The sequence below is a fragment of the Thermogemmatispora sp. genome (genome assembly GCF_019683635.1).
In the GTDB taxonomy this organism is placed as follows: domain Bacteria; phylum Chloroflexota; class Ktedonobacteria; order Ktedonobacterales; family Ktedonobacteraceae; genus Thermogemmatispora.
The window spans coordinates 1-46,019 of record NZ_JADGIA010000013.1; the positions used below are offsets into that span (position 1 = coordinate 1).

The 46,019-nt window shown below is 62.5% G+C and carries 37 protein-coding genes and 1 tRNA gene; 13 read left to right on the forward strand and 25 right to left on the reverse strand.

Annotated features, from left to right (window positions below; genetic code table 11):
• From IRZ31_RS02905 to IRZ31_RS02915, 3 genes are all read right to left on the reverse strand, one after another.
• The coding region (locus IRZ31_RS02905) for a CHAT domain-containing protein (protein ID WP_297149352.1) at positions 1–2,734 on the reverse strand (2,734 nt) is incomplete at its 3' end.
• Between the two features lie 263 nt (positions 2,735–2,997).
• Positions 2,998–3,936, reverse strand: coding sequence for a hypothetical protein (locus tag IRZ31_RS02910; RefSeq protein ID WP_297149353.1), 939 nt, complete (start codon positions 3,934–3,936; stop codon positions 2,998–3,000).
• Positions 3,937–4,372: 436 nt separating this feature from the next.
• The gene (locus IRZ31_RS02915) at positions 4,373–5,158 is read right to left on the reverse strand and encodes a hypothetical protein (protein WP_297149355.1); all 786 of its coding nucleotides are present in this window, start codon (positions 5,156–5,158) and stop codon (positions 4,373–4,375) included.
• Between the two features lie 382 nt (positions 5,159–5,540).
• Here IRZ31_RS02915 and IRZ31_RS02920 point away from each other — a divergent pair, with 382 nt between their 5' ends.
• The 3 genes from IRZ31_RS02920 to IRZ31_RS02930 all read left to right on the forward strand — a co-directional run bounded on the left by IRZ31_RS02920 (position 5,541) and on the right by IRZ31_RS02930 (position 8,983).
• On the forward strand, positions 5,541–6,362 hold the full coding sequence (locus IRZ31_RS02920) for a DUF4388 domain-containing protein (protein WP_297149357.1): 822 nt from the start codon (positions 5,541–5,543) through the stop codon (positions 6,360–6,362).
• 314 nt (positions 6,363–6,676) lie between these two features.
• Positions 6,677–8,194: a sensor histidine kinase gene (locus IRZ31_RS02925; RefSeq protein ID WP_297149359.1), complete on the forward strand. Its 1,518-nt coding sequence runs from the start codon at positions 6,677–6,679 to the stop codon at positions 8,192–8,194.
• A gap of 132 nt (positions 8,195–8,326) precedes the next feature.
• On the forward strand, positions 8,327–8,983 hold the full coding sequence (locus tag IRZ31_RS02930) for a hypothetical protein (protein ID WP_297149360.1): 657 nt from the start codon (positions 8,327–8,329) through the stop codon (positions 8,981–8,983).
• Positions 8,984–9,034: 51 nt separating this feature from the next.
• Here IRZ31_RS02930 and IRZ31_RS02935 read toward each other — a convergent pair whose 3' ends face one another.
• The 4 genes from IRZ31_RS02935 to IRZ31_RS02950 form a co-directional block, all read right to left on the reverse strand.
• On the reverse strand, positions 9,035–9,460 hold the full coding sequence (locus IRZ31_RS02935) for an ABC transporter permease (RefSeq protein WP_297149363.1): 426 nt from the start codon (positions 9,458–9,460) through the stop codon (positions 9,035–9,037).
• Positions 9,461–9,530: 70 nt separating this feature from the next.
• The gene (locus IRZ31_RS02940; RefSeq protein ID WP_297149365.1) at positions 9,531–10,142 is read right to left on the reverse strand and encodes a TetR family transcriptional regulator; all 612 of its coding nucleotides are present in this window, start codon (positions 10,140–10,142) and stop codon (positions 9,531–9,533) included.
• 131 nt (positions 10,143–10,273) lie between these two features.
• Positions 10,274–12,745, reverse strand: coding sequence for an aldehyde dehydrogenase family protein (locus IRZ31_RS02945; protein WP_297149367.1), 2,472 nt, complete (start codon positions 12,743–12,745; stop codon positions 10,274–10,276).
• Positions 12,746–13,055: 310 nt separating this feature from the next.
• Positions 13,056–14,582, reverse strand: coding sequence for a serine/threonine-protein kinase (locus IRZ31_RS02950; protein WP_297149369.1), 1,527 nt, complete (start codon positions 14,580–14,582; stop codon positions 13,056–13,058).
• Positions 14,583–14,852: 270 nt separating this feature from the next.
• On the opposite strand from IRZ31_RS02950, the gene IRZ31_RS02955 reads away from it, so the two are divergent.
• The 3 genes from IRZ31_RS02955 (at position 14,853) to IRZ31_RS02965 (ending at position 17,471) form a co-directional block, all read left to right on the forward strand.
• Complete coding sequence (locus IRZ31_RS02955; RefSeq protein ID WP_297149371.1) at positions 14,853–15,575, forward strand: pentapeptide repeat-containing protein; 723 nt, start codon at positions 14,853–14,855, stop codon at positions 15,573–15,575.
• 365 nt (positions 15,576–15,940) lie between these two features.
• Positions 15,941–16,795 (forward strand): DUF4397 domain-containing protein, encoded by an 855-nt coding sequence (locus tag IRZ31_RS02960; protein ID WP_297149373.1) that lies wholly within the window; start codon positions 15,941–15,943, stop codon positions 16,793–16,795.
• Positions 16,796–16,847: 52 nt separating this feature from the next.
• A complete protein-coding gene (locus IRZ31_RS02965) occupies positions 16,848–17,471 on the forward strand; it encodes a class F sortase (RefSeq protein ID WP_297149375.1) in 624 nt (207 codons plus the stop codon).
• Between the two features lie 59 nt (positions 17,472–17,530).
• Here the strand turns inward: IRZ31_RS02965 and deoC are convergent, their stop codons facing one another.
• From deoC to ptsP, 9 genes are all read right to left on the reverse strand, one after another.
• Positions 17,531–18,508, reverse strand: coding sequence for a deoxyribose-phosphate aldolase (deoC, locus tag IRZ31_RS02970; protein WP_363325631.1), 978 nt, complete (start codon positions 18,506–18,508; stop codon positions 17,531–17,533).
• Between the two features lie 288 nt (positions 18,509–18,796).
• On the reverse strand, positions 18,797–20,482 hold the full coding sequence (locus tag IRZ31_RS02975; RefSeq protein WP_297149379.1) for a CocE/NonD family hydrolase: 1,686 nt from the start codon (positions 20,480–20,482) through the stop codon (positions 18,797–18,799).
• A gap of 143 nt (positions 20,483–20,625) precedes the next feature.
• On the reverse strand, positions 20,626–21,333 hold the full coding sequence (locus tag IRZ31_RS02980; RefSeq protein ID WP_297149381.1) for a DUF169 domain-containing protein: 708 nt from the start codon (positions 21,331–21,333) through the stop codon (positions 20,626–20,628).
• Between the two features lie 112 nt (positions 21,334–21,445).
• Complete coding sequence (locus IRZ31_RS02985) at positions 21,446–22,303, reverse strand: RNase H family protein (RefSeq protein ID WP_297149383.1); 858 nt, start codon at positions 22,301–22,303, stop codon at positions 21,446–21,448.
• A 272-nt stretch (positions 22,304–22,575) separates the two neighbouring features.
• Positions 22,576–23,166 carry a hypothetical protein gene (locus IRZ31_RS02990; RefSeq protein ID WP_297149384.1) on the reverse strand — a complete coding sequence of 197 codons (591 nt, stop codon included), beginning with the start codon at positions 23,164–23,166 and terminating at the stop codon, positions 22,576–22,578.
• Between the two features lie 149 nt (positions 23,167–23,315).
• Positions 23,316–25,178, reverse strand: a complete 1,863-nt coding sequence (locus tag IRZ31_RS02995; protein WP_297149387.1) for a transketolase — start codon at positions 25,176–25,178, stop codon at positions 23,316–23,318.
• Between the two features lie 269 nt (positions 25,179–25,447).
• The gene (locus IRZ31_RS03000; protein ID WP_297149389.1) at positions 25,448–26,548 is read right to left on the reverse strand and encodes a zinc-dependent dehydrogenase; all 1,101 of its coding nucleotides are present in this window, start codon (positions 26,546–26,548) and stop codon (positions 25,448–25,450) included.
• A gap of 23 nt (positions 26,549–26,571) precedes the next feature.
• On the reverse strand, positions 26,572–26,952 hold the full coding sequence (locus IRZ31_RS03005) for a cupin domain-containing protein (protein WP_112433469.1): 381 nt from the start codon (positions 26,950–26,952) through the stop codon (positions 26,572–26,574).
• 254 nt (positions 26,953–27,206) lie between these two features.
• Positions 27,207–29,066 (reverse strand): phosphoenolpyruvate--protein phosphotransferase, encoded by a 1,860-nt coding sequence (gene ptsP / locus IRZ31_RS03010; protein WP_297149394.1) that lies wholly within the window; start codon positions 29,064–29,066, stop codon positions 27,207–27,209.
• Positions 29,067–29,397: 331 nt separating this feature from the next.
• Here ptsP and IRZ31_RS03015 point away from each other — a divergent pair, with 331 nt between their 5' ends.
• Positions 29,398–30,477, forward strand: coding sequence for a diacylglycerol kinase family protein (locus IRZ31_RS03015; RefSeq protein ID WP_297149395.1), 1,080 nt, complete (start codon positions 29,398–29,400; stop codon positions 30,475–30,477).
• Positions 30,478–30,731: 254 nt separating this feature from the next.
• The gene (locus IRZ31_RS03020; RefSeq protein ID WP_297149397.1) at positions 30,732–31,688 is read left to right on the forward strand and encodes a cobalamin-binding protein; all 957 of its coding nucleotides are present in this window, start codon (positions 30,732–30,734) and stop codon (positions 31,686–31,688) included.
• Between the two features lie 262 nt (positions 31,689–31,950).
• On the opposite strand, the gene IRZ31_RS03025 is transcribed toward IRZ31_RS03020, so the two are convergent.
• The 8 genes from IRZ31_RS03025 to IRZ31_RS03060 all read right to left on the reverse strand — a co-directional run bounded on the left by IRZ31_RS03025 (position 31,951) and on the right by IRZ31_RS03060 (position 38,972).
• Positions 31,951–32,211 (reverse strand): hypothetical protein, encoded by a 261-nt coding sequence (locus IRZ31_RS03025; protein ID WP_297149399.1) that lies wholly within the window; start codon positions 32,209–32,211, stop codon positions 31,951–31,953.
• A 294-nt stretch (positions 32,212–32,505) separates the two neighbouring features.
• The gene (locus IRZ31_RS03030) at positions 32,506–32,709 is read right to left on the reverse strand and encodes a hypothetical protein (protein ID WP_297149402.1); all 204 of its coding nucleotides are present in this window, start codon (positions 32,707–32,709) and stop codon (positions 32,506–32,508) included.
• Between the two features lie 271 nt (positions 32,710–32,980).
• On the reverse strand, positions 32,981–34,660 hold the full coding sequence (locus tag IRZ31_RS03035; protein WP_297149403.1) for a HAMP domain-containing sensor histidine kinase: 1,680 nt from the start codon (positions 34,658–34,660) through the stop codon (positions 32,981–32,983).
• Positions 34,657–35,379 (reverse strand): response regulator transcription factor, encoded by a 723-nt coding sequence (locus IRZ31_RS03040; protein ID WP_297149405.1) that lies wholly within the window; start codon positions 35,377–35,379, stop codon positions 34,657–34,659. Before IRZ31_RS03040 ends, IRZ31_RS03035 begins: the two co-directional genes overlap by 4 nt.
• Positions 35,380–35,393: 14 nt before the next feature.
• Positions 35,394–35,978, reverse strand: coding sequence for a hypothetical protein (locus IRZ31_RS03045; protein ID WP_297149407.1), 585 nt, complete (start codon positions 35,976–35,978; stop codon positions 35,394–35,396).
• Positions 35,979–36,285: 307 nt separating this feature from the next.
• Entirely contained in the window at positions 36,286–37,155 is an 870-nt protein-coding gene (locus IRZ31_RS03050) for an LLM class flavin-dependent oxidoreductase (RefSeq protein ID WP_297149409.1), read from the reverse strand.
• An 87-nt stretch (positions 37,156–37,242) separates the two neighbouring features.
• Positions 37,243–37,315, reverse strand: a tRNA-His gene (locus IRZ31_RS03055).
• 196 nt (positions 37,316–37,511) lie between these two features.
• Positions 37,512–38,972, reverse strand: coding sequence for an MFS transporter (locus IRZ31_RS03060; protein ID WP_297149411.1), 1,461 nt, complete (start codon positions 38,970–38,972; stop codon positions 37,512–37,514).
• A gap of 462 nt (positions 38,973–39,434) precedes the next feature.
• Here IRZ31_RS03060 and epsC point away from each other — a divergent pair, with 462 nt between their 5' ends.
• Positions 39,435–40,061 carry a serine O-acetyltransferase EpsC gene (epsC, locus tag IRZ31_RS03065; RefSeq protein WP_084658381.1) on the forward strand — a complete coding sequence of 209 codons (627 nt, stop codon included), beginning with the start codon at positions 39,435–39,437 and terminating at the stop codon, positions 40,059–40,061.
• A gap of 275 nt (positions 40,062–40,336) precedes the next feature.
• Here epsC and IRZ31_RS03070 read toward each other — a convergent pair whose 3' ends face one another.
• On the reverse strand, positions 40,337–41,293 hold the full coding sequence (locus IRZ31_RS03070) for a nucleoside hydrolase (protein ID WP_297149415.1): 957 nt from the start codon (positions 41,291–41,293) through the stop codon (positions 40,337–40,339).
• 342 nt (positions 41,294–41,635) lie between these two features.
• On the opposite strand from IRZ31_RS03070, the gene IRZ31_RS03075 reads away from it, so the two are divergent.
• Genes IRZ31_RS03075 through manB form a run of 4 tightly spaced genes read left to right on the forward strand, consistent with a single transcriptional unit; the run spans position 41,636 to position 45,951 of the window.
• Positions 41,636–42,832: a 6-phosphofructokinase gene (locus tag IRZ31_RS03075; RefSeq protein ID WP_297149422.1), complete on the forward strand. Its 1,197-nt coding sequence runs from the start codon at positions 41,636–41,638 to the stop codon at positions 42,830–42,832.
• Positions 42,833–42,842: 10 nt separating this feature from the next.
• Entirely contained in the window at positions 42,843–44,024 is a 1,182-nt protein-coding gene (locus tag IRZ31_RS03080) for a phosphopentomutase (protein ID WP_297149417.1), read from the forward strand.
• The gene (locus IRZ31_RS03085; RefSeq protein ID WP_297149419.1) at positions 44,021–44,584 is read left to right on the forward strand and encodes a GNAT family N-acetyltransferase; all 564 of its coding nucleotides are present in this window, start codon (positions 44,021–44,023) and stop codon (positions 44,582–44,584) included. Before IRZ31_RS03080 ends, IRZ31_RS03085 begins: the two co-directional genes overlap by 4 nt.
• Positions 44,581–45,951, forward strand: a complete 1,371-nt coding sequence (gene manB / locus IRZ31_RS03090; protein WP_297149420.1) for a phosphomannomutase CpsG — start codon at positions 44,581–44,583, stop codon at positions 45,949–45,951. The genes IRZ31_RS03085 and manB overlap by 4 nt, the downstream gene beginning before the upstream one ends.
• The last annotated feature ends 68 nt before the right edge of the window (positions 45,952–46,019 follow it).

Below are 46,019 nucleotides of genomic sequence, written 5' to 3' on the forward strand. Positions count from 1 at the left end.
CCCCCAGAGCCACCCGCCCCGTCTCACAGGCACTCAAGGTCACCAGCGAGCAAGAGGCCAGATCAAGATTAAAGACCTCGATGGTACTCAGCTGGCGATCAGCGAGCTGGATAAAGGAGAAATTGGGAGCATCGAGACGGAAGAGGCCGTGAGCTGCAATATGCAACAGAGGCGCCAGCGGACCTTTCTCCAGCAGGCGCGTACTGGTGGCTTCCGTATCAAGATAGCAGGGAGCACCCAACAAGCGGGCCACGGCCTGCGCCTCGCTCACCGCCCACGGCAGGCGCCCGCGATCGGAGAGACCCAGCACCAGCGCCTGGCGCAGTGCCTGGCGGGTTGTCCGCCGGCGCCGACCGCGACGTCGGCAGACCTCCAGCAGTCCCAGAGAGGGGAGATACGAAACTGCCACCCGCTCCACCAGAAACTGCACCCCGTCGAAGAGGCAGTGGAACGGCAGATAGTGCAGCAGGCCATAGGGAACCACCAGCAGATGCTCGCAGGAGTAGAGGACAGGAAGCACCGGATCTAGCAGGAGATGATAGAGCTTCTGCAACAGACCCAGACAGTTCTCCTCTAGCTCCGCCAGCTGACGGGTTGCCTGCCCTGGCGGGGCCGCCGCCGCCTGCCCTGCCAGATCGAGGTTCAGGCGCCAGAGGGTATAGAGGCGCGCCAGCTCAGGCAAGGCCCCCCGCAGACGGCGCCAGCGCAAGTGGCCTGCTGCCAGAGAAAAGACATAGAGATCCTCCCCAGCCAGATAGTACTCCAGCACCACCGTCCGCGGCTCCAGGGAGCTTTGCAGGTCCGCCAGGCGCTCCAGCCAGCCTTCTGCAACCTTTTTCACGGTCCGTGAGGGACAGGTGCCATCTATTGCCGGCAAGCCCAGCTGCTCCAGCAAACGCTCGATCTGTCGCTCACGCCGCCGCATCTCCTGACGGGCGCAGGCCGGGTCAAGCGCAGGCAGGCGCCTGATGGCCGTATCGCTCAGATCAACCGTCTGTTCAGTGCCATAGACGAGCGAGCTGAACCAGGCTTGTTCCTCACGCAGGCGCGCCAGCTCTTCCAGCTGCGCCTCAACCTCTGGCTGCCCCGCCCGCTCGACGTGGACACGGATCTCAACGGTATTGCGCAGATAGTCACCGAGCACCCGTGACTTGGCCTGCTCGACATAGCCCAAAGCCTGGGCCCCATCTCCACGGAGCAAGGCCAGGCGTACCGCCCTTTCATAGAGCGTTCGCTTATCTTCGAGAAAGCTGGCGCGCGCATCAAAGACAAGGCGGGCCTGAATCTCCTCGATCCCCTGGATCGCCCGTGTATAGGCCCGAGCCGCCTCCTCTAACTCCCCACGGCTCTCTGCGAGCTGTCCGCGCAAATCCTCACAGCGATAGACCAGCTCCAGCAGGCCCTGCTCCTGGGCCATCTTCAGCGCCTGAGCACAGAGCGAATCAGCCAGCGCCTCGTCGCCGCGGCTCATAGCAATCTGAGCCTGCAACAAGAGGGCGCGCGCCAACTGGGGCAGGGCTGCCTGCCTGGAGAAGGCCGTAGCCGCGAGACGCACCGCCGCCAGGCTCTCCTCAAGCCGTCCGCTGGCAAACAAGAGTTCTGCCTGCAACAGCGCCAGCGAGGCCGCCGGCACCTCCATGCCGCTGGCCTCCAGAAGCGTGCGCGCCTCCGCTAACAGAGTTTCGGCGCGTCGCAGCTCGTTCATCGCCAGGGCTGCCTGTGCCTGCCACATCAGCGCCAGCGCCAGGTGATGGCGCCCGCGACCGCCAGGAACCGTGCGGAAAAAAGCCGCCGCCTCCTCCGCCAGCTCAGCCGCCTCACGAGCGCGATTCAAACGCAGCAGGCAATAACAGGTCTCGCAAGCCACTTCAGCGGCGGCCAGCGCCAGAGCATGCCGCTGAAAAGTCGTCCGACTGCGTTCAAAGAGGGCGAGGGCGCGGCTAAAATGACCCTGAGCTGCATAGATCTGGGCCATATTCAGCTCCTGACGTGCGACCGCCAGCTCCTGACCGCGATAGGAGGCGAAGATGGCCCGCGCCTGCTCGTGCAGCGCCAGCGCCTCACGGAGGCGTCCCAGGGCGGCCAGGGTGACAGCCTTATTGGCCCAGGCGCGGGCCAGAGGCAGCTCAATCCCCTCGCCGTGGCGGCGATAAGCCTCGATAGCCCGTTCAAAAAGACTGAGGGCCTGGTCGTAGTGACCAAGCTCATAGTGGACGATGGCCGCATTGGCATCCATCTGACCAACGCGCAGCCAATTGCCCTGCCGTAGGAAGATCGCGCGTGCCGCCGCGGCGTCCTGCAGCGCCTCCTGGAAGCGGCCCAGCTGGAGACAAACCGCAATCCGCCCGCTGCGCGTGCGAGCCCAGCCGAGGTGGTCATCGCAGGCCAGAAATGCGGCTCCAGCCGCATCGAAGTCCCGCAATGCCTCCTCATCGCGCTCCAGGCGCCGCAGGGCCTCGGCCCGGGTCAGCAAGCCAAGCCCACAATAGTCGCGCCTCCCCGTCCATTCGCCGATCAACAGCAAGTGGGCGGCCAGGCGTAAAGAAAGCTGCGGCTCATCGTGCCAGCGCCGGTCGGCCTCCCGCTTCAGCCACATGACCAGGCGAGCCAGGGCCGACGGGTCCAGCAAAGGAAGCCGCTTCCTCAGCAAGCGCTGGCCCTCGTCCTCGTCTGTACTCACAAGCAGCTCAGCAAGCAGTTCCCACTGTGCCCCGGTGTTGCCCCTGTGTGCCATACAGAACGTTCCATTCCTGGACCAGGCCGATCCCAATCACCAAGAACCATAATGATACAGAAAATTCAAAAGAAGAAATTCAACAATGGATGGAGAGAAAAAACGCAACAGCGAGCCATTGCCTCACTCCTTTCTCTTCCCCAGCCAGATTCCAAACGTTTGAATGGTCAAAAAATCACGCAATGCCAGCCAGGGGAGGCAGAGAGAGAGGTCGCTGAGCAAAGGCTGGCAGAAGCGGGCGGCGCAGAGAGAGTGCGAACACGCTACTCTGGTAGAGCGAGCTGCAGCGACTCAATGACCACAGTTCCTTCAGGGAACTGCAATTCGAGGGTATAGGTTTCCGGGGCCAGAGCGGAGAAGAGGAAATTGCCCAGCTCATCGATGCGACCAGAGCGCACCGTCCCCGAGGCAGCAGTCAGGCGCACCGGCGTGCCCTGGAGGGCCTCCAGAGCTGTTCCCTTGCGCGTCACAAAGCCGATCAACTCCAGACCATCCTGGCGCGAGGAACCATGTTCTATATGGAGAGAAATGCTAAAATCCTCAGCGCTATAGCGACGCGGCCAGGGCGCCTCAGTCTGTTCCGGTTGGGTCAGGTCACGCTGGTAGGCCAGGCGAGGCTGGGGAGCGAGCAACGTGGCCACAATCCGGCGTGCGCTGGCAGCCATCTGCTCGCCCAGCGACGGACGGCCCGTCCGGGCGGACGCCAGAGGATGGGTCTGGGGAGGAGGGCCATCATCCAGAGGCCACGAAGAGGGCCAGGGCAGCATCTCGCCCATTTCGGCCTCCGTCGGAGTCTCTTCCTCCTGCTCAAGGGCTAGCGAGGCTGCCAGCTCCAACTCAGCGAGGTCTAACTCAGAGAGTGGAGAGGCCTCCGCCAGCCGCGTCTCCGAGGCGAGAAAGTGGGAGAGGACCGCCAACTCCGCCGCACAATGCTGGCAAGTGGCCAGATGGAAACGCACCGCCACAGCGACCTCCTTGTTGAGCAGGCCGAGATAATACTCACCAAGCACCTGAGCCGGGGGGCAGTCCCAACGATAGAGGGATTGAAGCAAAGTTAACTCAAGGCGGCGATAGCTCTCCACCCGGGTTGCACAGGCGGGGCAAGTAGCCAGGTGCTCCAGCACAGCAGGTCGCACCTCCTCGCCGGCCAGATAGGCAAGCATCTCTTCGTCGCTGATAGCGCCCCGTTGACGACATTCCATGAGCGTTTCCTCTGACTGAACTGGATAAGAATGGCTGGCAGCGGCGTCATCTACAGCCCTACTCACCCACGGCTCCAGGCCTCCACTCAGGCCCTCAGCTCACCGGACCAGCGAGGCCGCAGCAGCTATCTGCCTTCTTTCTTCCTTCCTGCGTCTGGTTTGAGCAACCAGCACAGACAGACCCGACCGGCTTCAGGAGTCGAGTCGAGAGGTAAGCCGTCTGCCTACCTGTCTGCTTTCCTGACTTCACCACCAATAAACGGCTACTCCTGCGATTTTAACGCCTTTGGCAGCCGCCTGCAAGAGCAAGGCGGCGAAGCTCCTTACCACGTGAATATCTCTGCGCCTACCTTGGGCCTTCACAGGCTGTGAAACCCGCCTCTGACCGGCCAGGGCGGAGCGAGAGGGATCTGGAGCTGAGCGATCAGCGATTACTCTAGCTGCCCTTCATCAGCGCCTGCAAGCGGCGATTGCGTCGCAGGCGATCGAGCATATTGCGCTTCAGGCGATAGACATCGTTCACCGACGGGAAGAGATGCTGAAAGCGCAGGCAGATCTCTGAGGGCTTCAATCCCTGAACATAGGCCAGATAGATCAGCATGCGCTCCTCCTCGCTATGCAGCTCCTCCAGGATCGCCTGCCAGAGATCCTGAGCCGAGAGCTGAGCCACCACCTCCTCAGCGGGATCGGCGACCGCCGGTTCATGCTCCAGAGCCTCTAACGTCTGCTCAAGCTGCTGAAGCTGCTGCACACGCCCCTCATCGGTTACCACGCTGTGCACGCACATCTTCAGATACTTCAAGAGCGCAGCCAGGGAATCGAACTGCTGGACCCGGCCCGGAGTGAGCGCCTGGGCAAACTTCGCGAAGACCAGGTTCACTACCGACTGGCCGCCATCATGTTCCAACAGCGGGGTGGCCGCCGGATGCTGATGTATCCAACTCAAGACCAGGGGGGCATACTGCTGATAGAGGCAAGCCCAGGCTTCCTCATCGCGCAGCATTAAAGCCCGCCGGAACAGCTCCAGACAGTAGCGCTCGTCCGCCCGATTCTGCTTCAGAAAGCGGCTCGTCTCCTCGGCACAGGCTCGCGCCAGAGCGGGAACCGACCACTGCGCCAAAGGTAACAGGCGTTCATCCGTCTCTGGCCGGGCCGCGGCGCCGCTCGCGACGTCCGGCTGCGGCCCGGTCTCGCCATGAGAAGAAGAGCCGCGAGACTCCATAAGCAGACGCTCCTCCCTGGGTACAGGCCATAGTGAGCGCTCACCAGCCCCAGCCAGCTACTGGGCCTGACTGGCTGCGTGCAAACGCTCTTGCAGTATAGCATCAGCCGCGACGGCTGGCAAGCCCGAGGTGCCCACTCCTGCCCGCCTGTCTCTGCGCCTGCAGGCAGCTCTCCACGCTCCCTACAGGCCCGCTCCACCTGGGGTCGGGCAGTATTCCACCCCCCCGCGTTCTTTCTGCTCCCCTACACCGGTCCAGCATACTCAAGAGCAACCAGGCTTTTCCCGAAATACCAACCATGCAGATTTTATCACAGCAGGCACCTGGAACAGAAACAGCCCCTGACGTGCTAAGAAAGATATCCCAGAAGATACGCTAGGGATGGTACATTTACCCCGTCTATGCTATCATAGATTGACGGTTGCTGCCGACATTCGTCTCAATGGGGAGCGGCGAGCGGACATCATCGGGCAGAGCGAGGCACCCATGCCACAGCAACGACAGACAGTCACTAATCGGCTTGCCGACGTGATCGAGGTCGTTCAGTTAGGACGCAAGACGGGCCTGCTGACGGTCGAGCGTGGGGAAGGCACAGCATTGGAAGAGGGTGCCATCACTTTTGTGAATGGACAGCCTGTGCAGGCACGGCTCGGGCCACATAGCGGCGCAGAAGCCCTCAGACGCCTGAAGCTCTGGGGTCTTTGCCGCTTTGCTTTCGTGCCTTTCAGCCCTCCCTCATCCCCACCACCGCCTTTGCTCGATGGGCACGCTACTCCCGGCTCACTGCCGGCTCTCCCGCAGCGCCAGGGAACCGATCCGCGCATGCGCCGGATGCCCGCACCCCTTCCCTCGGGCCCTCTTGGCTCGCTGTCCTTTTCAGGGTCGGGCACAGGCCCAGATACAGGCCCACGGATCACCCCATCGCTGCCTCCGCGCCAGACTGAGCCTGGACTGGACAGGAGGGTGCCCCTGCCCGGCAGCGGGACTTTCTCCCGCACCCCAAGCCGTGTGCCGCTCTACGACGACGCTTTGCAGCGCCTGGAACAGCTCGGCTTCTCTCGCGCCCATCGCCGGCTCTATCTGCTGATCGATGGTACCCGCACACCAGCCGAGCTGGCCCGCCTGATGGGCCGCAGTGAGGAAGAAGTCCTACGCCTGCTCTCCGATCTGGAGTATGCCGGCCTCGTGGCCCCTTCTTCCTAGTCATTCATTCATTCATTCAAGGATGAATACCTTTTAATAATAAATAGGGTTTTATTAGGCAATAGAGAGGATATGGTGCTCGTCGAGCGCCAACCCTGGCCTCCCGCTGGCCCAGCCTGGCAGCCACCCACTACTCCGCCAGTAGCCAGGCCGGGCATCTTGTGTAATACTCGCCTCCGCCAGGACCGGCGGTCGAATCCGCGGCAGGCCAGGCCACCTCATCCAGTAGGACGGTGCCAGCATCAGTATGTCAGTGCCAGTAGACCGGGGCGCCGCTGGCCGCCCCCTGGATACCAAAGGACGGGTTTTCTCCCATGCGTGATCAAGCGATATCGTCATATCGCCGGCGGGGCCTCTCCCTGACCGCGCGCGTCTCTTTACTCCTGGTTTTTGTCGCTATCGTTCCGCTGCTCATCACCATCGTCGTCAGCCAGTTCATCTCTCTCCCAGCGCTGACTACCCAGGCCCGCACCTCTCTGGATACCGACTCCAGCGAGCGCGTGCAATTGATCAGTAACTACCTGAATGAACGCCTGCTTGACGCCGAGACCCTCGTCCAGGTCCCCTCGGTGATCCAGTTCCTACTCGCTCCCCCCGCTGAGCGCGAAGATCCAAACTTTAGCGTTCACTCACTCTACGCTCTACAGGCAGGAATCAACCGCGATAATCGCTATTCACTCTGGTGCCTCTTTGACGCTCAGGGACACCTGGTACAGTACTGGCCAACCAACGTCCACCCCCAGAACCGAGGCCAGTCTCTCGTGCCTCTCCCCTACCTGCGGCGCGTCGACGCCAACCAGCTCTTTATCTCCGGCGTCTACTACGACAGCGCCCACAATAAGGCTTCGGTCGATATTTATGCTCCCATCACCTATCAGAAGCATGTGATCGGCTTCTTGCGTGCCTCGCTGAATATCGATTTTATCTGGGACACGGTCAACAGCGAGAGCGGCGCCAATGGGCCGGGCAGCTATGCCTTCCTGCTTGACGAGCGCGGGGTGCGCATCGCCGACCCCAATCCCGCGCGCCGCTTCAAGGCGGTGGCCCCTCTCTCGACCCAGGAAATGCAGGATGTCAAAACCGAGGGCCTCTATGGCCTGCAGGGCGATCAGAATAGCCTGCCGCTGCTGGCCGACAACACGCTAGCTGACTCGTTGCGCAGCAGCCAGACGTCTTCGTCCTTCCAGGCTACCCCTGCCAGCGAGAATGAGCCGTACGAGATTCTGCGGCACAAGATGACAGTCGTTCCCTGGACTTACTACGTGCTCAGCCCGGTCAGCACGGTGACGGCAGTGGTGAATAACCAGATGGTGAGCACCATTGTGATCGCAGCGGCCATGCTCCTACTGGCCTCCTTTGTCGGCCTCTGGCTCGGTCAGCGCATCACGCAGCCGATACTGCGCTCGGTTGACCATCTGCGCCGCAGCAGTGAGTCGCTGCAGACGCTGGCGGCCAAGCAGCAGAGTTCGTCTAGCGAACAGCAGTGGGTGATCGATTCCGCCCAGGTGGGCCTGCAGTCGGTACAGTATTATACCGATGCCAGCAATGTGGCCGCTCGCCAGTTGACCTCAATGGTGACGGAGCTGCTACAGCGCTGGCCCCAGCTTGACGCACGCACGGCCCAGCGAGCTTTGCAGGAGATGGCCAATACGGCGCGCTACATTGAACAGGCCATCCAGTACCAGGAGACGAGTAATCAGAAACTGGCGACGGCCATTAAGGTGACCACTCAGGTGAGCGAACAGCTCGCGGCAGGCGCGACTTCGGCGACGAACGCCGCCGAACAGCTGGAGCAGGTGGTGCGCCAGCTCCGCCGCGTGGTTGGCCGCTAGCCTCAGCGTTGCTTGCACCTTTTTCTCGCAGTGGAATAGCTCGACGAGAGAGCAGCGACAGGACGATGCCCACGAGGACGCGGGATCGTCCTGTCGCTTTGTTAGCGCCAGACAATTAAGGAGGTGGGACCGATGTCCATCCAGTTCAGAGGAGAGAAGGCCGGCGCGCTGGTGCCGCTTGGTCCAATTGTGCGCCTCCAGGTACAAACGGCCCCACTGAAGGTGGCCGGGGGTGAGGAAGGGCTGCGCTACGATCCGGCTCCGCTGCGCTCGGTGACCCAGCTCTGGCTATCTGCGTACGGCGTTTTCGCTCTGCTGCCAGATGGTAGCCACCTGCTCGATGTCCATCATCAGGATTATCCAGGCTCACGCAACCGTGGCGGCAAGAATGGCGTATCGCTGGGCTTTACGGCCCACTACCAGGCGATGCGCGCCCGCTTTGGGGAGCATCTGACGGATGGCTGTGCAGGCGAGAATATTTTGATCGCTACTGAGCAAATGCTGCGCCTGGAACAGCTAACGCATGGGTTGCTGATTGTGAGGGCCACCGGAGAACAGCCGGTCGTGCTGACCCGGCTGCGTGTGGCAACACCCTGCCTGGAGTTTACGCGCTTTGCCCTGGGTCCAGAAGCCCTCTTTGCTTCTCCTCCTGAGCTGAAGGCGGCTTTGCAGTTTCTGGATCGTGGTCAGCGCGGCTTTTATGCAACCTGCCCTGCAGAGGAGGCGGTGGCCATCGCCTGCGGCGACCAGGTCTTTGCTTTGCCTGCCCCCCGACCGGAGATGGACTGAGGCCGCCGCAGGTTGACTGAGTGGGCAGATTTGCTGCTGGCTCAGCTCCGTTCAGACGACCGCGCGCTTGAAGGAGCGCAGGCACCAGGCCAGGGCCAGCAGGGCAAGCAGGCCAGCGCAAAGGAAACCCTGCCAGACGGCTACAGCTCCCAGCCTGCCCAGGAACAAGGCCCGCGCCCCTTCTACGATGTAGGCCAGGGGATTGCCGGCGGCCACGTCTCGCAAGAGAGGCGGAGCCAGAGTCAGGGGGAGTGTGATGCCCGAGAGCAGGATGAGCGGGACGCTGACCATGTTGAGCAGGGATGAGAGGGTTTCAGCATTGCGCAACAGGAGGGTCGTCTTGCCCGCCCCATTTGGCCCAAGCAGACCAAAGCACTCCCCTTCCGAGACGTCCAGGGAGAGACCCCGCAGCGCTTCGATGCTGTGGCCCCGTGAGCGATAGCTCTTCCAGAGGTCGCTGACGCTGATCAGTGACATAGTCAGCTGTTTCCTTTCTCTTTTATATACATACAGAATGTATGTATGCGGGCCCAAAAAAAAACTCCGCTTAGGAGTGACGCAGGCCGCGAATGAAGATCTCCACAGCCTCGGTGGCATAGGCGCGCAGAGAAAAGGCTCTGGTATTGAGCAGCCAGAGACTGGTTAGACCCATAATCAGGCTATAGGCGGCGGTGGCCGCCCGTTCGGGGACAATATCAGGGCGAATCTCGCCGGCCTCACGCGCACGACGCAGGAGCGCGGCAAAGTAGGTAATGCTGGCCTGAACAGCCTGCACCTTTTCATCGATGCCGCTCTGCAGCTCGGGCAGCATCCCTGTGCGCAGAGTAGTCAGTTCGAGCATAGCGCGAAAGTCGGCATCCTCTTCAGGATAGCTGAGCCAGGCCAGGAGAATCTGCCGCAGTGTCTCCAGCGGGGTTCCGTCACGCTGATAGAGCGACTGCAGCTTGCGGGCGGCGCGCTGATACTGCTCACGCACCAGGGTATTGAAGAGATCAGCCTTGCTGCCAAAGTGCCACTGGATGGCGCCGCGCGTGGTCCCGGCTCGGCGCGCAATCTCCTCCAGGGTGGTGGCCGCATAGCCCTGCTCCAGAAAACAGCTCAGCGCGGCCTGGAGCAGCTGCTCACGCGTCTGGGCCGCCGCTTCACGCGTTCTCCGCATCGCTTGCACCTCTCTGCATACATACATACCACATGTATGTATCTTTATCAAGAGGGAAGAGGAGATGATCAGCAAGCCAATGGCGTGGCGCTGATACGGCTCTATCCGGCTTTGCAGAGCGGCGCCGCCGGCTATTCGCCATAGGGCACCCAGATATTTTTGACCTGGGTCGCCTCGCGCAGGAACTCCTCCCCCTCGCCCTGGACAGGATCAAGCCAGTCGCGTGGATGGCCATAGTTAACCCAGGTGCGCTTCATGTTGCTGGCCGCGGCCAGCTCGACGCGTTTGCTGCCCTCGGCGCTGCCGAAGTACCAGACCGCCTCGACATCCTCGTGCTCGGCCAGGACCTGAACGAGCGGCTCACGCTCGCCGGTGACGATATTGACGGCCCCGGCGGGCACATCGGAGGTCTCGAAGACCTGGTAGCAGTCGGTGGCGCTCAGCGGGGCCTGCGGCGAGGGGATCACCACCAGGGTATTGCCCATGGCCAGGGCCGGGGCTACCAGCGAGAGGAAGCCCAGCAGCGGGAACTCATCAGGGCAGGCCATACCGATCACCCCCACTGGCTCACGCACGGCCAGGACCATACCACGCAACGGCGGGCGGTGAATGCTGCCCTCGAACTTGTCGCACCAGGCGGCGTAGCTGAAGAGACGCGCGATAGCCGCCTGGACCTCTGCCGCCGCATCGGTATAGGCGCGGCCTGTCTGCTGGACCAGGCGCAAGGCAAACTCTTGCTCGCGGGCGGCCAGGTTCTCGGCAATGTAGAAGAGGACCTGGGCCCGCTGGTGGGGCGTAGCCTCGCGCCAGGAGCGAGCGGCGTGGGCCGCCTCGACGGCGTTGCGGATATCCTTGCGATTGCCAGCGCCGACCTGACCAATGACCATACCCTGGGGGTCGCGCACTGGCAGGCTGTAGCCGCTATCGGGACGGACCTGCCTGCCGCCGATGAAGAGCTTGGGGGTGCGATCGATCGGCGGCATGCGCCCGGCCAGGTCGGCAAAGACCTCGCTGCCGGCCAGGGCCAGACCATTGCTCCCGTGCTCCGCATGACCGTTGCCGCTCTGAGCTTTATGCTCACCGTTCGCCGAGGCTTCCGCCAGTCCACGTCGTCGGCCCGCCCGTCCACTGGCGCCTTCCCAGCGCGGACGTACATATTCGTAGAGGCCCTCCTTGCCGCCCTCGCGCCCGAAGCCGCTCTCGCGATAGCCACCGAAGCCGCATGAGGCGTCGAAGAGATTGGTGGCATTGATCCAAACGGTGCCTGCCTGCAAGCGCGCGGCCACATCCAGGGCCAGATTAATATTCTCGCTCCACACGCTGGCCGCCAGTCCGTAACGCGTGTTGTTAGCCAGCGTTACTGCTTCCTCCGGCGTACGGAAGGTCATGGTGACGAGCACGGGACCAAAGATCTCGACCTGGGCGATGGTCATGGCCGGGGCCACATTGGTGAAGAGGGTTGGCGGAAAGAAATAGCCTTCGCGTGGGCAAGCCGTTGACGGCTGCCAGAGCTGGGCCCCTTCTTCGACACCGCGCTCGACCAGGCGACGAATCTCGCGCAGCTGAGCCTCCGAGACGATGGCCCCGATATCGATGGCCTTATCCAGCGGATCGCCGACGCGCAGCTTCTCCATCCGCGCTTGTACCTTGGCGACCAGGCGCTCGGCAATGCTCTCCTGGACAAGCAGGCGCGAACCAGCGCAGCAGACCTGGCCCTGGTTGAACCAGATGGCGTCGACGACTCCTTCGACCACGCTGTCCAGGTCAGCATCATCAAAGACCACGAAGGGCGATTTGCCGCCCAGCTCTAGCGAGAGACGCTTGCCGGAGCCGGCGGTGGCCCGGCGAATGGCGCGGCCCACCTCAGTGGAACCAGTGAAAGCGATCTTATTGACGTCGGGATGGCGCACCAGAGCCTCGCCAACCTGCCCGGCCTCGCCAGTAACAATGTTGACAACTCCCGGGGGCAGGCCAATCTCTTCGACAATTTCGGCAAATTTCATGGCCGTCAGGGGAGTGTAGCGCGCCGGCTTGAGAACAACTGTGTTGCCCATGGCCAGGGCCGGGGCCACTTTCCAGGCCAGCATGAGCAAGGGGAAGTTCCAGGGAATGATCTGGCCCACAACTCCCAGCGGCTCATAGCCCGCCAGCTCGCTCTCCATGAGCTGAGCCCAGCCGGCATGATAGTAGAAATGGCGCGCGACCAGCGGAATATCAATGTCACGCGTCTCACGAATGGGCTTCCCATTATCGAGGGTCTCCAGGACAGCGAGCAGACGCGCATGCTTCTGAATATGGCGGGCGATGGCATAGAGGTAGCGCGCCCGCACGTGGCCAGGGGTCTTGCTCCAGCCGGGAAAGGCCCGCCGCGCCGCGGCTACAGCGGCATCGACATCGGCGGCGTTGCCCGCGGCTACACGCGCCAGGACTTTCCCCGTGGCCGGATTGATCGTTTCCAGATATTGGCCACTGGCCGGCTTGACACGACGATTGTTGATGAACAGGTCAAACGGCTGACGCTGGGCCAACCACTGCAGAGCAGACTCTGCCGCCTCGGGCGCCGGCCCATACTCCATTGACTCAAATAGCTCTAAGACACCCATAGCAATGATGCGCCCCTCCCTCAACGTCTCGCAAGAGAGCCGATGACAGGCAGTCTGTCGGTAGGGCTATTGTATCCCGCCTCACGCCCCGGCGGCAAGTCCCCGGCTCGCCAGCCTGCTCTCTCCTCTCCACCGTGGGCGCCTGGAAGCGCCAACAGCGAGCGATACGGCAGTCGAGCAGAATGCCAGCATCAGCCAGGTCTCCTTCTCCCTTGCCGATATGATGACTATAAGACAAAGCGTTCATTGCGAGCCGCCAGGGCCAGGGGTGGAGATGCGCAAACCAAACAAGGAATGCTTTTTTTTCTTGTCACTGGCTGGGAGGGAAGCCGGGGGAGAGCGACCACAGACCGCTTTCGCCGGTAAAATGATTATTTTCATCATGAACCTCGAAGCTCCCGGCCATCTGGCTGCCCACCTTGATCATCCCCTCGAAGACCAGGCTCGCCTTGCCGCCGTAAATAGGAACCGTGAAATGGACTGCGCCTTTCTGATCCAGCGTCCCTGAGAAAGGTCCGCTCTGCCCCAGGCCGCTGAAAAAGCCAGAGAAGCGCCCCTGATGCTGTTGCAGATGGGAGAGCACCAGGAGAGTACGCGTATTGGTCAGCATATCCTGGGCAGTGCCTACATAATCGGCAAAGAGGGCCGGATAGGGATAGGCGTCACCTGCCAGCGGCACCTGCGACGAGGCGCTGGACGTCGCGCGCGCTGGCGCTGTTGGTGTTAGCGGGGCAGAGAAGCGGACCAGCAGCGAGCGCAGCGGGCTGTTCAGTCCGATTATGAATGCACCCGCCACCAGCGTCAACACCAGCGCCAGGACGAGCGCGCTCAGCACCAGACGGCGCCGCTGACGATACGCCTGCCGGCGGCTCTCCTGGATCTTGCGTTCCGGGAATAGCTCGGTCGAAGCGGCCATCGCCTCTAGCGAGGGCGTTGCTTGCTCGCGAGCCGTTGTCACCTCTGGATCAATGCGAGCGTGGCTGACGACAGCACGCCAGAACTCGCGCACGCTGGCAAAACGCTCCTGACTGTTCAGGGCCAGGGCGCGCTGGAGATCCTCGCTCACAGCGCGCGGCAGCTCGGGGATCAGCTCGTGGGCGGGCCGCAGGGGATCACTCTCCGCTCCGTTTTGGAGCAGGAGCACGCGCTCAAAGGCATCGCAGGGGAACTGGCCTGTCAGCAGGGTATAGAGCGTTGCCCCCAGCCCATAGACATCGGTGCGTATATCGGTGCGTCCTCGCCCCCCATACTGCTCCGGCGCCGCGTAACCAGGGGTGCCCTGGCGAATCGTCGTCGTCATGCCATCAGGAATATAGAGCTTGGCCAGACCGAAATCGACCAGCACGGCACCACGCCCAGCGGCAGGTACAATGATATTCGACGGCTTGATGTCACGGTGGATGACGGGCGGCTGCTGGCTATGCAAATAGTCAAGAGCATCGATGATCGGCTCCAGCGTCGTCAGCAGATGGGACAACGGAATGCGCCGCCCGGGGGTGAGGCGCCGCAGCTCCTCCAGGTTGGCGCCGCGGATATAATCCATCAATAAATAGCTGCGCTGGTTGCGCACATCATCGAAAAAGCGATAGACGCGTGGTAAGGCCGGATGCTGTAGCCGCATCAGCAGACTGGCCTCCAGGGCCAGGCTGCGCCGCTCGCGCTCGGTGGCCGTCATAACTTCTTTGAGGGCAAAGAGCTTGCCGGAGCCACGCAGTTCCATCACCAGGTAGACCGAACCGAACCCTCCTGTGCCCAGGCAAGCTTCGACACGATAGCGGGTCTGAGTGGGATCTTTAATGATAGATCCCGTTCTCAGCCTGGCCTCTGTCCTCTGCATCGCTGACTCCAGCTTATCGCTACGCTTGTGGACAATATTTTCTCCATTATACGAGTTGATCGATAGATAAACAAGAGTTATGCAACTTTCTCTCTCGCCAGCGTTCATGTCCTGGGTAGGAGAATGACGGATACTTTTCTGAGGGCTACAGAGCTATAGCTACGGATAGTACGATATTTCATTCTCTACTATCAAGAAGCCGATATCTGGTGTCTTCCAGCATTTTGCGCGGGCCACCCGGACGGCTTCTACCACACGGAGGCCAGGCCGATGAGTATTCCAGAGCATCTGGCAATGCTAAGGCGGGGCGTAGAAGCCTGGAATCACTGGCATCTGCACAAACGGCCATTGGTGTTCGCCAGGCCCAGTCCTATTTATGGCCAGGGGCCGGATCTCAGCGGGGCCGATCTGCAGCAGGCCATGCTCGCAGGGATCAATCTCTGCACTACGAACCTGCGTGGCGCTAATTTGCGCCAGGCCGATTTACATGGAGCTGATCTAGGGCTGGCCGATTTGCGGGAGGCCATTCTCCACGGGGCTAATCTCTGCCAATCCTGCCTTGCCGCAGATCTACGCGGCGCCGATCTGCGAGAGGCATGGCTGGCAGGTGCCGATCTGCGCGGCTCCTGGCTCAATGCACATACCAGACTGGAGGGAGTTCTTTTGCAAGACACTGAGCATGGCAGCGCGCGAGTCGCTGGCCTCGACTGGTCGCAGGTCAGGCTTGCCACCATCGCCTGGGAACGAGTCGATCTGCTGGGCGATGAAGAGATTCTCTTGGCGCCACACATCCACAAGGAAGAGCCAGGGGCCAGCTACGAGCTTCTGCAGGCATATGAACGCCTGTGGCAGTATGAAAGCGCAATTCAGGCTTACGAGACCCTTCACCAGGCGCTCAAGGAGCAGGGACTGCCAGCACAGGCTGCACGCTTCCGGGCACGAGCACGCTCGCTCCGGCGACAGCAAGGCAGAGAACGCTTTTTCCCTCTGTAAGGGGAGCGGGGAGCGCAGCCGCTGAGGCAAGCTGCTTCTCAAGGAGCGGCGTCCGCTCTCTTCTCCCAGTCAGCGGGTATAGCCATCACGTCAGACACGGCGATCAGCGAGCAGAGCAGACGAGCAAGGGCCTGGTGCTTCTCATCAACGCTACAGGAGGCCATCGCCCCAAGAGATGGTTCGCCTGGCTTTCACATTCACAGCCAGGCTTCGTGTCCTCTGAAGAGTGGATTGGCTTGTGTAAAAATTCTATCTTACTCATAACCATCTTCGTTCGTTCTACCACCAGAAAGCGCTTCTATCTCGGACCTAACCATTCGGACCGAACCAAAGGCAGGGAGAAGTCGATCTCAGGAGGAGAGCCTATGAGAAACTGCGTGCGTTGTCGCCCCAAGATGGGCAGTCTTCTGCAGGTGTTCATCATACTCTGTCTTATTTCGCTCGCCTGGGCACCAGGGCTAAGAGCCACTCCGAAGGCGGCGGCCTCCCCTGCGGCCTTTGTGCGCATCATGCATGCCTCGCCCGATATCGGCGTCGCCGACGTCTTTCTCGATGGGCAGCGCGCCCTGAGCAACTTCCAGTTCGGCACGGTGACGGACTATCTGGCCATTCCTCCGGGACCGCACAAGGTGCAGGTGGCATTGATCGGCAAGGGGCCAGACGCGGCGGTGATTTCACAGACCCTGTCGGTTGAGCCCGGCTTCGCCTATACGGTGGCAGCCATTGGCGTTCAAGCAACCGGCCTGTCCCTGGTAGTTTTCAAGGAGGATAACAGCCTGGTGACCGGCAAGGCCAAGCTGCGCTTCTATCAGCTCTCGCCCGAGGGCGGGCCGGCTACGCTGAGTGCTAATGGCACCCCGCTCATTAAGAACCTGCAGTATCTACAGGCCAGCGACTATACCCTGCTGGCCCCGGGCCGCTATACGTTCGACGTAGACCTGGCGCAGCAGCACGTGTCTCAACAGACAACGCTGGAGGTGGCAGCCAACCAGATTACCAGTATTTTCAGCATCGGGTTACCCCTGGGGACGCCAAAGCTGGAGCTGGTGGCGCGTCAGGTTGCAGGGACGCCCGGTCTGCCGGACACTGGCAGCGACCCCGGAACCTCGGCCACTCCGCCTGTTCAGGCTGGCGTGCCCTTGGCTTTGCCACTGATTCTGACGCTGCTTCTGCTTTTAATCGGTGGATCTGCAACTCTCTTGCTGCGCAGCCGACGCTAAGGACCGGCCAAGGCGAGCAAGGCAGTTGAGAGGCTCTCGTAGACGTTGGATTATGCCAGGGTTGAAGACGCTGCTGTGGGCCTGCTCTCTGCTGGCTCTCCTGCTCTCGCTGAGCAGCTGCGGCTCGACCGGGGCGGCTATTGTTCAAGTCCGTGACGGTCAGCCGCTGCTGATGGGGGAGGCCAGCCATCCCGATCGCTCGCCGCGCTCGATGAGCGGCCAGCCAGGAGTGCCGACGCGCCTGCGCATTCCGGCTATTGGCGTGGATGCTACCGTTGAGGCGGTGGGGATAACGACCAGCGGCGAGCTGGAGGTGCCGACGCGTCAGCCCTGGGACGACGTGGGCTGGTACCGGCTTGGTCCGCGCCCTGGCGAGCGCGGCAGCGCGGTGATCGATGGGCATCTCGACCGCCCAGGGGGAGCACCGGCTGTCTTCTGGCGCCTGCGCGAGCTGCAGCCGGGCGCCGTCGTTCAGGTGCTCGATGCCCAGGGAGCATGGTGGTCTTTCCGGGTACGTGCTCTGGCCTACTATCCGCCGACGCAGGCTCCACTGCAACAGATTTTTGCCGATACCAGTGGCCATTACCTTAATCTGATCACCTGCGCTGGCGACTGGATCGCCAGTGAGCATCAGACCCAGCTCCGCCTTGTCGTCTACACAACACTGATCGCCTGACGCGGGACAGCCGCGTCGCGTGCCCCGCGTCAGGTCGGCGAGCCGGGTGGCTCGGCCCACTAGACCAGGGGATTATAGTGAGCAGCGGCGTAATGGCCGGTGACGAAGTAAGAGAGCTGGCGCTCGATATCAGAGAGCAGACCACTGGCGCCAATACGGAAGAGGCGGCTGTTAAGCCACTCGTCGCCTAGCTCTTCTTTCATGAGGATCAGCCAGTCGAGGGCCGTTTTGGCGCTGCGAATGCCGCCGGCAGGCTTCAGGCCAACCCGGTAGCCCGTGCGCTCGTAGTAGTCGCGAATGGCGCGCGTCATCACCAGGCCCACTGGCAGGGTTGCATTGACCGCCTCCTTGCCGGTGGAGGTCTTAATGAAATCAGCCCCAGCCATCATGCAGACCAGGCTGGCCATACCAACGTTGCGCAGCGTGGCCAGTTCGTGCGTCGCCAGGATGGTCTTCATGTGGGCTTCTCCACAGGCCATACGAAAAGCTCGCACTTCGTCGTAGAGGGCCTGCCAGTTGCCGGTCAGAACATGGGCACGCGAGATGACTATGTCGATCTCACGAGCACCGGCCCGCACCGAGGCCGCGATTTCGGCGAGCTTCTGCTCCAAAGCGATCTGGCCGGCAGGGAAGCCAGTAGAGACCGCAGCCACAGGGATCTGGGTACCGCGCAGAGCAGCCACGGCCACTGAGACCAGGTTGTGGTAGACGCAAACCGCCGCCACCTGGATGCGCTCCTCGGGAACCCCAAGCGCCTCTAGTAGCTCGCTGCGCACAGGATGACGCGCTTTGGCACAAAGCCGGCGCACGGTGCCAGGCGTATCGTCCCCGGCCAGGGTAGTCAAATCCAGGCAGGTGATGGCTCGCAGCAGCCAGGCAGCCTGCCATTCGCGTTTGACAGTGCGGCGCGTCGGCAGGGTGGCTGCCCGGCGCTCGACCGCGCTGCGATTGACGTGCACTTCGCGCAGCCAGCCCAGATCGAGCGGCACACCTGGATTACGCTCATCCCGCGGCTGCTCTTCTTGCTCCTGCGGCATCACCGGCGGCTCGGGGCGCGCACCCACGCTCTGCTCTTGCGCCTCTGGCACTCTTTTAATCGTAGTCACTGCTCTTCCCCCATAACATTGGCGGGCGCCACTTGCAGGCCAGCGCTGCTCCAGACAGGCCCTCACTGGACACGCTAGCACCGACAGTGGCCCGGCCTTAGTCGAAGGCCCGCTTCACTTCAGCTCCCTTCGCTTCTTTGCCCTCTATCATCTTGCACGAGCCAGGCTTTGTCAAGGTGCTGCTCACTTGCTCGTCTGTCGCGACGCTTCGGAGAAAGGTCAAGGTGAGGGCGAAGCAGCCGAGGGGATGACCGGCAGGACCAGGGCCGAGGGATGAGCGCGGTCGTGGTAAATGCGCTGTTCGGCCACAGCCATCTCGCTGGTCAGGCCCAACGCCGCCCCGGTATTCAGATTACGGTCGTACTTGGGGAAGGCACTAGAGCTGAGCTGCAGGCAAATACGATGGCCAGCTTTGAAGACCTGAGCCGTATTCCAGCAATCGATCTCATACTGATAGATGCGGCCCGGTTCGATCAGCGCCGGGCGCTCCATCCCTTCGCGGAAGCGGGCGCGGACCATGCCATCGCAGAGGCGCTGACGAAAGCCGTTCGGCCAGACGTCGAGGAGCATGGCCACGAAGTCGGTATCGGGCGCTGACGAGGAGGCGTACAGCTCCAGGCGCACGGGGCCGGTCACCTCCAGGTCCTCTTTGAGCGGCTCGCTGACATAGACGAGGACGTCATCGCGGCGCTGGATGGCGGCGTAATCATCGGGGCCACCGATCTGCGTAGAGGTTGGCTCAGTGATGAAAGGCATGGGCCGAGCGGGATCGTAGCGGTAGCTGTCATACGGCTCATCAGCTACGGGAGGCTCTGTAGAGAGGTGCCCGTCACCAAAACGGCTGTTGGCAGCCCCGCCGCTGTGCAGGTAGAAGCGCGTCCAGCGCGTACGCGCCAGGGGCCACTCCTGCTCATCGCGCCAGTAGTTGGCTCCCATGATGAAAAGGCGCACCGGTGCCGGTTGCGGCTCCTGGCGTCGCCCTTTGAGGAAGCGATCGAACCAGCGTCGTTCTTCGGCATCGAGATCGATCAGAGCCTGGGGACCAAAGTCGATCTCTCCTAGCTTGCGGCTCGTGTTCACCTGGTGCCCCCAGGGACCCATAAGCAGGCGCTGATTGGCACGAGCCTCGGGCGTGGCGGCGCACGTAGTCATGCCGATGTAGTTAAGAGGGGTACCAATCTGCTCGTCATCGTACCAGCCGGAGATATGCAGGACCGGCACGGTCAGCTCCTCAAAGCGGCGCTGGTAGCAGAGAGGTAGCCAGTAGTCATCAAGTGCGGCATGAGCGATCTGCTCACGCCAGTGGGGATTGAAGCGCCCGGCGCGCTCATCCATAGTGAGCAGGGGAAGATGCCAGTAGACCTGCTCCCAGTCAACCAGCTCCATTGGCTGAGTGACGCGCCCGCTGACGTAGTGTTCCCAGCAGAGATGCATGGGACTGGGAAGGCCAGTCGGTATTTCAACAAAAGGATCGGAGGGCGCGACCAGCACCACCATCGCCTTGAGGTGGGGCGGCTGCTCCAGAGCCGCGAGCCACTGAATGCGGCCCGCGTAGGAGGCGCCCAGGGTGCCTACATTGCCATCGCACCAGTCCTGGGCGGCACACCACTCGATGGCATCGTAGCCGTCAGGCCCCTCGTGGCGATAGGGAATGAACTCACCGTCGGAGTCGCCGCGTCCTCGCACATCCATCGCCACAAAAGCATAGCCATAGCGCACAAAGGCCAAAGCCCGCTGAGCTATTTGGGCCTGGGCTTTCAAATAGGGTGTGCGCAGGAGGATGGCCGGCCACGGCCCCTTTCCCTGGATTGGCAGATAGACATCGGCGGACAGCGTGACACCATCGCGCAGCGGGACGCGACGATTGAAGAGCACGCGCGCCTGATTCGACACCGAGAGAGGCATCGCTGCGTGTCCTTTCTGGCCTGCTGTACTGTGGCCTGATAGAGCCGCTGGCGCTCCGCAGCGGCAGGCTCGCCTCCGGAGCGCCAGTTAGATGAGAGAAGAGAAGAACAGAAAGCGCGCTATGTTTCTCCCCACCCCAGCGCTCAGGCGGGGAAGCTCGCCTTCTGTTGGGCATGGAAGGGGGCTAGAGACTCATTGGCGGTCACGCTTCCCTCCAGACGCGCGACCAGCTCAGCGAAGTGGCTCCCGGCGAGAGCCAGCACCATCTGCGACGGCTCCATACCCACATAGGTGCGCGCCCCCACGCAGCCGAAGCTGAGCGAGGGCTGGCCCGTACGCAGCGTACGGGGAATGATGCCACAGGTCGGACGCCCAAAGGCGAGCTGGCCCCCTTCCAGCCAGTTGACCGCTCCTTGCGCCTCGGCCACCAGCATCGCCTGCTGAGCATTCAAGAGTGCCAGCACGATATCCGGCTCCAGCGGGAAGCGATCGAGACGTCCATAGACAATGGCCGCGTGCTTCTTCTCCACGACCGGCAGACCGCGCAGCTCTTCGGGCGCGAAGTAGCCGACGTTCGCCATTGTCTGCACGAGAGAGCGCCCCCGCTCGTCCAGAGATTGGGGGGAGAGAAAGCCCATAGTGATCATGCCGATGGGACACTGCTGATGATCACTGGCAGTCGCATAAAAGACGCCCTGCTCGGCCAGGCGCCAGAAAGTACAAGCCGAAGGAACACCTGTCGTCGTACGCTCAACTCCCAGCGGGACCTCATCGACGAAGGCTAGCCCCACCGGGGGCCGGACCAGCCCCAATAAGGACGAAAAACGCTCTACCACATTGCGATCAATCACACAAAACCGTCCTTTCTAGCAACAGGCAAGCAAGGCCAGAAACAGAAACGCCTGAGCTGCTCTGCTCATGCTCAGTGATCGGCGAACAGCTAGCCCCACCCAGGTCTTTCCCTCAAAGCGTTCGATGGGCGCGGGCAGAGAGACCCTTGAGCCAATTCCGCTGGCCCGCCGTCGGCGCAAAGTCCGGATAGCGCAGGCGCTGGGCCATATTGTAGAGAAACTGACGCTCGTTGTCTTTGAGCGCGATGCGTCCGCTCTCCAGGAGCGCCAGCAGCTCCTGAACCTGATCGCGCATGAGGGCCAGCTCCGAGGCCGAGGGCCGCGCCTCGTCGTCCGCTGCTCGCCGTTCGCTCCTGCTCTGATCGGCTCCGCTCCTGGCCCTAGAACGGGCCTCCGGCTGCTGCGAGCGCAGCCACTGCTCGTAAGCGGCGCGATCATCCTGCCAGGCGCCCAGACCGGCCAGCTCATCGGCACGCTCATTGAGAGCCTGCCCGGCATGACCGCGTACCCAGCCAAAGGACAAAGGCGCCGTACGGTGGTTGACCAGCCAACGGAACAACTGCCAGAGGTCGGGGTTCATTCGGGCCTTGTAGTCGCCCGTCGCCACCTTGATCGTGTACTGACTGTCGCTCCAGATCTTGAGCGGGCGATCCGGCGGGGCCAGGCTCAGGGCCGCCAACAAAGCCGCAATCTCAGCTCGATTGTTGGTTGTTGTGGCCGAGGGCGGAATATGCCCGTGGGCCTCGATGCGCTCAGCAGGGACCTCGTTCAGCGGCACATCGAGCCGCTCAACCGGCACCAGGATAGCACTCCAGCCGGCAGGGCCACCCGGGTTCTTGATGCAGGCTCCATCGGTATAGGCTACGACCGCCGGCTTCCGCCTGAGAGCCGAGCGTACTGCCTCTGCCGAAAAGCCGGCCAGCGCCTCTTTGACTGAACGCCACTCCAGCGATTCTGTCTCCTGACTCACTCACTGCACCATTCAACCTGATAATCATGACCGCGCCCACTCGCCTCACTCCCACGTCAGTCGCTCACCATCCAGGTCGGGTTGAAATTCAACCCTACGCGCCTAGAGAGAGGAAGGGGCAACGGCTGCCATTAGACGATGGCTAACACTATGGCCCCATGATACGGCCCCAGATGGCCCGCCGTCAAGCAAACGGTCGTCGTAGAGAGCGACCGGGCCAGGCAGGATCGTCAGAGGACTGTCAGGCGATTGGCGACTCTTTCTCTCTGCGCTCAGCGATGAAGGGCCGCCAGGGCTTCCAGCAGGCCCAGCAGCAGCGCGGCGCCCAACAGAGGCCAGGAGGGAGGCACGCTGGCCCGACGCTGCCTCAGCCCTGGCGCCAGCTCCAGCGGCGGATGAAACCAGCGGCGCGCCACTGGCCGCTGCAAGCCCCAGGCAATCAAGGGCGACAGTCCGCCCAGCGTTAGCAGGGTTACCAGGGGCCAGTAGTTTCCTACGCGGGCATCGAGCCAGAGCGTATAGATACTGGCCAGACCTGCCAGGGCGAGCAGCGTATTGAGCGCCACCTGCACGGAACGCGCCCAGGGAAGGCCACGGCGCACCCCTTCGCCGCACAGCAGCAGCAGCAATACAAAGGGGAGAGCGGCGAGCAGGGAGAGCAGCGCATTGAGGGTGGGCGAGAGCCAGGGCAAGCGCAGCGAAGGAGGAAGCCCTAGCCAGCGCCCCAATAGTGGCATCGCCAGCAGTTGTACCAGCAGGCTCCAATCGAAGAGCACCGCCAGCGTTACCACGCGCGGAGGTCGCAGCGACTCCTCTGGTTGACGGGAAATGGATTGCTGCGGGCCAGGAGATATCTCCTGCACCAGGTTTCCTCCTTCGCTCCAGATATGCTCTATTCGCCGATCCTATGTCCTGGCCCAACACAGTCCAGGCATGCTTGTCCTGCTTCAGGCAGGCCCCGAGCCGAGCCGGGCCACCAGCAGGACGAGCATGCCGAAGCGGGCAGAGAGAGCTAGCGATGAATCAGAGCCTTGACCGCCTGGGCAATATGGTGGGCATCGATACCGGCCTCCTCCAGCTGCTCCATAGGCTTGGCGGAGCCGGGCATCTCCTGGACAGCCAGCTTGACCACACGCGGCAGCGGCCCAGCGCGCTGCGTAAAGGCCTCCAGCACCGCCTCACCCAGACCACCTTCCGGCCAGTGATCCTCGACTGTCACAATGCACTGCTTCGTCTCATCGGCAGCCTGGAAAAGCGTCTCCTCATCGATCGGCTTGATCGAATAGGCATCGATCACTCGCACCAGGATGCCCTCGGACTTCAGGTACTCATAGGCCTTGAGGGCCTCGTGAACCGTGATGCCAGCCGCCACGATCGTCGCCTGGTCGTTCTCCGAGCGGCGCAGCACCTTGCTGCCGCCGATGGGGAACTCGTCATCGGGACTGTAGATCACAGGTGTCTTCTCGCGCGTTGTGCGCAGATAGACGATCCCGCCATGCTCTGCCATCTGGGCCACCAGCTTCGCCGTCTGGTTAGCATCGCAGGGATAGAGTACCGTGCTGCCGAAGATGGCCCGCATCATGGCCAGGTCCTCCAGGCCCATCTGAGACGGTCCATCCTCGCCGATCGAGACCCCAGCATGCGAGCCACACAGGCGGATATTGGCACGCGAGATGGCTCCCATGCGGATAAAGTCGTAGGCGCGTGTCAGAAAGGCTGCGAAGGTCGACGCGAAGGGGATGCGCTGGCGGACACTCATGGCGATGGCCGCAGCGACCATCTGCTGCTCCGCAATGTACTGCTCAAAGTAGCGCTCGGGGTAAGCCTTGGCGAACTCCTCAGCGTAGGTCGAGTTGCTGACCTCACCATCGAGGGCTACCACCTCGGGATAGGCGGCGCCCAAAGCCTTGAGGGCATCGCCATAGGCTTTGCGCGTGGGTACTTCCTGGCCACTGGCGTAGCGCGGCAACTCCAGAGGCTTGCGCTCCGCGGCAGCCGGCTGCAGATTCTCGGGCTTCTGCACCGTAAAGATCTGGCTGCGCACATGGGGCAGCTCGGCCAGAGCCTTCTCCTCCTGTTCCTTGCTGAGAGCCTTGCCATGCCAGCCCTCGGCGTTCTCCAGGAACGAAACCCCTTTGCCCTTCACGGTACGGGCGATGATCAGCGTCGGCGCCCCTTCCGCCTTCATAGCCTGGGCATAGGCGCGATCGATCTCCTCGTAGTTATGTCCATCGATGACCAGTGCTCGCCAGCCGAAGGCTTCAGCCCGCTCAGCGTAGGCCGCTGTATTCCAGCCCAGCATCGTTTCGCCGCGCTGGCCCAGGCGATTGCAGTCGAGAATACCGATCAGATTATCCAGCTTATAGTGAGCGGCGTGCTCGATGGCTTCCCAGATGGAGCCTTCGGCCATCTCGCTATCTCCCAGCAGCACCCAGACGCGATATGGCAGCTTATCCAGATACTTGCCGGCCAGCGCAATTCCCACACCGATCGGCAGACCCTGACCCAGGGAGCCAGTCGCCACCTCCACCCAGGGCAGGACTGGCGTCGGATGCCCCTCCAGCCGGCTGCCACGCTTGCGCAGGGTCAGCAACTCCTCGTCGGTAATGGCGCCCGCCGCTTTGTACATAGCGTAGAGCAGCGGCGCCGCATGGCCCTTGGAGAAAATCAGGTGGTCGTTGTTCGGATGGTGTGGATTGTCAAAGTCGTAGCGCAGATAGCTGACCAGCAGGACTGCCATCAAATCGGCGGCAGAGAGCGAGGAGGTCGGATGCCCCGAACCCGCCGCGGTCGTACAGCGAATACTATCTACGCGCAACTGCTGAGCAAGGTTGGTCCATTGCTCGACCTGAGTCTGTGCCTGAGTTGTCGTCATCAGCCAATCCTCTTGCCTTCCTTATGTGTGTTCATCGTTCTCTTGCTACTCGACGAATACGGTTCTATTGTAGGACAACTGCCCCCCTCGGGCAAGCTGATGTTCCTTCGTTCGCTCACACTGCTGCGCCGCAGGAGACGCCCAGCTCTCGATCTCCCTCCCTGAGCTGGAGCTGGTGCGCCCGCCTGGGCCTGCACTCTCTTCTGTGAAGAATTATAGTGCTTCCCTGCACCGGATCGCTTCACTGAGATGGGGGTCGGCCTGCTCACTCAAGCCAGGCCCGCGCCCTCCCTCCCTGCCTGGTTCTCTGACCAGGCCGCTGTTCTGGTCAGATCAGCGTCAGGAGCGGCGGCCAGGATCACGACCTTGAGCGCCTCGCCTGGTTGGGCCACAAGACGGAAGGCTTGCGCCGCCTCAGGCAGGGGGAAACGATGAGTGATCACGCTCTCGGCACGGATTCGACCAGTGGCCAGTAAATCAAGAGCCTGCCGCGTCTCATAGGGTCCGGCAGAGTAACTGGTGCGCAGCGTGATCTCGCGGAAAAACAGTTCATTGGGCGTCACAGGTAGCTGCTCCTCCGGTGGAGGCGGAGCAAAGAGCAGCACCGTTCCCCCCGGTCCCACTAGCTCCAATCCCTGACGCATGGCCTGCACCTTCGACGGCGTGACGATGACTACATCGGGTTTGCGCCCGTCGTTGGCGGCAAGCACGCGCGGCAGAAGCGGCTCCCCCTCTGGATCAAAGGCCAGATCAGCCCCTACCTCTAAGGCCCGCTCGCGCCGATAGGCAATCGGGTCGACAACCATTACACGGACAGCCCCCCTCAACCGCGCCAGTTGGGCAAGCATGATGCCATTGCTGCCCGCTCCCAGAATGAGGACCCGATCGCCGGCACGCAGCATGGCGCGCTCAATACCGCGAATACAGCAGGCCAGCGGCTCAATCAAAGTAGCCGCCTCGAACGAGAGCGAGGCGGGTAACAGCAGAACGTCGCGCTCAACGTTGGGAGCGGGAACCCGAATATATTCGGCCAGGCCGCCGGGATCGAGACGCGTCGCGCGAAAGGTCGGGCACTGCGAGAAGGCGCCGCGTTGACAATAGTGGCAGACCATGCATGGCACGTGATGATGTACAAAGACGCGGTCGCCAACCTTGAACTGCGCTACACCCTCCCCAACAGCTTCAACGACGCCTACCGGCTCGTGACCAGGATAGAGCGGGGCCCGCGGGCGCATATACCACTCCATGACATCGCTGGCGCAGATGCCACAGGCCACGAGCCGCACCAACAGTTCGCCGGGGCCGATGGTCGGCTGCGGCAGCTCCACGACCCGCACATCCTGATTGCTGTGATATTCAACGGCACGCATAACGCTCGTTCGCCCCCGCCCGCTCATCTTTTGGCCGGGACGACACACAGGAAGCCGAAGGCTTCGTCGCCCAGGGCAAAGAATTGATGAACCTCGTTGCCCGGAATATAGATGGCATCGCCCGCGCGCACCTCGTGCTCTTCATCACCCAGACGCAGGCGTGCCCGCCCATGCAACACATAGACGCCATGATCATGGGCATGCTGGTCCAGCGAGGTATGCCCACCCGGCTGTACAGCAAAATAGCGCAGATGGAAGTTCTGCGCTCCTTCATCGTTACCGATCAGGATCTGGCGCGTTGCATCTTTGGCCCGGCTATTCTCCGGTCCATAGGCGCGCACCGGCACGCCTTCCCAGCGTAGCTCTCCATGCTCCTGAGACTGGAGACGATGGATCACACCCATGCAAATCTACTCCTCTTGCACAGCTTAACAGCTCGTCACATGACCAGCAAGCAGCTCGCGGCTCTCATAGCACGACTCGCCCCAACCAGTGGGCACAAGCCATCAGTCAGTCAGTCAGAGGAAGAGGACAGGCGGACTGCTTCGACTGACTCGGTGCTGCGTCACTGCCGCCGTCAGCGGGCATGAGACTCTGCTTGTCTGCCTGCCTACCCGGCTGTCGGCTCGCCTCTCTCTGGTGCTGCCGCCTGCCCGGCCTACGCTATAGATTCTAGCATATGCTGCAGCTCGGCGGCGGTCTCAGCCTGCAGGAGGCGCTGAGCCTGCTCCTGCCAGTAGGCCAGGGGTTGACGCGCGAGCCGCTCCTTGACAGCCAGCAGCGCCGGCGGGTTCATGCTCAGCTCACGTACACCAAGGCCGACCAGGAGCGGACCGATCAGGGGATCGCCCGCCAGTTCGCCGCAGACGGCCACCAGGCGCCCATGTTGCTGGCCAGCCCGCGCCACCTGGGCAATGGCGCGCCAGACCGCTGGCTCTAAACGTCCGAAGAGCGAGGCCACGCGCCCATTGGTGCGATCGACTGCCATAACGTATTGATAGAGATCATTGGTGCCGATGCTAAAGAAATCCACCGCGCGCGCCAGCACATCAGCCATCAGCGCGGCAGCGGGTGTCTCCACCATGATGCCGACCGCCGGCCTCGGCGTGAGCCGTAGCCCCTGCCCCTCCAGCTCGGCGAGTACCTCCTCAGTGAGAGCACGCAGGCGTCGCACCTCTTCCAGAGTGGCAATCATAGGAAACATAATCTGCAGCGTGATGCCCGTAGCCTGAGCGGCGCGCAGCAAAGCCCGCAGCTGCTGGCGCAGCAGCTCCTCATGGCAGAGATGAATGCGCGCCCCGCGCAGGCCAAGGGCCGGATTGGCCTCTTGCAGAGAGCCAATGAGGGCCTCCAGCGCCGGGAAGGGCTTGTCGGCGCCGGCGTCCAGCGTACGGGCAATAATAGTCTTGCCCTGCGGCTGCCCGGCAGCGAAGGCGCGGAAGAGACGTCGATAGGCCGCTTCCTGCTCCTGCTCGTCGGGGAACTGCTCCCGACCTCCAAAGAGAAACTCGGTGCGCAGCAGGCCGATACCCTCGGCACCCTGCTCTGCAGCCTGCCTCGCTCCTTCCTCATCGCCTACGTTAGCAAAGATGGCCACCGGTACGCCATCAGCGGTAGCCCCTGAGCGTCCGCGCCAGCGTTCGCGTTGCTGCTGTTGCTCTTTTCGCTCTTTTTGCTGCAGATCAATCTTTTGCAGTATTTCCCGTTCCTGCTCAGGTGTCAAGTTGAGATAGAGCAGGCCACGCCCGCCGTCCAGAGCAATACGCTGGCCGGGTGTCAGCTGAGCGAAGAGGTCGGGAGAGAGGCCGCTGACAGCGGGAATTTCCAGAGAGCGGGCGATAATGGCGGCGTGGGTTGTCGGGCCGCCGAACACCGTACAAATACCGGCCACAAGCTTTGGATCGAGAGTAGCGGTATCAGAAGGTGTCAGATCATCGGCAACCAGGATCACTGGCTCGTGCACCCTCTCGGCCTGGGGAAGCAGGGAGCTAGCAGGGGTGCCCGAGAGCAGGCGCAGCACTCGCCCGGTGGCGTCGCGCACATCGCTGGCGCGCGCCGCCAGCAGTTCATCATCGAGGGCAGCCAGGATCTGGGCATTCTCTTCGGCGACCTCGCGCAGGGCCTGCTCCGCTGGCAGGCCTTGCTGACTGATGCGTTCAATGGCGGCATCCAGGATTTCAGGGTCCTGCAGAATCAGCTGATGGGCCTCAAAAATAGCGGCCTCTTCCTTGCCCACCGTGCGCGCAACCTGAGCGGTCAAAGCCTGCAACTCGGCCACAGCCTGCTCGACCGCTGTGCGCAGGCGCTGCTGCTCCTCGGCTACCTGCTCCGGCGTCAGCCTGCGGCCTTTGTCTGCAGCCGTCGGCTGAGGTTGGGACTGCTGTTGCAGGGCCGGAGAGCGGTAGAGCCAGACCGGCCCAAGAGCGAGGCCGGGCGAGAGCGGAACTACGCGAAGCGGAAGTGGGGCCGAAGATGGGGAAGGAGTGGGCGCCTGGAATGTCTGTTCATGCTCAGACACAGTGACTCAACCTCCTGAGAATCGCAGCCGCGGATGATGCCAACCCTACGGCGGGTAGGCGATGGATGGGCGCGCCTGGCGCTGCGCGTGGGCATCGGTGCCAAACTGAAATGATGTTCCTATTATCCGGCAAAAATGCGGGGGCTGCAAGAGCAAGGTCTGCCCCGTCTTCCCAACAGGAAGGGGGGAGAGCCGGCCCCATGCAGGCCGGCGTCGCTGGCTCCAGAGTGCCCGACAGATTCTCTGTCTGTTTACAGAACAGGCAGCAACGATATATACTCCTCAGCGAAGCCACCAGGAGGCGACTTCATACGAGAGTCGGGAGGAACCAATGCCGGGCAAACGCCGCGCCATCGTTATCCACAGTCCCCATTCGGGACGGGCACCGCAGCTTGAAGAAGCCCTGAAGCTATTGCAAGAGGCGGACATCGAGCTAGTGAGAGTTGAGCCAATTACGAATTTAAATGAGTTACCATCGCAGGGGAGCACCTGGCTTGCTCAGGGCATCGACCTGGCCATTGCCGCAGGAGGGGACGGCCTGGTTGGAGGAATGATCAGGCATGTTATCAAAGAAGGGCCGCCGCTGGCCATCCTGCCACTGGGTACGGCCAACGACACAGCCCGTTCGCTAGCCATTCCCCAGGACCTGCCTGGTGCCGTCGAGGTAATCGTGGGCGGCCAGGAGGCGGCGGTCGACGTCGGCATGGTCCTCCCGGCGACAGCCTCCTCCTCGGCCTCTGGCACTGGAGGCGAGGAGGCCGAGAGCGACTACTTCTGTCATACCCTCACTATTGGGCTTAACGTTGAATTCGCACGTCTTGCAACCAGCAGCGAGATGCGCGAGCGCTTCGGCGCCATGACCTACCCGCTGGCGGCGCTGGAGGCTCTGCGCGCGCACGAACCGCTAGAGGTGGTTCTCGACTTTGAGGAGCCTTCTGGATCTCTTGCTGCTCAACAGCAGTGCCAGGGCCAGGCTCAAGCAGCGGAGGAGCTCCGCTATCAGGTGCTGCAGGTCGCGGTGATCAACGCCCCCGTTTTTGGCGGCCCGCTTCAGTTGAGCATTCCAGGCGCCAGCGTTACCGATCACCTGCTCGATATCGTCGTGGTCCAGGGACTGGACTGGAAGGAAATTGCGTCGGCCATCGGCCAGCTTTTCGCTGGCGGCGAGAGCGAGCAGGGCCAGGCGAGCGAAGGAACGACTGGCAACCCCGCTGAGCTGATGGCCTTGCCGGGCTTGCATCACTGGCGGGCCACCGGTGTCACTATCAGCACTCCCGCGGGACCCTGTGAGGTGACGCTGGATGGCGAGGTCAAAGGGAAGACCCCCATCACGGTACGCATCGCCCCCGAGCGCCTGCGGGTCCTGGTGCCCACAACCTGGCAGGCTCAGACTGCCGAGACCGGCACATGAGCGGGACAGGCCGGGCCGACGCTGAGGTGAGGACGGGCAGGTGAACTGCCTGGCGATACCATTACTTACCATGCAAAGAGCACAGCACCAGACCAGACAACGGAGGCGCTGTCGCCGCTGATCAGATGGTGGCCGTGACCTGTTGTTGGTTGTGCCCGGCGGCGCCGGCTGCTCCCATCCACAAGGAAGGCAACCGTCCAGGTGCAGGCAGGAGCAGAGAGGAGGCCGCCGGCAGAAGAAGGGAGTGAGCAACGATGCGTATCGTTTCCTTGCTTGCCAGCGCCACGGAAATGGTGGCCGCCCTTGGTTGCACCGAGCAACTGGTGGGGCGCTCCCACGAGTGTGACTATCCGCCCGAAGTCCAGCACCTGCCAGCCCTGAGCCGTCCGGTGATTGACATCAATACCAACAGCGCCGGCATCGATGCCCAGGTCCGCCAGCTGGCCGGCACGCGTCGGAGTGGAGACGAGGCGGCCCTCCAGGCGCTCAGCATTTACCAGATCGACGTTGCCCGCCTCCAGGAGCTGCAACCAGACGTCATTTTGACACAAACTCAGTGCGAGGTCTGCGCCGTCAGCGAGCGCGATGTCAGCGAGGCCGTGCGGCAGCTTACCGGACTGCAGCCGCGCATCGTCTCGCTGGCTCCTTATCGCCTCAGTGATGTCTGGGAGGACCTGCGGCGTGTCGGGGCCGCCCTCGGACGTCTGGCAGAGGCTGAGGCTCTGATCGCCAGCTATCAGCAACGCCTGGAGAAGCTGCGCCAGCGCTGCGTCCGCCTGAGCGCCGAGCGCGGCCAGGCTCCCCGTGTGGCTGTCCTGGAATGGCTTGATCCGCTGATGGGAGCCGGCAACTGGACGCCTGAGCTGATCGCTTATGCTGGCGGCGAGCCAGTCTTGAGCGCCAGCGGGCAACATGCGCCCTGGATTGGCTGGGACGAGCTGCGCCAGGCCGATCCAGAGGTGCTGATCCTCTCACCGTGTGGCTTCGATGTGGAGCGCACGCGGCAAGACGCCGCTCTGCTTCAACAGCACTCCGCCTGGTCGGAGCTGCGCGCTGTGCGCGAGGGACGCGTGTATCTCATCGATGGGAACCATTACTTGAATCGCTCCGGGCCTCGCCTGGTCGAGTCGGCGGAACTGATTGCCCGGGCGCTATGGGGGGAGCAGGCGGGAATACCGCTGCCGGCAGAGGGCTGGCAGCCTTGGCGTTAAGGGTCGCCCGTCAGCCAGCAGTGGAGCAAAGAAAGACAATTCAGGGCCGTCCTCCAGGGCTTGCCCGCCGCCCCAACAGGGCCTTCTTGATCGGGGAGCGGGTAACGTCCTCACCCGAGTGGCTTTGGACCAGCCCGCGCAGGGCAAGACAGAAGGCGACAAGCACCAGAGGCGGCCCTTTGCTGTGTTCTCTTAGCTCCTGTCGCTGGCGAGCGCACCAGAGGCAGGCGCAAGAGCCAGAGCGCCAGTTGACTGGCACTCGCTACGATTGCTCGCCCCGCCTGGGCGCGGAAGCCCAGAAAATAACGACCACAAAGAGGGCGAACAGCAGCACCAGGAACCCCATCAGGCCGTCAACGATGGGGGCCAGGCTGAACTGGAAGAGGCCGGCGGCGGCAAAGAGTAGGACGATACAAATCCCCACGATGGGGAAGAGAAAGAGCCAATTGTAACGCCGCGCTGGATCGGCAGCCCGCCGGCGCCGGCTCGGTAGCGGTGTATAATCAGACTCCAGTGGCTCCATGAAACGCCTTTCTACGGCAGCGAGCGCAGGCCGCGCCACCAGGGACTGGCATCTTGTCCAGCCCGCGCCGTCGACTTGCGCCCGCAGCGGATGATTTCATCACTCAGCTCAGTTCCTGGTGAACCAGCGGAGCCAAATGGGTAGCCTCGTGCTGAGGACTCCTCTCGTTCGGTTCACCGGCCCTTATTATAGTGCCTCCCGAGCGGGAAAGCAACTCTACCGACAGCCAGCTGGCAGCCGGTGCAAAGGATCAAGCAACTCGGCATGGAGCCTGTGACCCAGCCCCAGCCTGTGCTAAGAGGTACGGCGACGACCGGACTCGGGGGCACAGCGAAGCGAACGCCTGACCGAAATAAAAGGCAGCGGGCGCAAACGGTTCAGATAGCGACGCAGCTCCAGGGCGTTGACATGATAGGTGGAACCCTTGACCGTGGCCGGGATTCGGCCTTCAGCAATAGCAGTACAGAGGTCGGCAATGGTCAGGACACGCTCTGACATGAGGTACCTCCCAGGGGACTGTGCACTCACAGCCGGCCAGTCTCATCGGCTCGCCGCCCGCTGTGTGCCTCTTCCTCACACCTCTCCTCTTTCCTTCCCCCATGTGCGTCAGCGAGCCAGGCCCAACCTACTCTCATCTAGCCACACGCACCATTACCGGCGTCGGTTTCAGTGCATTCACTCCATCTATTAAGAAAAACACGGCAAACGCACACTTTATTTCCATAACAAGGCGTGACATTGCAAAAGCAGGCTACAAGAAAAGCAGTAGCTACTGCTGCTCCACCCGCCCATGAAGAACAAGCTGGTCCTCACGCTCGCTCGTCTCCCTTACCAGCGGCCTCAGCCCGTCTGTCTGGGGCGGCTCCGGCCCAAGGGAAGCCGTTGCCCTGCGCTGGGAGGCGAGGCCGGCATCGACGGGAGCAGCGGGAAGATAGAGAGTAAAGCAACTGCCTTCCGAGAGCACGCTGGTCGCCGCCACACTGCCCTGCATGGCCTCCACCCACTCCTTCACCAGCGCCAGCCCCAAGCCGCTGCCGCTGCCATCGCGGCGCAGCTTACTCGAAGCCTGATAAAAGCGCTCCCAGATACGCGGCAGCTCCTCGGCAGGGATACCCTCGCCCGTATCGCGTACCTGGATCACCACCTTATTCTCCTCCTGGGAGACTGCCACGGCCACAATGCCACCCGGCGGCGTATGGCGGATACCGTTGTGCAGCAAGTTCTGCAGCGCCTGAGCGAGTCGCTCGGGATCAGCCAGGGCCAGCGGTCCCGTTGGCGGCGTCTCCGCCACCACCTGCACCCGTCCACTCTGCCAGGCCAGCGGCGCGCGGGCGGCCACCAGGCGGCGCGCCAGCTCACCCACATCGGTCGGCACGCAGCGCAAGGTCAGGCGCCCGACCTCGGCGCAAGCCAGAGCAAAGAGGTCCTCGACCAGCCGCTGCAGGCGCAGCACCTCAGCCTCCATCACCTCCAGATCTCGTGGCAGGGATTCCGGCAGCTCGCCACGATCCAGGCGACGCAGGGCAGCCTCCAGATAGCCGCGTACCGTAGCCACAGGCGTACGCAGTTCATGAGAAACAGCGGCCACCAGCTCGCGCTGGGTCTTGAGCAGCCCGGCCACCGTATCGCGCTCCTGCTTCAGCTCGCGCAGGGCCCGCTCCAGCTCGGCTGCCATTGCGTTAAAGTCGGCCTGCAGCTGGGCAACCTCATCCTCGCCCTCGACAGGCACGCGCACCCCATAGTTGCCCAGGCGCAAGGCATGAGCCGCCTCGGCCAGCGCGCGCAGACGGGCCGTAGTCCGGCGGACCACCAGATAGGAAAAGAAAGCTGTCGGGGGAATCACCGCCAGTAAGGCGATGAACGACACCAGCCCAAGCATCATCGTGACCGAGATGAGCAGGGCCAGATCTTTCACGTTGGAGAGGGCCAGCAGATCGAAGAGGAGAATGAGCAGCCCCGCCGCCAGCAGGACCATCACGGCGTGAGCGTGAGTCAAGGCCCACAGCAGTTGTCTGCGCCGCAAACGGCTCCAAAGGGATAACAGGCGCAGAAAGCCACGCCAGACAATATAACCAACCAGAGCGACTGGGGCCATTCCCAACAAAACCAGAGGGAACGCGGCCAGTCTGGGAAAGAAGAACGTGGCCCCCAGCCGATGCCCCAGACTCAGCAGGAGAAAGGGCAGCCCACAGAGCAACAAGATAAGCAGCAGCCCCCAGGCCAAATCGCGCGCCCAGCTCCGCCACCGGGGTGGGGGTCCGACCTCGGCGCGCAGCGCAAAGTAGCCCAGTCCGAAAGGCGCCAATAGCAGCAGGCTAAACTCACGTCCCGTCTCCGTAGCAGACGTCAGACAGATGAAGCCGCACAGCAGCGAAGCAAACAAGACAGCTTCAAGCAGAGCGCGTCTGCGCCTGGCCCTCAACCAGAGGCTCGCCCATCTTTCTTTCATTGCTCTCCTCCCGCCCTTGAGGGGCTATGCGCACGCCAGCGATAGCCAACGCCCCAGACTGTTTCGATGGCCTCGCCCAGCGCTCCCAGCTTCTTGCGCAGGCGCAAAACGGTATTATCTACAGAGCGATCGCCGCCGACATAGCTCTCTCCCCAGACCGTATCAAGGAGGTAAGCGCGGCTGAAGGCGCGTCCGGGACTGCGCAGGAAGAGATGAAGGAGTTCAAACTCAGTCGGACTGAGATCAAGCGGTTGGCCATCCAGGGTCACTAGATGGGCCTGGGCGTCGAGACAGAGCGGTCCATCGATAAGGGGTCGCTCGGCCCGCGCCAGATCCTGCTGCAGCATCTGCTGAATCAGCTCGGCACGGCGCAGGAGCGCATGCACTCGCGCCAATAGCTCCCGCATGCTAAAAGGCTTGGTCAGGTAATCGTCGGCCCCTAGCTCCAGACCTACCACGCGATCGGTCTCCTCACTTCGTGCCGTCAACATGAGCACGGGGGTGGGCGCTTGCTGGCGCAGGCGGCGCAGCACCTCCAGGCCATCCATGCGCGGCAGCATCCAGTCCAGAATGACCAGCGCCGGGCGTTGCTCCTCATGCAAGCGCAAAGCCTCGACTCCATCGGGAGCATAGAGGACCTCGTAGCCATCCGCTTTCAGTTCGCGAATAATGAGCTGCGCCAGATCCTGCGCATCCTCAACGAGTAAGAGCGTTTTCATCCCCGTTCAATCAATCACTTCAATACAATCTCTCGCCGCTTCTGCCCAACCAGGGCTAGAGCCAGGCGCCCTACCAGAGGCATCAGGTAGAAGCGCCGACGGGTCGCCTGAATCATGCCAATGAGCCAGCCCGTCAGAGTCACCACCTGCAGCGTCCCCAACAGCAGCAGCCAGCAGCAGAAAGCAAGCGCATCCACCTCAGACGGAAGCCACCACAAGGAGAGGCGATCAACATAGACAGGCATCATTATCATGCATACATCGATGATTGTCACCAGTCCAAAAAAGAACAAAGATTGCAGGGCATGGAAGCGCACCAGGCGACTCCTGCCCCCGAAGAGCAGGACCAGCAGACCAGAGAGCCAGCCGCCCAGGTAACAGAGCATGCCCAAGACGGAATCGGCGTTCGTCGAGGGTGATAGCTCGTCTGAAGCTTGCTCAGTCCCAGGATGGTAGCTTGTGAGAGGCAACCACTCAGCAGCGGCTGCCTGCCTGAGCTGCTCCTGCTGCTGAACGCTTCCCTTTTCTTCATACAGGCCCTCGAAAGGAGGCCTGGTCTGCCAAACAGTGGCATAATCCTTTCTTCCGTCATCCAACACGAGAATGAGGCTCCTTTCTTCTCTCGGCGCCACAGCGACATGATCTCAGCCCAGCGAGCTCAAAGCCATGAGCACACGCAGGCTGCTAGCTATCACATGAGATGAGCTTAATCCTGAGTTGTCATGGCCGTATCTGATCTTTGTCGCAATTCTGTCGCAACCGCCTGCTAGCGACCAGAGCCAGGCGGCGCGCACCACGATGGCGCACTGAGAGAGGGAGGAGCTGAGCGTCAGGACCAGCCCGGTTGGAGAGTGGACGAGGAACGCGCAGAGCGGAGCGCCGGGGAAGCCGCCAAGAAGCGAGGCCCTAGCGGGGCGGCCCCTGGCGAATGCGGCGGCGCATTGCCTCTAACGGCCACTCCTGCCAGGTGCCCCAGCGCTCTGGCACGATATTTTCGACCCACCATGTCACTCCAACGCGGGCGTAGGCGGCCACCAGCGCGCGATCGGCCTCGGGGTCCTCGCCGGAGCTGATCCCGAAATGTACCACCTCGAAGGGGCCCGGCTGCGAGCGCAGCTGCTGCAGAGCGGCCACAATCTCGGCCATTGTCTCGGCTGAGAGCATTTCGGTCAGGGCCAGGTCGCGCCCAATAGGAATGAAACCATCCCAGCGGATCGCCCGGCGCAGCGGGGCGCGATTGGGCCACATGCCGGCCACCCAGATCGGAATCCGCGGCTGCTGACGAGGAGGGGGGAGAAAGTGCGCCTCCTGGATGTGGTAGTAGCGTCCCTCGAAATGGAAAGGCTGACCACTCCACAGCCCGTTGAGGATCGCCAGGCCCTCGTCGAGCATGGCCCCCAGCACCTTCAGGTCCGATGGCTCCCCCAGGGCAGCAAAATCGAAGTAGCCACCACCCAGGCCCACCCCCAGCACCAGACGTCCGTCCGAAAGATGATCGAGCGTCACCGTCTGACGGGCCACCTCCCAGGGACGGCGTCGCGGCAGGGGCGTCACCAGGGGGCCAAAGCGCAGGCGCTGCGTATGCAGAGCGATCGCTGTCAGCGCTACCCAGACCTCCGCCAAAGGATCGTTGGTCGGCGCCAGGGTTGTGCGCGCAATCTGATCCCAGAGAAAGAAGCCGTCCCAGCCGGCAGCTTCCGCCTCCTGGGCCAGCTCACACAGCAAACGCACATCAGCGAGGGGGCCAAAATTGGGGAGATGCAGACCGTAGAGCATCGTTCGTCAGGTAGAAGCGTTGTCTGAGGCGGCGCACGCCCGAGTCGCGCCCACGCCTGACAGCCAACGCCAAGCCAATAAAAAAGGGGTGACCGATGGGGCTCGAACCCACAACCGCTGGAGCCACAATCCAGAGCTCTACCGATTGAGCTACGGCCACCGTGTTGCTTCTTTGATTACGTGCACAGCCAGTATAGCGGAGAGTCTGTCGGCTGTCAATAGGGCAGCGGCCAAAATCAGGCGCTGACCTGCAAATACTGACAGGCCAGCGCAGTGCCACCTGTCTGTTCGCCCGCCAAAGAGCGCCTGCATGGAGCCAGGAGAGCAGCCCTGCTAACCAACTAACCACCAACGAGCTAAGGAGAAACCTCATCAAGGCGGCGCAGGCGCGTGGCCGTCCCGAACTGAGCGATCACCGCCGCCACAATCAAGCAGCCGGCAATGATCAGGAAGGTATTCAGCGGACCCAGCGTCGGAATCAGAGGCGGAATGACCAGCAGGCCCACACTCCCCCCGAGATGGCCAACGCCATCGACCAGCGCGAAGCCCGTGGCGCGCGCTCGCGTTGGATAGTGCTCGGTTGACCAGGTGTAGGTCATCGGTACCCAGAGATTGAAGCCGAAAAAGAGCACGATCGAGCCGAGCACCGCCACAGCGAAATTGCCAGCTCCGCCCAGGGCAATCAGCAGGCAGCCAATCAGGGTGAGCAGGGCCGCCACCGGTAGCCAGTACTTGCGCTCCAATAGCTCGCCAAAGGCATAGTCGAAGATGGCCACCAGCACAAAGCCCACAGAGCCAATGGCCACGATCAGACCGGCCTCCGGCGGCGGGAATTTCAAGGCCGCCAGCAGCGAGGTCAGGCCCGCCGCGATAGCATAGACCGTAATGTAGCCAATGAACCAGACGACGAAGAGGAAAATCGTGCGCAGCAGATAGAGGCGATTGCCAAAGATCTCGACATAGGGTATCCGGCCCGGCTGCGTCTCAACCGGAATCTCGGAAGGCGTGGGTAGCTCGCCAACGCGGGCCCGCGCCTGCGCCTCCATTTGCGCCACCACGCCTTCCGCCGCCTCGACCCGCCCTTGCGAGATCAGCCAGCGCGGCGACTCATGGAGCTGGAAGCGCATCAGGATGCCAATCAGCGCCAGTAAGGCCCCGATGCCGTACATCAGGCGCCAGCCGAAGGTGAAGCCAGGGCCAGCGAGAGCAAAGGGCAGTCCCAGCGGAAAAGCTTCTGGCTGGGTGGTGAGCAGCAGGCCCAGCCAGACCCCGAGGAAGGCACCCAGCGAGGACATGATAAAGATCAGCGAGGTATAGCGCGCCCGTCCCCCGCTCGGCGCCACCTCGTTGATGTAGGTATTGACAAGGGCCAGGTCCGCGCCAACACCAATGCCCGTGATGGTGCGGGCAATGATAAAGTTCACATAATCACCTACCAGAGCATTGTAGAGCGAGCCCAGCCCGGTGATGACCATCGTGACCAGCAGCATATCGCGCCGTCCGAGGCGGTCCGCCAGGGGACTGAGGATGAGGGTGCCGATGACGTAGCCCACCAGGTTGAGCAGCACTGGCAGGCCCAGGTAGTTGGCCGCTGATTGGGGGGTACAGCCCGGCACAATCTGGACACAGGTCTGGATGAACGAGACGTTGATGTCGAAAATGTCGAAGAAGGTGAAGAGGAAGCCAGCCCCGATGATGCCAATGTACAGATAGGGCAAGGCCCAGATGGGGATACGGTCCAGGCGCGCTACCACAGCAGCGGCTGTGCTGCTCGCGCCTCCCACGGGCCGCGAGGGATTGCCTGCTTCGGAAGCCATACCTGCCTCCCTCCCTGGCACAGGCGCGGCTGTCATTGCCAGCCTGCCAGTCAGCCAGAATACATTGAGCTACGTTGCTACAATTCGTTCGCTCTGGCCCGATGAGGTATGTTCCGCTGGCCCGATGGTCTATGAGCAAGCAGCCTGTTCTAGACAATTGTACCTGTGCTTCTCCCTCACTGTCAAGGGAAGGAGCGGCGAGCAGGAAGACGAGAGGCAGGTTGATCGATTCTTCCTGGGCATGTCTGGACCCGGGTGCCACTGGCAACAGGAGAAGACTTGACATCGGCTTGGCCGTGCCATACACTCCAAACAAAGGCGCTAGTAGAGCAAACAGGCCGGTTCTTTGTAGCAGAAAGGGCACGTGGCTACATGGTTCACCACACGTCAGAGGAGATCAAGAGCAACCAGGTCAGGGAGGGGGAAGCCGATCTCTCTCAGTTGCCGGAGGTTCCGCCTGGCATGCTGATTCCGGCGCCCAGCAGCACGCCGCGCAAGCGCACGCGCTGGCCGGACGCCATCGATGTGATCTTTGAGAAAGATCCTGCCTGTAACAATATTTTTGAGGCGTTGCTCTACCAGGGGCTGTGGGCCATCTTCTTTCACCGCATCGCGCATTTCCTCTATAATCTGCATATCCCCGTCATTCCTCGCCTGATCTCGCAGTTCGCGCGCCTCGTCACCGGCGGCATCGAGATACATCCGGGCGCCAAGATCGGGAAGCGCTTCTTCATCGATCACGGCGCTGGCGTAGTGATCGGCGAGACTGCCGAGATCGGCAACAATGTCATGCTCTATCACCAGGTGACGCTCGGCGCCACCGGCTGGTGGCGTCCAGGTCCTGGGCGCAAGCAGAAGCGCCATCCAACCATCGAGGATGATGTAACGATCGGCGTGGGGGCCGCTATTCTGGGGCCAATTACGATCGGGCGTGGAAGCAAGATCGGCGCAATGGCCCTGGTACTCGAATCGGTGCCGCCCAATTCCGTGGTGGCAGCCAAGCCAGCTGAGCTGCTGGTGAAGAGTGGCGAGCCTCTGGCCAAGCACGAGGAACTGACCCAGGGTTGGGAGATGGATTATCAGATTTAAGTTCGACCGCGAGCAGTGCGCCTGGTCAGGTCTGGTCTGCCGCCTATTCGACCAATCGGCTGACCGTCCTGGCTCACTTGGCCAGACCGGCCAGGCAATCTCGCTACGAAAACAGGCTCTCTCTCCCTGTTGAAGCGGGCGGGCCTGGCCTGGCACCCACCGCCCGCCCGCGTTCTTTCTTTCTTCCTTCCTTCCTCTGCCGCTTCCCGGGCCGGGTCGCTGCGACTGCCGAGCCTGGCACGCCGACCAGCTGTGGCCTCAACCACGCAGATCGTTCACCCTTCGCTGGCACTTTCCTCCCCATAGCTCGCCAGGGTTTCAATCAGCAGCTCCCAGAAACGGGGCGCATCGAGTCCGTAGCCAACGCAGGCGTTGGCCCGCCGGCCCAGCACCCCATAGACATCGCAGACGGTTCGTCCCAGGGTGTACTCGCCGCGCGTCTCGATCGCAACGTACATGCTGTGTTGGTTGACGAGGGTCGGATCGATCAGAGCCGCTACTGCACAGGGATCATGCACCGGCGGAGCCGTGAAACCAAAGACCTGACGATAGGTAGCGCCAAAGAATTCGAGCAACTGGCAGACGAAGGACGGCACAGGACGCTCAAGGCTGCGCAGGCGCTCAAGGATCGCCGGCGTGGCCAGAGCCTGATGGGTGACCTCCAGCGGGATCATAGTGATCGGGCAGCCGCTGTTAAAGACGATGGCCGCCGCCTCGGGATCGAAGTAGATGTTGAATTCGGCGGCAGGGGTGACATTTCCCAGGCCAATGGCGCCGCCCATCAAATAGAGACCTTTGAGGCGCGAGAGAATGGCAGGCTCGCGCGTGATGGCGCTGGCCACATTGGTGAGCGGTCCCGTGGCCACCAGCACCACATCGTCCGTGCTGCGCACGAGATCGATGATGAGATCGACGGCATGCTCGGGCACCGCTTCCCGCTCGGGCTCTGGCAGGGCCGGCCCATCAAGACCTGACTCGCCGTGAATATCTGAGGCATAACGCGCCTCCCGCACGAGCGGCTGCGCCATGCCCCTGGCTACCGGTACATCGCGAATGTGCGCCAGAGTGCAGACGCTGAGCGCGTTGCGCGTGGTCTTTTCCAGCGTCTGATTGCCAGCCACCGTGGTGACGGCCAGCAACTCCAGCCCCGGGTGACGCGCCGCCAGCAGCAAGGCGATCGCGTCGTCGTGCCCCGGGTCGCAGTCGAGTATGATCTTCTGCTTCTTCTCCATCGCAGTTCCCCTCTCTGTCCTATCGCAAGGGCGCGCTCTTCTTCGTCGACCGAGCACAGGAGAGTGGAAGAGTTCGGCCCGCTCAGCGCCACTCTCACCCAGAGGAGCGGCTCCAGGGCGTTGAGCGACTGCCGCTTCCTTCCTTCTTCCTGCTGCGGCAGACAGAACGATTGTACCACTTCCTCCAACAAAGGAGCGGAGTTAGACGGGAGCGAGTGGGGGCGGTCGCCGCGGCCTGCCTGTGCTCCAGCTCGTCGCCCACCTGGGGAGAGTATCTTTCGCGCGCTCCTCTTGCTATAATGGCCGCAGAACAACTCGTTTTGGGGGGTTTGCTTGACGAAGATGGCCCGCGCCAACCTGCTCATCGGCCAGTCAGGAGGCGCCACCGCTGTGATCAACGCCAGCCTGGTTGGAGCTGTGGAGGCCGCGCTGGCGAGTGAGCGGGTGGCCAATGTCTACGGCATGCTCCACGGCATCGAGGGTTTCCTCAAAGAGGAGCTGATCGACCTGGGTCGCCAGCCAGCAGAGCTGTGGCCGCGCCTGCGCGAGACGCCCTCTGCGGCCTTGGGAACCTGCCGCTATCGGCTGCGCGATGAGGATCTGGAGCATGCTTTAGCGCTGCTGCGTCGCTACGAGATCCGCTATCTGCTCTACATTGGCGGCAACGATTCGGCGGACACGCTCCATCGCCTGGCTCTCGCTGCCCAAGACCGCGGCTACGAGCTGCAGGCGATCAGCATTCCCAAAACCATTGACAACGACCTGCCACTGACCGATCACTGTCCCGGCTACGGCAGCGCCGCCCGCTTCATCGCCCTGGCAACGCTCGATTCAAGCCTCAACACGTCCTCTATTCCCTGGCACTATCCTGTCAAGATCATCGAGACAATGGGGCGCGATGCTGGCTGGCTGGCCGCGGCCTCAGCGCTGCTCAAGGAGGACGAGAGCGATCCGCCGCACCTGATCCTGGTGCCCGAGCGTCCTTTCCGCCAGAGCGAGTTTCTGGCCCGTGTCGAGGCCATCCAGCGCCGGCTGGGCTACGTCGTCGTCGTAGTGGCCGAAACGGTACGCGACGAGAGCGGGCGCTCGCTGGGCAGCCTGGGCGCTCTGGGAGTCGACGCCTTTGGCCATCCCTTGCTGAGCGGCGCAGCCCAATATCTGGTAGAATCAGTCAGAAGCCAGCTCGGTCTGCGGGCACGCTTCGATAAGCCCGGCGATTTGCAGCGCATGGCCAGCGCCTACGTCTCGCCGGTCGATCGCGCGGAGGCGCTGCTGGTCGGGCGCCAGGGCGTCCTGGCTGCGCTTGCAGGATACAGCGATCAGATGGTAACCTTGCAGCGCGAGGAGGGACCTGTCTATCGCTGCACGACCGGCCTGGCCCCGCTGGCCTCTATCGCCAATGAGAAGCGCTGTCTGCCAGCCGAGTATCTCGACGAAAGCGGTACGATGATCACAGAAGCATTTCGACACTATGCGCTGCCATTGCTGGGTGAGCTTCCACCGCGCTATGCGCAGCTTGCGCCCATAAAGGTCAGGTGAAAGAAAGACAATGGGGTCACTGAAACGCGCAATTCTGGTTGTACTGGACGGCGTTGGGGCCGGAGCCAATCCTGATGCCGCGGCCTACGGCGATGAGGGCGCCAGCTCGTTAGAACACTGCGCCCAGGCCGTCGGCGGGCTGGAGCTACCCAACCTGGGTCGTGCCGGCTTCGGCAACATCACGCCGATCCTGGGCACGCCGCCACGGGCCGACGCCGATGGCTCGTGGGGCCGCATGAGCGAGCAGGGAGCCGGCAAGGATAGCACCACCGGCCACTGGGAAATCGCCGGGCTGATCCTGCGCCAGCCCTTCCCAACCTATCCACATGGTTTCCCGCCCGAGCTGATCGCTCGCTTCGAGGCAGCCATTGGGCGCAAGGTCCTGGGCAACAAGCCGGCCTCGGGCACCGAGATCATCAAGGAGCTGGGCGAGGAACACCTGCGCACCGGCTATCCAATCGTCTATACTTCAGCCGACAGCGTCTTCCAGATCGCCGCTCACCAGGATGTTATCCCCCTGGAAGAGCTGTATCACCTCTGCCAGATCGCACGCTCGTTGCTGGTGGGCGAGCACGCTGTGGGACGCGTCATCGCTCGCCCCTTCACCGGTACGCCCGGCCACTTCGTGCGCACCGAGCACCGGCGCGACTTCTCGCTGCCCCCCACCGGCCCTACACTCCTCGACCATCTGCAGGCCCGCGGCTATGCCGTCATTGGCCTCGGCAAGATCGAGGATCTCTTTGCCGGACGGGGCCTGACCGCCAGCGAGCATACCGAGACCAATCGCGCTGGCATGGAGGCCGCGCTGCGCTGGCTAGAGCGCGATTTTACTGGCCTGCTCTTTGTCAACCTGGTCGAATTCGACCAGCTCTGGGGCCACCGACGCGATAGCCAGGGCTATGCTCAGGCCCTGCGCGAGGTCGACCGCTGGTTCGGCGTCGTGCGTCAGCGCCTCCAGCCGGGCGACGCCATCTTCTTCACCGGCGACCACGGCGTTGATCCGACCTATCGCGGTACCGACCATACGCGCGAACAGGTACCGCTGCTGGCCTATGGACCAGCCGTGCGCCCCGGCCTCGACCTGGGGGTGCGCGCCACCTTCGCCGATTTAGGACAGACCATCGCTCAGGCCTTCGGCGTTGAGCCGCTGGCCGCCGGCACCAGCTTTGCACAGGAACTGGGACTGCTATGACCGATCGACAACTGCGTAACGATTCCTATCCGCTACTGCATGGGGAGCGCGTCTATCTGCGCCGCCCACAGCAGAGCGACGCTCCCCTGGTCTTCGCCTGGGAGCGCGATGACGAGGTGTGGCGCTACGACCCCCATCGGCCCTACTCGGAGACCCTGGAGGAGTTTTTGCCGATCTTCGAGCGCAATTACGTGATAGGCAATGGACGCCAGTTCTGGTTTATCATAGAGGACGAGCATCACGTTCCTATCGGCACCATCACCTACTTCAATCTGGACTATCGCCTGCGTCAGGCCGAGATCGGCCTCGGCCTCGGCGAGAAGAGCCGCTGGGGCCAGGGCTACGGCCCGGAGGCCATCCGTACGCTGGTTCGCTATCTCTTCGAGACGCTCGGCCTGGTGCGCGTCTACGCCGAAACAGCCCAGGCCAATCAACCGGCCAGACGAGCCTTTGCTAAGGCCGGCTTCACGGAGGTCGGCCAGATCTTCGATCCGCGCAGCACCGGGGCCCCCTGGGTGCTGCTGGAAATTGTCAAAACAGAGGAAAACGCTGCCTCATGAGTACAACACCGACTTCTCAGAGACCAGTAGATCCAGGCATCTTTAAAGCGTACGACGTGCGCGGGATCTATGGCCGCGATCTGACCGACGAGGCGGCCTACATCATCGGACGAGCTGCCGCCCTCTATCTGGCGGTGCCGGAGATCGCCGTTGGGCGCGATATGCGCCTCTCGTCGCCGGCCCTGGCCGCGGCCTTGATGCGTGGCATTACCGACCAGGGCGTCAATGCCATCGACCTGGGGCTGACCACCACTGACGAACTCTACTTCGCCGTGGGCAAGTTCAACTATCCCGCGGGCGTGATGATCACCGCCTCTCATAACCCAGGCGAGTACAATGGCATGAAATTCTGTCGCGCCCAGGCGGCCCCGATCAGCCTGGATAGCGGTCTGGCCGAGATCCGCGATCTGGCGCTGCGCGGCCAGTTCCCTGAGCCGGAGCGCAAGGGCCAGGTCATCCAGCGCGACGTGACCGATGACTATGTGGCGCACGCCCTCTCTTTCATCGACGTGAGCAAGATCAGGCCGCTTAAGGTGGTCATCGACGCCGGCAATGGCATGGCGGGCATGATCATGCCTCGCGTCTTCCAGCATCTGCCTTGCGAGCTGATCCCGCTCTACTTCGAGCTGGATGGCCACTTCCCGAACCATCCAGCCAGTCCAATTGAGCCGGAAAACATGGTCGATGTGCAGCGCAAGGTCCGCGAGGTAGGGGCCGATCTGGGCGCGGCCTTCGATGGCGATGCCGATCGCATGTTCCCCGTCGACGAGCAGGGCAACGTCATCGACGGCTCAATGGTGACCGCCCTGGTAGCGCAAAGTCTCCTGCGTAAGCATCCCGGATCGACCATTCTCTACAACCTGATTGTCTCACGTAGCGTGCCCGAGTTGATCGAGCGCCTGGGTGGAAAAGCCGTGCGCACGCGCGTGGGGCATTCCTACATCAAGGCTCAGATGCGCGAGCTGAACGCCATTTTCGGCGGTGAGCACTCGGGCCATTTCTACTTCCGCGACAACTGGTTCGCCGATTCCGGCTTGATCGCTTTCCTGCTGCTGCTCGAACTGGTCTCAATCGAGAATAAGCCGCTCTCGGAGCTGATTCGGCCACTCAATACGCGCGTGCGCAGCGGAGAGATCAACAGCCGCGTCAGCGATGTCCAGGCGAAGCTAGAGGCCCTGGTCGAGCGCTATGGCCCACAGGCGCGCTCGGTCGATCGGCTCGACGGCATCACGCTCGATTTCGGCGACTGGTGGTTCAATGTGCGGCCTTCAAATACGGAGCCGCTCCTGCGCTTGAATGTGGAGGCCAATACGCGCGAGCTGATGGAGGCCAAGCGCGATGAGCTGCTGGCCTTTATCCGCTCCTAAAGGCCGCTGACGAGTCAGGGCCAGCCTGACATAAACGCAGAGGAGAGGCCGATGAGGATGGCCCTCTT

Excerpts from the sequence above, each read along its gene's own strand:
- IRZ31_RS02945 (WP_297149367.1), bottom strand. The coding sequence starts at position 12,745 with ATGGGTGTCTTAGAGCTATTTGAGTCAATGGAGTATGGGCCGGCGCCC.
- IRZ31_RS03025 (WP_297149399.1), bottom strand. The coding sequence starts at position 32,211 with ATGGAGCCACTGGAGTCTGATTATACACCGCTACCGAGCCGGCGCCGG.
- IRZ31_RS02915 (WP_297149355.1), bottom strand. The coding sequence starts at position 5,158 with ATGGAGTCTCGCGGCTCTTCTTCTCATGGCGAGACCGGGCCGCAGCCG.
- IRZ31_RS02940 (WP_297149365.1), bottom strand. The coding sequence starts at position 10,142 with ATGCGGAGAACGCGTGAAGCGGCGGCCCAGACGCGTGAGCAGCTGCTC.
- IRZ31_RS02925 (WP_297149359.1), top strand. The coding sequence starts at position 6,677 with ATGCGTGATCAAGCGATATCGTCATATCGCCGGCGGGGCCTCTCCCTG.
- IRZ31_RS02960 (WP_297149373.1), top strand. The coding sequence starts at position 15,941 with ATGAGAAACTGCGTGCGTTGTCGCCCCAAGATGGGCAGTCTTCTGCAG.
- IRZ31_RS02920 (WP_297149357.1), top strand. The coding sequence starts at position 5,541 with ATGGTACATTTACCCCGTCTATGCTATCATAGATTGACGGTTGCTGCC.
- epsC (WP_084658381.1), top strand. The coding sequence starts at position 39,435 with ATGCTGATTCCGGCGCCCAGCAGCACGCCGCGCAAGCGCACGCGCTGG.
- IRZ31_RS03035 (WP_297149403.1), bottom strand. The coding sequence starts at position 34,660 with ATGAAAGAAAGATGGGCGAGCCTCTGGTTGAGGGCCAGGCGCAGACGC.
- IRZ31_RS03085 (WP_297149419.1), top strand. The coding sequence starts at position 44,021 with ATGACCGATCGACAACTGCGTAACGATTCCTATCCGCTACTGCATGGG.
- IRZ31_RS02950 (WP_297149369.1), bottom strand. The coding sequence starts at position 14,582 with ATGCAGAGGACAGAGGCCAGGCTGAGAACGGGATCTATCATTAAAGAT.
- IRZ31_RS02995 (WP_297149387.1), bottom strand. The coding sequence starts at position 25,178 with ATGACGACAACTCAGGCACAGACTCAGGTCGAGCAATGGACCAACCTT.
- IRZ31_RS02975 (WP_297149379.1), bottom strand. The coding sequence starts at position 20,482 with ATGCCTCTCTCGGTGTCGAATCAGGCGCGCGTGCTCTTCAATCGTCGC.
- IRZ31_RS03020 (WP_297149397.1), top strand. The coding sequence starts at position 30,732 with ATGCGTATCGTTTCCTTGCTTGCCAGCGCCACGGAAATGGTGGCCGCC.
- IRZ31_RS03070 (WP_297149415.1), bottom strand. The coding sequence starts at position 41,293 with ATGGAGAAGAAGCAGAAGATCATACTCGACTGCGACCCGGGGCACGAC.
- IRZ31_RS03080 (WP_297149417.1), top strand. The coding sequence starts at position 42,843 with ATGGGGTCACTGAAACGCGCAATTCTGGTTGTACTGGACGGCGTTGGG.
- IRZ31_RS03000 (WP_297149389.1), bottom strand. The coding sequence starts at position 26,548 with ATGCGTGCCGTTGAATATCACAGCAATCAGGATGTGCGGGTCGTGGAG.
- IRZ31_RS02930 (WP_297149360.1), top strand. The coding sequence starts at position 8,327 with ATGTCCATCCAGTTCAGAGGAGAGAAGGCCGGCGCGCTGGTGCCGCTT.
- deoC (WP_363325631.1), bottom strand. The coding sequence starts at position 18,508 with ATGCCGCAGGAGCAAGAAGAGCAGCCGCGGGATGAGCGTAATCCAGGT.
- IRZ31_RS03040 (WP_297149405.1), bottom strand. The coding sequence starts at position 35,379 with ATGAAAACGCTCTTACTCGTTGAGGATGCGCAGGATCTGGCGCAGCTC.
- IRZ31_RS03005 (WP_112433469.1), bottom strand. The coding sequence starts at position 26,952 with ATGGGTGTGATCCATCGTCTCCAGTCTCAGGAGCATGGAGAGCTACGC.
- IRZ31_RS02965 (WP_297149375.1), top strand. The coding sequence starts at position 16,848 with ATGCCAGGGTTGAAGACGCTGCTGTGGGCCTGCTCTCTGCTGGCTCTC.
- manB (WP_297149420.1), top strand. The coding sequence starts at position 44,581 with ATGAGTACAACACCGACTTCTCAGAGACCAGTAGATCCAGGCATCTTT.
- IRZ31_RS02935 (WP_297149363.1), bottom strand. The coding sequence starts at position 9,460 with ATGTCACTGATCAGCGTCAGCGACCTCTGGAAGAGCTATCGCTCACGG.
- IRZ31_RS02955 (WP_297149371.1), top strand. The coding sequence starts at position 14,853 with ATGAGTATTCCAGAGCATCTGGCAATGCTAAGGCGGGGCGTAGAAGCC.
- IRZ31_RS03075 (WP_297149422.1), top strand. The coding sequence starts at position 41,636 with ATGGCCCGCGCCAACCTGCTCATCGGCCAGTCAGGAGGCGCCACCGCT.
- IRZ31_RS03050 (WP_297149409.1), bottom strand. The coding sequence starts at position 37,155 with ATGCTCTACGGTCTGCATCTCCCCAATTTTGGCCCCCTCGCTGATGTG.
- IRZ31_RS03060 (WP_297149411.1), bottom strand. The coding sequence starts at position 38,972 with ATGGCTTCCGAAGCAGGCAATCCCTCGCGGCCCGTGGGAGGCGCGAGC.
- IRZ31_RS03030 (WP_297149402.1), bottom strand. The coding sequence starts at position 32,709 with ATGTCAGAGCGTGTCCTGACCATTGCCGACCTCTGTACTGCTATTGCT.
- IRZ31_RS02910 (WP_297149353.1), bottom strand. The coding sequence starts at position 3,936 with ATGGAATGTCGTCAACGGGGCGCTATCAGCGACGAAGAGATGCTTGCC.
- IRZ31_RS03015 (WP_297149395.1), top strand. The coding sequence starts at position 29,398 with ATGCCGGGCAAACGCCGCGCCATCGTTATCCACAGTCCCCATTCGGGA.